This is a genomic window from Psychrobacillus sp. Z3-81 (assembly GCF_056620325.1).
Genome location: NZ_JBWQPU010000003.1, coordinates 173,015 through 230,685 on the forward strand (window position 1 = coordinate 173,015; position 57,671 = coordinate 230,685).

At 39.4% G+C, this 57,671-nt stretch carries 55 protein-coding genes and 1 pseudogene (2 of these 56 running past the window's edge); 53 read left to right on the forward strand and 3 right to left on the reverse strand.

Annotation, left to right across the window (positions count from 1 at the left end; genetic code table 11):
* The 39 genes from AC1ECF_RS04885 to AC1ECF_RS05075 form a co-directional block, all read left to right on the forward strand.
* Positions 1 to 924 carry the 3' portion of a M16 family metallopeptidase gene (locus tag AC1ECF_RS04885; protein WP_480388281.1) on the forward strand. 312 nt of this gene lie to the left of the window's left edge, so only the last 924 of its 1,236 coding nucleotides appear in the window; the start codon falls outside the window, past its left edge; the stop codon is at positions 922 to 924.
* Positions 925 to 1,089: 165 nt separating this feature from the next.
* Positions 1,090 to 1,359 (forward strand): YlmC/YmxH family sporulation protein, encoded by a 270-nt coding sequence (locus AC1ECF_RS04890; protein WP_480388282.1) that lies wholly within the window; start codon positions 1,090 to 1,092, stop codon positions 1,357 to 1,359.
* On the forward strand, positions 1,356 to 2,135 hold the full coding sequence (locus AC1ECF_RS04895; RefSeq protein ID WP_480388283.1) for an NAD(P)-dependent oxidoreductase: 780 nt from the start codon (positions 1,356 to 1,358) through the stop codon (positions 2,133 to 2,135). Before AC1ECF_RS04890 ends, AC1ECF_RS04895 begins: the two co-directional genes overlap by 4 nt.
* 13 nt (positions 2,136 to 2,148) lie before the next feature.
* Positions 2,149 to 2,733: a dipicolinate synthase subunit B gene (locus AC1ECF_RS04900; protein WP_480388284.1), complete on the forward strand. Its 585-nt coding sequence runs from the start codon at positions 2,149 to 2,151 to the stop codon at positions 2,731 to 2,733.
* 87 nt (positions 2,734 to 2,820) lie between these two features.
* Positions 2,821 to 3,867, forward strand: a complete 1,047-nt coding sequence (locus AC1ECF_RS04905) for an aspartate-semialdehyde dehydrogenase (protein ID WP_480388285.1) — start codon at positions 2,821 to 2,823, stop codon at positions 3,865 to 3,867.
* 2 nt (positions 3,868 to 3,869) lie between these two features.
* A complete protein-coding gene (gene dapA, locus AC1ECF_RS04910; RefSeq protein ID WP_480388286.1) occupies positions 3,870 to 4,754 on the forward strand; it encodes a 4-hydroxy-tetrahydrodipicolinate synthase in 885 nt (294 codons plus the stop codon).
* Positions 4,755 to 4,945: 191 nt separating this feature from the next.
* Complete coding sequence (locus tag AC1ECF_RS04915) at positions 4,946 to 6,613, forward strand: ribonuclease J (RefSeq protein ID WP_480388287.1); 1,668 nt, start codon at positions 4,946 to 4,948, stop codon at positions 6,611 to 6,613.
* Between the two features lie 1,053 nt (positions 6,614 to 7,666).
* Entirely contained in the window at positions 7,667 to 9,964 is a 2,298-nt protein-coding gene (locus tag AC1ECF_RS04920) for an FtsK/SpoIIIE family DNA translocase (protein WP_480388288.1), read from the forward strand.
* 207 nt (positions 9,965 to 10,171) lie between these two features.
* Positions 10,172 to 10,900, forward strand: a complete 729-nt coding sequence (locus AC1ECF_RS04925) for a GntR family transcriptional regulator (RefSeq protein WP_480388289.1) — start codon at positions 10,172 to 10,174, stop codon at positions 10,898 to 10,900.
* 44 nt (positions 10,901 to 10,944) lie between these two features.
* Positions 10,945 to 12,024: a BMP family lipoprotein gene (locus AC1ECF_RS04930; RefSeq protein ID WP_480388290.1), complete on the forward strand. Its 1,080-nt coding sequence runs from the start codon at positions 10,945 to 10,947 to the stop codon at positions 12,022 to 12,024.
* Between the two features lie 243 nt (positions 12,025 to 12,267).
* Positions 12,268 to 13,788, forward strand: a complete 1,521-nt coding sequence (locus AC1ECF_RS04935; protein ID WP_480388291.1) for an ABC transporter ATP-binding protein — start codon at positions 12,268 to 12,270, stop codon at positions 13,786 to 13,788.
* 13 nt (positions 13,789 to 13,801) lie between these two features.
* Complete coding sequence (locus tag AC1ECF_RS04940) at positions 13,802 to 14,848, forward strand: ABC transporter permease (protein ID WP_480388292.1); 1,047 nt, start codon at positions 13,802 to 13,804, stop codon at positions 14,846 to 14,848.
* 1 nt (position 14,849) lies between these two features.
* The gene (locus tag AC1ECF_RS04945) at positions 14,850 to 15,809 is read left to right on the forward strand and encodes an ABC transporter permease (RefSeq protein ID WP_480388293.1); all 960 of its coding nucleotides are present in this window, start codon (positions 14,850 to 14,852) and stop codon (positions 15,807 to 15,809) included.
* Between the two features lie 124 nt (positions 15,810 to 15,933).
* Positions 15,934 to 17,211: an EF-P 5-aminopentanol modification-associated protein YfmF gene (gene yfmF / locus AC1ECF_RS04950; protein ID WP_480388294.1), complete on the forward strand. Its 1,278-nt coding sequence runs from the start codon at positions 15,934 to 15,936 to the stop codon at positions 17,209 to 17,211.
* Positions 17,204 to 18,505, forward strand: coding sequence for an EF-P 5-aminopentanol modification-associated protein YfmH (gene yfmH, locus AC1ECF_RS04955; protein ID WP_480388295.1), 1,302 nt, complete (start codon positions 17,204 to 17,206; stop codon positions 18,503 to 18,505). Before yfmF ends, yfmH begins: the two co-directional genes overlap by 8 nt.
* The gene (gene ymfI, locus AC1ECF_RS04960) at positions 18,495 to 19,226 is read left to right on the forward strand and encodes an elongation factor P 5-aminopentanone reductase (protein WP_480388296.1); all 732 of its coding nucleotides are present in this window, start codon (positions 18,495 to 18,497) and stop codon (positions 19,224 to 19,226) included. Before yfmH ends, ymfI begins: the two co-directional genes overlap by 11 nt.
* Before the next feature lie 834 nt (positions 19,227 to 20,060).
* Positions 20,061 to 20,867 (forward strand): DUF3388 domain-containing protein, encoded by an 807-nt coding sequence (locus AC1ECF_RS04965; protein WP_480388297.1) that lies wholly within the window; start codon positions 20,061 to 20,063, stop codon positions 20,865 to 20,867.
* Positions 20,868 to 20,883: 16 nt separating this feature from the next.
* Positions 20,884 to 21,744: a helix-turn-helix domain-containing protein gene (locus tag AC1ECF_RS04970; protein WP_480388298.1), complete on the forward strand. Its 861-nt coding sequence runs from the start codon at positions 20,884 to 20,886 to the stop codon at positions 21,742 to 21,744.
* 56 nt (positions 21,745 to 21,800) lie between these two features.
* Entirely contained in the window at positions 21,801 to 22,379 is a 579-nt protein-coding gene (gene pgsA / locus AC1ECF_RS04975) for a CDP-diacylglycerol--glycerol-3-phosphate 3-phosphatidyltransferase (RefSeq protein ID WP_480388418.1), read from the forward strand.
* A gap of 14 nt (positions 22,380 to 22,393) precedes the next feature.
* A complete protein-coding gene (locus tag AC1ECF_RS04980; RefSeq protein WP_480388299.1) occupies positions 22,394 to 23,641 on the forward strand; it encodes a competence/damage-inducible protein A in 1,248 nt (415 codons plus the stop codon).
* A 180-nt stretch (positions 23,642 to 23,821) separates the two neighbouring features.
* On the forward strand, positions 23,822 to 24,883 hold the full coding sequence (recA, locus tag AC1ECF_RS04985; RefSeq protein ID WP_480388300.1) for a recombinase RecA: 1,062 nt from the start codon (positions 23,822 to 23,824) through the stop codon (positions 24,881 to 24,883).
* A 573-nt stretch (positions 24,884 to 25,456) separates the two neighbouring features.
* Complete coding sequence (gene rny / locus AC1ECF_RS04990; protein ID WP_480388301.1) at positions 25,457 to 27,025, forward strand: ribonuclease Y; 1,569 nt, start codon at positions 25,457 to 25,459, stop codon at positions 27,023 to 27,025.
* Positions 27,026 to 27,113: 88 nt separating this feature from the next.
* Positions 27,114 to 27,911: a TIGR00282 family metallophosphoesterase gene (locus AC1ECF_RS04995; protein ID WP_480388302.1), complete on the forward strand. Its 798-nt coding sequence runs from the start codon at positions 27,114 to 27,116 to the stop codon at positions 27,909 to 27,911.
* Positions 27,912 to 27,997: 86 nt separating this feature from the next.
* Positions 27,998 to 28,264 carry a stage V sporulation protein S gene (locus AC1ECF_RS05000; RefSeq protein WP_480388303.1) on the forward strand — a complete coding sequence of 89 codons (267 nt, stop codon included), beginning with the start codon at positions 27,998 to 28,000 and terminating at the stop codon, positions 28,262 to 28,264.
* Positions 28,265 to 28,491: 227 nt separating this feature from the next.
* Entirely contained in the window at positions 28,492 to 30,246 is a 1,755-nt protein-coding gene (locus tag AC1ECF_RS05005; protein WP_480388304.1) for a 2-oxoacid:acceptor oxidoreductase subunit alpha, read from the forward strand.
* Positions 30,233 to 31,099 (forward strand): 2-oxoacid:ferredoxin oxidoreductase subunit beta, encoded by an 867-nt coding sequence (locus AC1ECF_RS05010; RefSeq protein WP_480388305.1) that lies wholly within the window; start codon positions 30,233 to 30,235, stop codon positions 31,097 to 31,099. The genes AC1ECF_RS05005 and AC1ECF_RS05010 overlap by 14 nt, the downstream gene beginning before the upstream one ends.
* Before the next feature lie 340 nt (positions 31,100 to 31,439).
* On the forward strand, positions 31,440 to 31,646 hold the full coding sequence (locus AC1ECF_RS05015; RefSeq protein WP_480388306.1) for a DUF6199 family natural product biosynthesis protein: 207 nt from the start codon (positions 31,440 to 31,442) through the stop codon (positions 31,644 to 31,646).
* 46 nt (positions 31,647 to 31,692) lie between these two features.
* Positions 31,693 to 32,175 (forward strand): GyrI-like domain-containing protein, encoded by a 483-nt coding sequence (locus AC1ECF_RS05020; RefSeq protein ID WP_480388307.1) that lies wholly within the window; start codon positions 31,693 to 31,695, stop codon positions 32,173 to 32,175.
* A gap of 378 nt (positions 32,176 to 32,553) precedes the next feature.
* Positions 32,554 to 34,092 (forward strand): tRNA (N6-isopentenyl adenosine(37)-C2)-methylthiotransferase MiaB, encoded by a 1,539-nt coding sequence (gene miaB, locus AC1ECF_RS05025; RefSeq protein WP_480388308.1) that lies wholly within the window; start codon positions 32,554 to 32,556, stop codon positions 34,090 to 34,092.
* Complete coding sequence (locus tag AC1ECF_RS05030; protein ID WP_480388309.1) at positions 34,092 to 34,526, forward strand: YlbF/YmcA family competence regulator; 435 nt, start codon at positions 34,092 to 34,094, stop codon at positions 34,524 to 34,526. The genes miaB and AC1ECF_RS05030 overlap by 1 nt, the downstream gene beginning before the upstream one ends.
* A 151-nt stretch (positions 34,527 to 34,677) precedes the next feature.
* Positions 34,678 to 35,658 (forward strand): TAXI family TRAP transporter solute-binding subunit, encoded by a 981-nt coding sequence (locus AC1ECF_RS05035; RefSeq protein WP_480388310.1) that lies wholly within the window; start codon positions 34,678 to 34,680, stop codon positions 35,656 to 35,658.
* A gap of 81 nt (positions 35,659 to 35,739) precedes the next feature.
* Complete coding sequence (locus tag AC1ECF_RS05040) at positions 35,740 to 36,255, forward strand: DUF1850 domain-containing protein (protein ID WP_480388311.1); 516 nt, start codon at positions 35,740 to 35,742, stop codon at positions 36,253 to 36,255.
* A complete protein-coding gene (locus AC1ECF_RS05045) occupies positions 36,245 to 38,269 on the forward strand; it encodes a TRAP transporter permease (protein WP_480388312.1) in 2,025 nt (674 codons plus the stop codon). The genes AC1ECF_RS05040 and AC1ECF_RS05045 overlap by 11 nt, the downstream gene beginning before the upstream one ends.
* A gap of 160 nt (positions 38,270 to 38,429) precedes the next feature.
* Positions 38,430 to 39,431 carry a LytTR family transcriptional regulator DNA-binding domain-containing protein gene (locus tag AC1ECF_RS05050; RefSeq protein ID WP_480388313.1) on the forward strand — a complete coding sequence of 334 codons (1,002 nt, stop codon included), beginning with the start codon at positions 38,430 to 38,432 and terminating at the stop codon, positions 39,429 to 39,431.
* A gap of 132 nt (positions 39,432 to 39,563) precedes the next feature.
* On the forward strand, positions 39,564 to 40,412 hold the full coding sequence (locus AC1ECF_RS05055; RefSeq protein ID WP_480388314.1) for an ABC transporter ATP-binding protein: 849 nt from the start codon (positions 39,564 to 39,566) through the stop codon (positions 40,410 to 40,412).
* Positions 40,409 to 41,116 carry an ABC transporter permease gene (locus AC1ECF_RS05060; protein ID WP_480388315.1) on the forward strand — a complete coding sequence of 236 codons (708 nt, stop codon included), beginning with the start codon at positions 40,409 to 40,411 and terminating at the stop codon, positions 41,114 to 41,116. The genes AC1ECF_RS05055 and AC1ECF_RS05060 overlap by 4 nt, the downstream gene beginning before the upstream one ends.
* Positions 41,117 to 41,332: 216 nt before the next feature.
* Positions 41,333 to 42,523, forward strand: coding sequence for an MFS transporter (locus AC1ECF_RS05065; protein WP_480388316.1), 1,191 nt, complete (start codon positions 41,333 to 41,335; stop codon positions 42,521 to 42,523).
* A gap of 131 nt (positions 42,524 to 42,654) precedes the next feature.
* On the forward strand, positions 42,655 to 43,197 hold the full coding sequence (locus AC1ECF_RS05070) for an NADPH-dependent FMN reductase (protein WP_480388317.1): 543 nt from the start codon (positions 42,655 to 42,657) through the stop codon (positions 43,195 to 43,197).
* A 911-nt stretch (positions 43,198 to 44,108) separates the two neighbouring features.
* Positions 44,109 to 44,321: a hypothetical protein gene (locus AC1ECF_RS05075; protein ID WP_480388318.1), complete on the forward strand. Its 213-nt coding sequence runs from the start codon at positions 44,109 to 44,111 to the stop codon at positions 44,319 to 44,321.
* Positions 44,322 to 45,045: 724 nt separating this feature from the next.
* Here the strand turns inward: AC1ECF_RS05075 and AC1ECF_RS05080 are convergent.
* Positions 45,046 to 45,465: a hypothetical protein gene (locus AC1ECF_RS05080; protein WP_480388319.1), complete on the reverse strand. Its 420-nt coding sequence runs from the start codon at positions 45,463 to 45,465 to the stop codon at positions 45,046 to 45,048.
* A gap of 378 nt (positions 45,466 to 45,843) precedes the next feature.
* On the opposite strand from AC1ECF_RS05080, the gene AC1ECF_RS05085 reads away from it, so the two are divergent.
* Positions 45,844 to 46,599 (forward strand): SDR family NAD(P)-dependent oxidoreductase, encoded by a 756-nt coding sequence (locus AC1ECF_RS05085; RefSeq protein WP_480388320.1) that lies wholly within the window; start codon positions 45,844 to 45,846, stop codon positions 46,597 to 46,599.
* A 170-nt stretch (positions 46,600 to 46,769) separates the two neighbouring features.
* A complete protein-coding gene (locus AC1ECF_RS05090) occupies positions 46,770 to 47,177 on the forward strand; it encodes a DUF5412 family protein (protein ID WP_480388321.1) in 408 nt (135 codons plus the stop codon).
* A gap of 38 nt (positions 47,178 to 47,215) precedes the next feature.
* On the opposite strand, the gene AC1ECF_RS05095 is transcribed toward AC1ECF_RS05090, so the two are convergent.
* Both AC1ECF_RS05095 and AC1ECF_RS05100 read right to left on the reverse strand, forming a co-directional pair.
* Positions 47,216 to 47,623 carry a hypothetical protein gene (locus AC1ECF_RS05095; protein ID WP_480388322.1) on the reverse strand — a complete coding sequence of 136 codons (408 nt, stop codon included), beginning with the start codon at positions 47,621 to 47,623 and terminating at the stop codon, positions 47,216 to 47,218.
* 250 nt (positions 47,624 to 47,873) lie between these two features.
* A complete protein-coding gene (locus AC1ECF_RS05100) occupies positions 47,874 to 48,098 on the reverse strand; it encodes a hypothetical protein (RefSeq protein WP_480388323.1) in 225 nt (74 codons plus the stop codon).
* A gap of 233 nt (positions 48,099 to 48,331) precedes the next feature.
* On the opposite strand from AC1ECF_RS05100, the gene dacB reads away from it, so the two are divergent.
* The 12 genes and pseudogenes from dacB to AC1ECF_RS05160 form a co-directional block, all read left to right on the forward strand.
* The gene (gene dacB / locus AC1ECF_RS05105; protein WP_480388324.1) at positions 48,332 to 49,789 is read left to right on the forward strand and encodes a D-alanyl-D-alanine carboxypeptidase/D-alanyl-D-alanine endopeptidase; all 1,458 of its coding nucleotides are present in this window, start codon (positions 48,332 to 48,334) and stop codon (positions 49,787 to 49,789) included.
* A 111-nt stretch (positions 49,790 to 49,900) separates the two neighbouring features.
* Entirely contained in the window at positions 49,901 to 50,056 is a 156-nt protein-coding gene (locus AC1ECF_RS05110; protein ID WP_480388325.1) for a hypothetical protein, read from the forward strand.
* A 333-nt stretch (positions 50,057 to 50,389) separates the two neighbouring features.
* Positions 50,390 to 52,222: a T7SS effector LXG polymorphic toxin gene (locus AC1ECF_RS05115; protein WP_480388326.1), complete on the forward strand. Its 1,833-nt coding sequence runs from the start codon at positions 50,390 to 50,392 to the stop codon at positions 52,220 to 52,222.
* Positions 52,223 to 52,708, forward strand: coding sequence for an immunity protein YezG family protein (locus AC1ECF_RS05120; RefSeq protein WP_480388327.1), 486 nt, complete (start codon positions 52,223 to 52,225; stop codon positions 52,706 to 52,708). It begins immediately after the preceding gene.
* A gap of 290 nt (positions 52,709 to 52,998) precedes the next feature.
* Positions 52,999 to 53,301 (forward strand): annotated as a pseudogene (locus tag AC1ECF_RS05125) (DNA/RNA non-specific endonuclease); the annotation flags it as partial.
* Positions 53,294 to 53,776, forward strand: coding sequence for an antitoxin YezG family protein (locus tag AC1ECF_RS05130; protein WP_480388328.1), 483 nt, complete (start codon positions 53,294 to 53,296; stop codon positions 53,774 to 53,776). The pseudogene AC1ECF_RS05125 and the gene AC1ECF_RS05130, both read left to right, overlap by 8 nt.
* 296 nt (positions 53,777 to 54,072) lie before the next feature.
* On the forward strand, positions 54,073 to 54,492 hold the full coding sequence (locus AC1ECF_RS05135; protein ID WP_480388329.1) for a hypothetical protein: 420 nt from the start codon (positions 54,073 to 54,075) through the stop codon (positions 54,490 to 54,492).
* A gap of 48 nt (positions 54,493 to 54,540) precedes the next feature.
* Positions 54,541 to 55,059, forward strand: coding sequence for a SecY-interacting protein Syd (locus AC1ECF_RS05140; protein ID WP_480388419.1), 519 nt, complete (start codon positions 54,541 to 54,543; stop codon positions 55,057 to 55,059).
* A gap of 370 nt (positions 55,060 to 55,429) precedes the next feature.
* Positions 55,430 to 56,269 (forward strand): HNH endonuclease, encoded by an 840-nt coding sequence (locus tag AC1ECF_RS05145; protein WP_480388330.1) that lies wholly within the window; start codon positions 55,430 to 55,432, stop codon positions 56,267 to 56,269.
* A gap of 12 nt (positions 56,270 to 56,281) precedes the next feature.
* The gene (locus AC1ECF_RS05150) at positions 56,282 to 56,734 is read left to right on the forward strand and encodes a YrhA family protein (RefSeq protein ID WP_480388331.1); all 453 of its coding nucleotides are present in this window, start codon (positions 56,282 to 56,284) and stop codon (positions 56,732 to 56,734) included.
* Between the two features lie 273 nt (positions 56,735 to 57,007).
* Positions 57,008 to 57,298, forward strand: coding sequence for a hypothetical protein (locus AC1ECF_RS05155; RefSeq protein ID WP_480388332.1), 291 nt, complete (start codon positions 57,008 to 57,010; stop codon positions 57,296 to 57,298).
* Between the two features lie 184 nt (positions 57,299 to 57,482).
* A protein-coding gene (locus AC1ECF_RS05160) for a hypothetical protein (RefSeq protein WP_480388333.1) crosses the window boundary here: on the forward strand, positions 57,483 to 57,671 show its 5' end (the start). Its footprint extends 1,080 nt past the window's final position; 189 of the gene's 1,269 nt are visible here — the first part of the coding sequence; it begins with the start codon at positions 57,483 to 57,485; its stop codon lies off the right edge, out of view.

The window sequence follows — 57,671 nt, forward strand, 5'->3', positions numbered from 1 at the left end:
ATGTTTTTTCATTCTCAGTTTGACGCAGAGGAAATGGAGAAGGAAAAGCAGGTCGTGCTAGAGGAAATTAAAATGGTGGAGGATACGCCGGACGATATTATTCACGAGTATCTTTGGGAGGAAATGTATAAGGGCGATCCACTAGGTCTTCCGATTCTTGGGACGGAGGAAACGCTTCACTCCTTTACGAAGGAGATGATCCTTTCTTACATGGAAAAGCATTATACACCGGAGAATGTCGTCATATCAGTGGCAGGGAATATACCGGACGGACTGCTCGGGTATATTCAGGAGTTGTTTGGTAGCTTTACAAGAAGAGGACAGCAAAAGACTGCTATTACGACACCGACTTTACAGCCTATTTATACAGAGGCGACTCGAGATACAGAGCAGGCGCATCTTTGCTTGGCTTACCCTGGTATCGGGGTTAAGGCAGACAATATTTATAGCCTAGTGGTGTTAAATAGTATACTCGGTGGGAATATGTCTTCCAGATTGTTTCAAGAGATACGAGAGGATAAAGGATTAGCGTACTCCATTTATTCTTATCATTCCTCCTATGAGGACACAGGTGCATTAGTTATTTATGGGGCAACCTCTAGTAATCAATTAGAAGAGTTGCAGCAATGCATTCATCACTCCATTTCCTCCATATTAGAAAAAGGCTTTACTGCTACGGAAGTAACCAATGCAAAGGAGCAGCTTAAGGGCAATTTATTGCTAGGGCTGGAGAGCTCTAACTCCCGAATGAGTAGAAATGGAAAGAATGAGCTGGTATTTGGGAAGCACCGCACATTAGATGAAGTAAGTGACACGATAGATGAAGTAACATTCGATTCTGTCATGGAACTTGCGAAAGAGATGTTCCAGCATAAGCCGGCGGTTTCGGTTATTTTACCAAAACATGAGGAAAGACCTGCATAAACGAATTTACCAAATAGGAGCACTTATGATTCAAAGCATGATTTGAATCATAGGTGCTTTCTTATTTTATTGGCTAATTAGGCAATAGTACGATTTCTATTTTATATTCACTTTGTCTTTGAAAATGGCATATACATAAGTAGAGATATTGAAGGAGGGAATAGATTGTTACTGACAGAGCTTGCGGAAAAGGAACTGATTAAGGTAAAGGACGGCTCAAGATACGGAAAGATGGCGGACACGGAATTAGTTTTCAATCCTGCCACAGGGAAGATTGAAGGGTTTGAGGTGTTTCAACGAACAGCTTCCTTTTTCCAGTCTAATAAAACAGCTAGAAAAGAATTCATTGCATGGGAAGAAATAATTCTGATTGGTAAGGATCGTATTCTTTTCAACGAGTCCGATACAGCAGGAGATTTGAGTGTGCATATATGAAGAAGATGGCGATTATAGGAACTGATAAGCGTCTCATTACTTTACAAGAGGCAGTGGGAAAACATTTAGATGCATGCCTATTTTCCACCATGATTTGGTCAAGGGGGCTGCAAGAACAGCTAGAGGAGCTTCAGCCAGATATTATCTTTTTACCCATTCAGCAACTAAAAACTGAGACACCGATATATTTTCCTGAGTCTTGTAAAACTCTCTTTGTTGGGAAAAAGTATAAGGAAATCAAAGACGAATTAAACAAGGATGGCCGTCAGATACATTTTTATCTGGAGGATGAGGAATGGATTTGGGATAATGCCAACTTAACAGCAGAAGGATTTATTCATTATTTTTATTTAAATGAAAAGCAGGCTATCTACAATAAAGAATTCATCATTACTGGATATGGAAGGGTAGGAAAGAGGCTAGCCTTTGCACTTCATCATCTAGGTGCAAAAGTCATCATTTCGGTGCGCTCTGAGCATCAATTATATGAAGCAAAAAGCTATGGGTTTCAATTTGAGACACTTGACCGGTTGATGGAGAAGGGGGAGCAGAGGGACACTTATCTTATTAACACGATTCCGTCAAGATGGCTTTCCAGCATTCAAGCACAAGCATTTCAAGCGGTATTCGATTTGGCGTCTAATCCGGGCTGTCTGTTAGAAACAGAAAAAATCCCTCCTAACTATCATCTCACTACTAGTCTACCAGGTATGTATTTTCCAAAGGATGCAGGGCAGTTAATTGCCAGGGCTGTTTTAAAGCATCTGGCTCTTTAGAGGAGGAAACATTGTGTTAGAAGGTCTTCGTATTGGTCTTGGAATCACCGCTTCTCATTGTACGTATGAAGAAGTGATTCCGATGATCAAGCAATTTACGGATGTGGGTGCTACGGTAGTGCCTATCATCACGTACTCAGTATTAACCGCTGCCACAAGATTTGGAACAGGTGAGGAATGGGTGGAGAAAATAGAGGCGGCTAGTGGCAGCAAAGTAGTATCCTCTATTGTGGAGGCTGAGCCATTCGGTCCCTCCAACCCACTCGACTGTATGGTGATTGCCCCGATGACGGGAAATTCCATTAGCAAGCTGGCGAATGCGCAAACCGATTCCCCTGTTTTAATGGCAGCAAAAGCAACATTGCGTAACGGAAAACCGGTAGTCATCGGTATCTCTACAAACGATGCACTGGGATTAAATGGAATGAATATTATGAAGCTGCTATCCACGAAAAACATTTACTTTATCCCTTTTGGGCAAGACAATCCGTATAACAAGCCAAACTCATTAATCGCAGACTTTACGCAGCTTCGTGCTACGGTTGAACAAGCAATTCAACAGAAACAGCTACAGCCTCTTTTAATTAGCTACAAGTGATAAATATTAAATAGTGTGTATTTTCATGTAATTGTATGTTACAATATCGCCAATATGTGTTAATTAGAGAGAGAGGAGAACTGTAGTATGTCCCAAAAATATACAACTGCTGTAGTTGGAGCAACAGGTGCTGTAGGTCAAAAGATTATCGAAAAACTTGTGGAAAGAAATTTTCCCTATGGAGAATTAAAGCTATTAGCTTCTAAGAATTCCGCAGGTAAGCAAATAGACATTAATGGGGTAACCTATACAATAGAAGAAGCAGTACCAGAAGCATTTGAGGGTGTAAATATTGCATTTTTCTCCGCAGGGGGAGCTATTTCCAAAGCGTTAGCAAAGGAAGCGAGCAGCAGGGGGGCTGTGGTGATTGATAATACAAGCGCCTTCCGTATGGATCCAGATGTTCCATTAGTGGTGCCTGAGGTAAACAAACATGCACTGCATGAGCATAATGGGATTATCGCAAACCCTAATTGCTCTACCATCCAAATGGTGTGTGCACTTGAACCAATTAGACAAACAGTTGGGTTAAATAAAGTCATTGTTTCCACCTATCAAGCAGTATCTGGTGCAGGAGCAGCTGCGATTCAGGAACTTACACAACAAAGTGAAAAGATAGCAGAGAAGAATCCGATTCCTGAGATTTTGCCAGTTAAGAGTGCAGAGATGCATTACCCAATCGCTGGAAATGTCATCCCGCAAATTGATGTATTTACAGAGGATGGCTTTACGTTTGAAGAGCATAAAATGATGAACGAGACGAAAAAAATAATGACCTTACCAAATCTTGAGATTGCAGCAACCTGTGTGCGAGTCCCTGTTATCACTGGTCACTCGGAATCTGTTTATATTGAAATAGATAAAGAGGGTGTTACAGTCGCTGAGATGAAACAGCTTCTTTCAACAGCTCCAGGAGTGACGGTACAGGATTCGCCAGCAAAGCAAGAATATCCAATGCCGTTTTTTGTAGAGGACGAGGATGATGTGTTTGTGGGGCGTATTCGGAAGGATCTTTCAAATGATCGAGGCTTCCATATGTGGATTGTTTCAGACAATCTACTGAAGGGAGCGGCACTTAACTCTATCCAAATTGCAGAGGCAATGATAGAGGAAGGTTTACTAAAAGAGGTGTAAGCATGAATATTGGTAAAATTTCCACAGCTATGGTAACTCCCTTTTCTGCTAATGGGAGCATTGATTTCGAAGCAACAGAACAACTGATTGAACACCTATTAAGCACTGGCTCTGATTCTCTCGTAGTAAGTGGTACTACAGGAGAATCTCCAACTCTCTCTACGGCAGAAAAACTTCAGCTCATCAAATTCGTCGTGGAAAAAGTAAAGAACCGAGTTCCAGTAATCGCAGGAACGGGGAGCAATAACACAGCAGCTACTATCGAGCTATCAAAGAAAGCAGAGGCTCTTGGGGTAGATGCCTTAATGATTGTGACCCCTTATTATAATAAGCCAAACCAGCGAGGGATGATTGCTCATTTCACTGCTGTTGCAGAGGCTACCACGTTACCTATAGTTGTCTATAATATACCTGGTCGGTCTGTCGTAAACTTGGAAGCCGAATCCATGATTGAGTTAAGCAAAATTCCTTCTATTCAAATTGCCAAGGAAGCTAGTGGCAATCTGGATCAGATGACAAAGATTCTAGCCGAAACTAGAGAGGACTTCCTCGTCTATAGCGGGGATGACGGCTTAACTCTCCCTCTATTGGCTATTGGAGGAGCAGGTGTAATCTCGGTTGCGTCACATGTCATCGGGGAGGATATGCAACAGATGATTCAGGCCTTTGAAGCAGGCGAGCATCAGAAGGCTGCAACGATTCACCAACGCACGCTTTCGGTTATCAAAGCGTTATTCAAGCATCCAAATCCAGTAGTAGTGAAATATGCACTTTCCAAGGTTGGCCTCGAAGTCGGCCCATTAAGACTACCATTAGTTGATATGACTCCTACGGAAAAAGAAGAATTTGATGCTATCTGGGAGCAATATCTTCAATTAAAGAAATAAAGTGGAGAAAGTTATTCTGCGACTAGAAAGTGTAGCCCGAGTCGTCACGCCGACTAGGGCTGCACTCTTTCTTTATACATAGCAAACTTAAAATTCCATCGTTCAACTAATTTTATTTGTATGAATCGTATGCGTACATTATAATGAAAATTAGTGGATGTTGGTCGGGTTAACAATTAGGAGGAAAACAATTGGTTAAAGTAAAAAATGAAACAATTCGTATTATCCCGCTCGGTGGCGTGGGGGAAATAGGAAAAGCAATGTATGTAGTGGAGATAGACGATGAAATCTTTGTCGTGGATAGTGGACTTATGTTCCCCGAAAATGAAATGCTGGGCATAGATATCGTCATCCCTGAGGTAACTTATTTAGAGGAAAACAAGGACCGAGTAAAGGGAATCTTTTTGACACATGGACACGAAGATGCAATCGGCTCTATCGCTTACCTTTTACAGAAAATTCAAGCGCCTGTTTATGGCTCTAAGCTTACGATTGCTTTAGCAAAAACGCATTTGAAAGCAATGCCTACAAAGCATTCGGTAAAATATTTTGAAGTAACAAATAAAAGCAGAATGAACTTCCAAAACACCCATGTGACATTCTTCCATACAACGCATAGCATTCCTGATTCTTTGGGAATCGTTTTCCATACATCAGAAGGTGCGATCGTTCATACGGGAGAATTTAAATTCGATCAGTCGGCGAAGGGGAAATATCGTCCAGACATCGCAAAAATAGCAGGGCTTGGTGAAGAGGGTGTATTTATCCTTCTCTCTGATTCCACGGAAGCTGAAAGACCAGGGCACACAACTTCAGAAGCAGTTATCGAAAACCAGTTATCAGAAACATTCCACGCTGCTAAAGGTCGTATCCTTGTATCTTTATATGCTTCAAACTTTATTCGTATTCAGCAGGTGTTGGATAAAGCAGCCGAAACAGGAAAAAAAGTCGCAATCGTTGGAAAAAGTCTAGAAAACATCTTTGCAATCGGGCTTGATCTAGGGTATTTTACCGTGGAAGAGGATACAATTATTTCCGTCAAGGAAATATCCAAGTATGAGGATCATGAAATAGTAGTGATTGTATCTGGTAATCAAGGAGAGCCATTAGAGGCTTTAGAGAAGATGGTACGCAAGCATCATAAGGATATCAAAATTAAAGATACAGATACTGTTTTAATTACATTTACACCATCTCCAGGCATGGAGGTTGGAATGTTCCAAACGATGAATCAAATCGCAAAAGCTGGTGCCAAGGTGCTAACTTCTAGCAAAAATGTCCACGTTTCTGGGCACGGAAGCCAAGAGGATCTAAAAATGATGTTAAACCTGACAAGACCAAGATATTTCATCCCAATTCAAGGGGAATATCGTATGCTAATGGCACACTCCAAGCTGGCACAAGACCTAGGTATGTCCAAATCCGAGATTTTCATTGCGGATAAAGGAGACATCGTAGAGTGGAAAAACGGCAAAATGCGAATGAGCGGTCGTGTACAAGCAGGCAATATTTTAATAGATGGAATCGGGGTAGGGGATGTAGGAAACATCGTTCTTCGTGACCGTAAGCTCCTTTCGCAGGATGGTATCTTTATCGTGGTCGTGACACTAAACAGAGCACAGAAGAAAATTGCCTCTGGTCCCGAAATCCTGTCTCGCGGTTTCGTTTACGTAAGAGAATCCGAGGAATTAATGGACGAATCTTCCAAACTAGTACGAAACATTGTGGAAAAATACGTAAATAAGGAAACGTTCGAATGGACAAACATCAAGCAAGAAATCCGTGACACGTTAAATTCTTATTTATACCAAAAAACCAAACGACGTCCAATGATCATTCCAATTATTATGGAATACTAAAAATAAGTATTAAAGGATTTCCTTTCGCTGGCGGGAGGAAATCCTTTTTTCAATGGAAGCCAATTTAGATATTCCACAGTTGTATTTACAAAAGAGTGCGGCTTATTGTGCGGAATAAAATGGAAAAAATAAAGATTATTTTCTTCAGTGAGTGATAAAATAGGGATAAACAGGAAATACTTGTAGAAACATTTATCAATTTATTGTCCGGGATACTGAATATCTATGAGGTTGCGCCATATTTACCATGACCAGAATCGTTCGTTTCGATAAAATGAAATAAGGTGCTACTTCAACATACGAAAGTAACGCCAAACGAGATATCGAACCGAGAGTAACATTGGTCTATCCGAGAGTAACTACCGGCCGAATGAGAGTAAAGAAAAGGCCAACCTGAAAATAGCACCTTGACGAATACCATGTGGACCTGGCCATGCCCTTCCACCATTTTGAATGAGAGTAAAGTCAGGTTATCCGAGAGTAACGACCGGTCGAACGAAAGTAAATCGGCTGAATGAGAGTAAAAGTCGGTTGAATGAGAGTAACGGTGGGCCGACCGAGAATAAACCTACTCTAAGTGAGAATAAATCCTTGCCAAGTGAGAGTAAAGTAAAGATCACCACGAAGACAGCACCTTGACGAATACCAAGTGGACCTGGCCATGCTCTTCCACCATTTTGAATGAGAGTAAACTCAGGCTAACCAAGAGTAACTAATGGTCGAACGAGAGTAAACGGGCCGAATGAGAGTAAAAGGTGGCTGAACGAGAGTAACGAAGCGCCGAACGAGAATAAATGGCGGTCGACTGAGAGTAACGGCGTGCTATCTGAGAATAAAGCATAGCGGGATATCGAAATGAGAATAAAATAGCTCTATCTGAGAGTAACTATCGGTCGAATGAGAGTAAAACCGGTTTATCCGAGAGTAACGGCGCCCGGTCCGAGAATAAATCCCAGCCGACCGAGAGTAACTACCGGTCGAACGAGAGTAAACCCCCCTCTTATCTGAGAGGCTATAAATAGTTTAGATAATAATGAAAAGTAGGTGAGGCAAATGGCCAAAAAGAAAAAGAAGAAACAATCAAAGAAGAAATCGAAAAAGGGTCTTCATCCTTTGATGTATGAAATTATCGGTCTGCTAATTATTGTAATAGCGATCATTTCCTTTTTTGAATATGGATTAGTAGGACAGGCATTTGCATATGTCGGCTATTTTCTATTTGGAAATTGGCATATTGCGATTCCGCTATTAATGATAGCTTATGCGCTTATTGTCATGATTAACCAAACCTTTCCGAAGTGGAATAATCGACTCCTTTTAGGAAGTGGCTTTATTCTGGGGAGCTTGCTGCTGTTTAGCCATCTGGCGTTATTTGAGCAGTTATTTCAAGGAAATGGGTTAGTTACCAATTCGGTGCTGCGAGAAAGCTATCGTGTGCTGGTGGACAGCGGCGGTATTACGAATCAGACAAGCTCTTTAGGGGGCGGAATGGTAGGGGCAATTCTGTTTGCGGCGTTTCATGTTTTATTTGATGCGTCCGGAACCAAGGTTATTAGCTGGTTTCTGCTGTTCATCGGTATCTTGCTGATTACGGGAAAGGCGTTAGTTCCTTTCTTAGTGGAGAAGTATCCAAAATTGCTAGAGGAAATAAAACAGTTATTTACACGTGAAAAACGAGTGAAGCCTGAAAAAGCAGACGTGAAGGAATCCAGAAGAGCATCAAGACGTAGTAAACGAGAGGCTATTCAAGAAGAAGCGGTGACTGCCCTAGAGCCAACTAATTCAGTAGAGCAAGTGGTGGAGCAGGAGCCTGAATCTCCAATTATCTCTGCATTCACGGAGCGAATCTCGAAAAAAGAAGAGGAAGAAGTCCATGCAGAGCCATTACATATCCCCATGGATCAAGAAGCAGTGGAAAACGTTGATTACCAATTGCCGAGCATCAATTTGTTGGATGCTCCCACACATAATGATCAAAGTGGAGAATTAAATGCCATCCAAGCGAATGCGAAAAAGCTGGAACAAACCTTCTTGAGTTTTGGCGTTAAGGCAAAGGTGACACAGGTTCACCTAGGTCCGGCTGTAACGAAGTACGAGGTGCTTCCGGATGTAGGGGTAAAGGTAAGTAGAATTGTGAGCTTGCACGATGACTTGGCTTTAGCACTTGCAGCTCGGGACATTCGAATTGAAGCCCCGATTCCTGGTAAGTCGGCTGTTGGTATTGAGGTACCTAACAAAGAGGTGGCAGTTGTTAGTCTTCGAGAAGTACTAGAATCGAAGGAGAATAATAAGCCGAATAAAAAGCTGCTGATCGGATTTGGACGAGATGTTACCGGTCAAGCGGTATTAGCCGAGCTTAACAAAATGCCCCATCTATTAGTCGCTGGTTCTACTGGTAGTGGGAAAAGTGTGTGCATCAATGGGATAATTACAAGCATTATGATGCGTGCAAAGCCACATGAAGTAAAAATGATGATGATTGACCCGAAAATGGTAGAGCTTAATGTGTATAATGGTATCCCACATTTGCTTGCTCCTGTAGTGACGGATCCACGTAAGGCCTCTCAGGCGCTAAAAAAGATTGTGTCTGAAATGGAAAGAAGATATGATCTTTTCTCCCATACAGGTACCCGTAACATCCAAGGTTATAATGAGCATATTGAAAAATGGAATGAAGAAAATGAAGAAAAGCATCCGAAGCTTCCATTTATCGTAGTAATCGTGGATGAGCTTGCAGACTTGATGATGGTAGCCTCTAGTGACGTGGAGGATTCTATCACGAGAATTGCGCAAATGGCACGTGCGGCAGGTATCCATCTAATTATTGCGACACAAAGACCAAGTGTAGATGTTATTACCGGAATTATTAAAGCAAATATTCCGTCCCGAATATCTTTTGCTGTCTCCTCTGCCGTTGACTCCAGAACGATTCTGGACATGGGCGGGGCAGAAAAGCTGCTTGGTAGAGGAGATATGTTGTTCCTTCCAGCAGGCAGCTCTAAGCCGGTTAGGGTGCAAGGAGCATATCTCTCAGATGCAGAGGTAGAACGCGTTGTAGATTTTGTCATTGAACAGCAAAAGGCTAATTATCAAGAGGAAATGATACCGGATGAAGTAGAGGAAACACAAGGGAATATTGATGTAGATGATCTTTTTGATGATGCAGTTCAGCTAGTAACAGAGATGCAGACGGCTTCTGTTTCTATGCTACAACGTAGATTCCGTATCGGCTATTCAAGAGCTGCGAGAATTATTGATCAGCTCGAGCTGGCGGGAATAGTAGGACCTTATGAGGGAAGTAAACCGAGACAGGTACTTACGGCTAGACATGACTTGAATCAAGATACCTAATAATGCCACCACATTAACTATATAATGTGACATATTAATTATATATTATGTCTAATATATTACATTCTCTTAAAATTTGTGTGAAATAATTTAATATATTCTAAAATAAAGTATTTATTTCTAACATTAAAAGTGATATAGTATGACTGATTAGTAGGAAAGTTTTACATCTGAGGTCTGACCTCTTCGTAATGGTGGTGTTTTAAAATGACAATTAAATTAGACCATCGGCATTTATATCTCCAAGTGATTGATCATATCAAACAAGATATTGAGCTAGGAAAATATAAGGAGAAGGAAAAGCTTCCTTCCGAATTTGACCTTGCAAAGTCACTTGGAGTTAGTCGTGCGACATTAAGAGAAGCTCTTCGCGTACTAGAGGAAGACAATGTGATTGTGAGAAGACACGGTGTAGGTACTTTTGTAAATACAAAGCCTGTATTTTCATCGGGAATCGAACAACTTACAAGTATTTCCTCTATGATTCGAAATGCAGGGATGGAGCCTGGGACTATTTATTTAAGTTCCATGCAAGTAGCAGCGTGTGAAGAGGATATTAAGCGTTTTCATTGTACAGAGGATGTGGATATCATCTCCATGGAGCGTGTTCGAACAGCAAATGGGGAACCGCTTGTGTACTGTGTAGACAAGGTTCCGAAAATATATTTGCCGGAAGATTTCTTAACTCGTGAAGAAGGCTCTATATTTAATACTTTAGAAGAATCGGGAGACATTCGTATATCGCATGCGGTAGCCTATATTGATCCAGTGGGATATCATGAGGTTGCTTCACCGATACTTAATTGTGAGCCTGAGACTTCACTGCTAATTTTAAAACAACTTCATTACGATGAGATGGATCGAGTTGTACTATATTCGAAAAACTTTTTTCGGGCTGACAAGTTTAACTTTCATGTAGTGCGCAAAAGAGTGTAGTAGTGTTCCTGCTAAGAAGAGAAAAATTATGGGGGGTTTTCAAGTTGACAAAACGCAAATATGGTTTAGGTTTATCACTTGTTTTAGCTGCAGGTACTATCCTAGGAGCTTGTGGGACAAACGATGAGGATGCTAAAACAGATGAAGGCACTGGCACTGGTTCTGGTAAAGAGGCAGCAGACATTTCTATCGCAATGGTAACAGACGTTGGTGGAATAGATGACAAATCTTTCAACCAATTAGCTTGGGAAGGTATTGAAGCATTTGGGGAAGAATATGGTCTATCAAAAGGTGATGGTGGCTACGACTACCTTCAGTCTAACTCTAACGCTGATTTCAATAACAATTTAAATAACTTAATTCGCCGTGACTTTGATATTGTTTACGGAATTGGAATGTTATTGGAAGAACCAATCAAAACTATTGCTAAGCAACAACCTGACGCTCAATTAGCAATCATTGACGCTGTTGTAGATGCTCCAAACGTTGCATCAGTAATGTTTAAAGAGCATGAAGGTTCATTCCTAGCAGGTGTTGCTGCTGCTCTAATGACTGAAACTGATAAAGTTGGTTTTGTTGGCGGTATGGAAATTGAAGTAATTGAGCGCTTCGAAGCAGGATTCATTGAAGGTGTTAAAGCAGTAGACCCTAATATTAAAGTAGACGTTCAATATACTGGTAAATTTGATGACGCTGCACTTGGTAAAACAACTGCAAACCGTATGTATTCTTCAGGAGTAGACATTATCTTCCACGCAGCTGGTGGTACTGGTAACGGAGTATTTGCTGAAGCAAAAGAACGTAAAACTAAAGACGCTAATGCAAACGTATGGGTAATCGGAGTTGACTCTGACCAATATGAAGAGGGCGCTGTAGGTGACACTAACGTCACTCTAACTTCTATGCAAAAACGTGTAGATGTAGCTGTACAAAACATTGCGAAAGAAACAATGGAAGGAAACTTCCCAGGTGGAACTACAACTACTTATGGTTTAGCTGAAGGTGGAGTTGTACTTGCTGATTCTCGCGGGGCTATCCCACAAGAAGTTCTTGATCAAGTAAACGAGTTCGCTGACAAAATTATCGCTGGCGACATCGTTGTTCCTGAAACAGTAGAAAAATAAGTTTCTTTTTGTCATAAAGACCGAGTCATTCGGTCTTTATGATATTTTAAATTAATAGAAGAAAGATTTTAAATATTTCCTCTGATTGATTTCCGTCAGTTTAGTAGTTTCGAATACTTATAATTTTAAAGAGTGATAGACAGATAGACATAACCGTTTCTACCACTAGGTACGGAAACAGCATGGTAAATGATAAAGTCTTTCCTGTATTAATTTAGCTTGAGTAAAGTAAGGAGTGAAACCATGGAGTATGTAATAGAGATGCTTGGCATTCGAAAGGAATTTGGTTCCTTTGTTGCAAATGATAATATTACCCTGCAACTTAAAAAAGGAGAAATCCATGCTCTTCTAGGAGAGAATGGTGCAGGTAAATCTACTTTAATGAACGTTCTATTTGGTCTTTACCAACCAGAGGCCGGTGAAATTAAGGTAAATGGTAAATCAGTAAAAATAACGGACCCGAACGTAGCGAACGATCTAGGTATAGGAATGGTTCATCAGCATTTTATGCTTGTTGAGAACTTTACCGTAACAGAAAATATCATTCTAGGTAGTGAGCCTACTAAACTAGGAACGATTAATATTAAGGATTCTGCAAAAAAGATTGCGGAACTTTCTGAGACGTACGGTCTGAATGTTGATCCATATGCGAAAATAGAAGATATTTCTGTAGGAATGCAGCAACGTGTTGAAATTTTGAAAACGCTTTATCGTGGTGCTGACATCTTGATTTTTGACGAGCCAACAGCTTCCTTAACTCCGCAAGAAATTAGTGAGCTGATTCAGATTATGAAGCGCTTAATAAAAGAAGGAAAGTCTATTATTCTTATTACCCATAAGCTGAAAGAGATTATGGATGTATCTGATCGTGTGACGATTATTCGAAAAGGAAAAGGAATCGGTACTGTCATTACTGCAGAAACGAATCCAAATGAGCTAGCTTCTTTAATGGTAGGACGTCAGGTAGAGTTCAAAACGGTTAAAGGGGAAGCGAAGCCAAAGCAAGAAGCGTTGGTTGTAAAGGATTTAGTAGTTACCGATTTCCGTGGAGTAGAAAAAGTAAAAGGCTTGAATTTATCTGTTCGTAAAGGAGAAATCCTTGGTATTGCAGGTATCGATGGAAACGGTCAAAGTGAGCTGATAGAAGCGATCACTGGTCTACGTAAAGTGAAGAGTGGAACAGTTTCCTTGAATGGGAAAGACATCACGAACAAAAAGCCACGTAAGATTACGGAGGCTGGAATTGGGCATATTCCACAGGATCGTCATAAGCATGGTCTTGTTCTTGATTTCCCAATTGGTCATAATATTGCACTACAAACTTATTATCAAGAGCCTATTTCGAAAAAAGGGTTTATGAATTATAACAAAGTTTCAGAGCTTGCTCAAAAAGTGATAAAAGACTACGACGTACGAACTCAAGGAGAACATACACCTGCTCGTGCATTATCTGGTGGTAACCAACAAAAGGCTATCATTGGGCGTGAAGTAGAGCGTGATCCAGATTTACTTATTGCAGCATTGCCTACTCGTGGACTAGATGTTGGGGCTATCGAATTTATTCACCATCGTTTGATTGAGCAACGAGATAAAGGAAAAGCGGTATTACTACTATCCTTTGAGCTTGATGAAGTAATGAATGTTTCAGATAGAATTGCAGTTATATATGATGGCCAGATTGTAGACACATTATATCCGAAGGAAACAACAGAGCAAGAGCTCGGATTATTAATGGCTGGTCAAAATAAGAGAGAGAAGAAATAGGGGGAAATAACAAATGTCGAATAGATTAATCAATATACTTGTCCCTGTTATTTCTGTAATTCTTGGCTTACTTGTTGGAGCCGTAATTATGTTGGTTAGTGGCTATGACCCTATTGCTGGGTATGCAGCTCTTTGGGAAGGTATTTTTGGAGACGCGTATAGATTAGGAGAAACGGTCCGTCAGATTACTCCGTACATACTAGCTGGTCTTGCGGTAGCATTCGCATTCCGTACCGGTCTATTTAATATAGGGGTAGAGGGTCAGTTAATTGTTGGGTGGTTTGCAGCTGCATATGTAGGAATTGCATTTGATCTTCCAATGTATATTCACCTACCATTAGCAATCATTGCAGCAGCGGTAGCGGGTGGACTTTGGGCTTTCATTCCTGGTCTGCTTAAAGCTAAATTACAGGTGCACGAAGTAATTGTAACGATAATGATGAACTACATTGCTTTACATATAACAAATGCTTTAATCAAGTCTTTAGCTGATGGCGGTGACACGACAGAAAGAATTCATCCATCCGCATCTTTACAATCAGCATTCTTTGAAAGTATTACAGATTATTCCCGTTTGCATTATGGAATTTTCATCGCATTAGCGATGGTTCTAGTTATGTGGTTTATACTTGAAAAAACGACACTTGGATATGAATTAAAGGCAGTAGGATTTAATAAGCATGCTTCAGAGTATGCAGGTATGAATGTTAGTAAGAACATTATTCTTTCCATGGTTATCTCAGGTGCTTTTGCAGGTTTAGCTGGGGCTGTGGAAGCACTAGGTACTTTTCAAAATGTCAGCATGAAGAGTGCTTTTACAGGAATTGGGTTTGATGGTATTGCTGTAGCATTACTAGGTGCTAATACGCCGCTTGGAGTAATATTTGGTGCTACATTATTTGGTTCCTTAAAGTATGGGGCTTCAAACATGCCTAATGCTGCAGGCGTTCCAATAGAGATTGTATCAATTGTAATTGGTATTATCATTTTCTTTGTGGCTTCAGGATATATTATTCGCTACTTCCTTGAAAAGGCAAACAAGAAAAAGGAGGCGAAATAATATGAGCTTTTTAGAAGTCTTATATTTCATAGTTCCCGCTGCCATATTCTACGCTGCTCCACTAGTATTTACTGCAATTGGTGGAGTGTTCTCCGAACGTTCTGGTGTAGTAAACATTGGGCTAGAAGGACTCATGGTGATGGGTGCTTTTGTCGGGATTGTTTTCAACCTTACATTTGTGGATACATTTGGGGCTTCTACCCCATTCGTAGCGCTAATCGCAGCAATGCTAGTTTCAGGGTTATTCTCTGTAATGCATGCGGTTGCCTCTATTTCCTTCAGAGCGGATCAAACCATCTCTGGGGTTGCGATTAACATGCTTGGTATAGCAATAGCGTTATTCTCTGTAAAAATGATTTACGGTAAAGGGCAAACAGATTATATTCAAGAGCGTTTTATTCGCTTTGATATTCCATTCTTAGAGAACATTCCATTCCTTGGGCCGATGCTATTTAAGGATGTATACTGGACATCCATTTTAGCCTTCGCTGTTGCTATCATTGCTTGGTTTGTTATTTATAAAACACCATTCGGTTTACGCCTTCGTGCGGTTGGGGAACACCCAATGGCAGCAGATACAATGGGTGTCAATGTCACAAAAATGCGCTATATAGCAGTAATACTTTCTGGTATGCTTGCAGGTATCGGTGGAGCAGCTTATTCTCAAGCTATTTCAGCAGAATTCTCTCATACGACAATCAATGGACAAGGGTTCATGGCACTTGCGGCAATGATCTTCGGTAAATGGCATCCACTAGGTGCATTAGGAGCTGCCTTATTCTTTGGATTAGCACAAGCTTTAAGTATTGTAGGGGGACAAATTCCATATATTGAGAAAGTTCCGAGCTACGTATTGTATATCCTTCCATATGCGCTTACGATTTTAGCGGTGGCTGGATTTATTGGAAAAGCTTACGCACCAAAAGCAAGTGGTATTCCTTATATCAAAGGAAAACGTTAATCATATTTGATAATTAGCTAAAAGGGACCGATTCGTTGGTCCCTTTTTATTTGTGCTGATATAATTAGAAGATGTATAGTGAATAGGTATATGTGTAAAACTACGGAAAAAAGGGGGAAGATATATGTTTCAGCAATTCGATTTAGAAGAAGGCGTAAAGCTCTATATACGACCTACTGATCAATTTAAGACGATTAACATTTCTTTTAAGTGGAAGCAATCGCTTCAGGAGGAGAGTGCAGCTATACGAGCAGTGCTAGCCAATGTTTTACAGTACAGCAATGCCAAATATCCTTCCAACGCGGACTTCCGAAAAAAGCTTGATGACCTATATGGGGCGGTACTATATTTTGATACAGCGAAGAAGGGAAGCCACCATATTTTTTCATTGAACGCAGAAACAGTGAATGATGCTTATCTGTCCAATGAAAAAGTGGTCGATGAAGTATTTGATTTACTACATACCGTAATCTTTAACCCTTTACTAGAGGATGGCAAATTTGTCCCTTCCATTGTAAGACGTGAAAAAGAACAGGTTATCGAGAGAATTCAATCGATGTATGATGATAAAACAAGATATGCACAGCAGCGACTATTAGAAAATATTCTTCCCAATCATCCTGCTTCTATCAATGCGAATGGGTCTGTGAAGGCGGTGGAAGCCGTTACGAACGAGCAGCTGGTAGATATGCACCAAAGCTTACTTAACCAGGATGCACTATCCATCTATGTGGTAGGCGATGTGGATGTAGAGGAAATGAAAACGAAAATTAAAGAGCATTTCTCCTTCCCAGGTAGAAAGGTTGATTTAAAACAGGAGACGGAAAGCCCAGAAGGAGCTACACAAAAGGATTTTCTACATGAAAAGCAAGAGATGAAGCAAGGGAAGCTTCATATATCTTACCGTACGCCAGTAACCTTCTATTCAAAAGATTTTCCAATCATGCAGCTGACAAATGGTATTTTAGGTGGCTTTGCCCATTCAAAAATTTTCATGAATGTGCGTGAAAAGGAAAGCATGGCTTATTATGCTTCTAGTAGCTTTTCTTCTCTTTACGGACGAATTTTTGTTATAGCAGGAATTGATGCTTCCCTTCAGGAAAAAGCAGTGAAGCTGATTGACGAGCAGTTAAAGGCGGTTCAGGCAGGAGAAATCTCTGATTTAGAGCTAAATCAAACGAAATCCATGCTGAAAAACCAGCTGAAGGAAGCGTTTGACTCTCCAAGAGCACAAATTGAGATTTATGACCAATACAAGGAAGTTGACGAAGATTTCTCTGTAGAGGGCTGGTCTGAAAAATGGGCGGACGTAACGAAAGAACAAATTCAAGAGATGGCCTCAACAATTGAAAAAGAATTTGTATATCTTCTATCAGGCAAGGAGGGGTCAGACAATGAATAAAACATACTTTGAACAGCTAGAAGAAACCCTATACCATGAGAAGCTTCCAAATGGTCTGAATGTATATATTTTGCCTAAAAAAGGATTCTCTAAAACCTATGTGACCTTCACAACGAATTACGGGTCTATTGACCGGGAATTTATTCCACTAGGGAAAGAAGAGCCAGTGACAGTGCCGGATGGGATTGCCCACTTCTTAGAGCATAAAATGTTTGAAAAGGAAGACGGGGATGTGTTCCAGCAGTTCAGTGAAAAAGGGGCATCTGCGAACGCGTTTACGTCATTTACGAGAACAGCTTACCTATTCTCTTCCACGGATAACATTTTGGATAATACGAAAACCCTTTTAGACTTCGTACAGGAGCCATATTTCACTGAAAAGACGGTGGAAAAGGAAAAGGGAATCATCGGGCAAGAAATCACGATGTATGATGATCAACCAGATTGGCGCTTGTACTTCGGTGCAATTGAAAATATGTACAAAGAGCATCCAGTACGAATCGACATTGCTGGTACGATAGAGTCCATTAGCCACATTACAGCGGAGCATCTGTATGAATGCTATAACACCTTCTATCACCCATCCAATATGGTGCTATTTGTCGTTGGAGCGGTAGATCCGGAACAAATGATGGAGTTTGTGAAAGAAAACCAAGCTGCCAAAGACTTTAAAGAGCCGCAGGAAATTAAACGATTCTACCCTGAGGAGCAAACTGGAGTTGCGGAGAGAGAACGTACCTTAAAGATGGATGTTCAAAAAGCGAAAATGATTTACGGGGTCAAATCAAACAATGTGAATATTTCAGGAGATGAAATGCTGCAATATGAGCTTGCAATGCAGGTGGCAATTGAAATGATCTTCGGTAGAACATCTAGCTTCTATCAAGAGGTGTACGAGGCTGGTTTGATTGATGAGTCGTATAGTGCGGACTTTCAAATGGAGAAGGGCTACGGCTTTACCATGATTGGGTCTGATTCTTCTAACCCAGATGAGCTCGCGAAGAAAATTAAAGAAGCGATTAACAAGCATACAGCGGAATGGCATTTTACAGAAGCAGATTTAAAGCGAATCACTCGCCGTAAAATCGGTCATTTCCTAAGAGCGCTTAATTCCATTGAATATATTGCAAATCAGTTCACTCGTTACTCGTTTAATCAAATGAATTTATTCGACGTAGTGCCTGCCCTTGAAAAGCTGACAATGGAGCAAGTAAAAAATGCCTTTGAACCTTTTAAAGAGGAAGAAACGCATACCATCTTTAAAATAGTTCCGTCGAAATCCGATGACAAATAAATTTGCACTAGTAATGGGCGCATCAGGGGAGATAGGACTTGCTACAAGTACTACACTTGCCGAAGCAGGCTGGTCTCTCTACCTGCATTACTCCAGTAATGAGGAGCGTATTACGGAGCTGGTCTTTACGCTCCAAACCACGTATCCAGATCAAGAATTTATCCCTGTCCAAGCAGATCTGTTAGATGCAGCTTCTGTCGAAAGATTGGCCAGCTCTCTTTTCTCTGTGCGTTCTGTTATATTTGCCCAGGGACAAAGCCTATACAAAAGCTTAGAGGAAACGACGGCAGACGAAATTCGTTCCCTATTCCAAGTCCATGTTGAGCATCCGATGCTGTTAATTGCCAAGCTATCCTCCAAGCTTCGCAAACAAGAGCATAGCTCCATCATCTTTGTAGGCTCTATCTGGGGAGAAACCGGAGCCTCCTATGAGGTTGCCTATTCTGCAGCTAAAGGCGCACAGCATGCTTTTGTAAAGGCATATGCCAAGGAAACGGCATTGGAAAATACAACGGTGAATGTCGTGGCCCCTGGTTTTATTGACACAAAGATGAATGCGCATATAGATGAAGAATCACGTCAGCTATTGTTAGAGGAGATACCGGCTGGAAAGTTTGGTACTCCCCAAGACGTAGCAGATATGATTGCCTTCCTAGTGAGCGAAAAAGCAAGCTATATCACCGGGCAAATAATCCGAGTGAACGGCGGCTGGTATATGTAATAGTGAAGGATTCAACCTGATTATTGGGTTGAATCCTTTTTTAGAGAGGCAAGCTTTTGAAGGGGAAGAGTGGGTTGGATGATAAACGTGAGTAATCTGCTGAGTTATAATTACTATTTGTTAAAGGGAGGGGTTTGATTATTTACCATTATATTCCGTTTTGTAACTAAAACTGCTATTAGCGCAACTAAAATGGTGGGAAGTGCAACTGAACTGACGGAAATAGCAAATAAATCAGGAGAAAGTGCAACTAAATTTTAAGGGACGATATGTTAAAAAGGAATCGACCTCAACTAGGGAGACTTCAGCTTGACAATCGCAAGTAACATGGGGAGCATCGTAAGTAAAGGGTAGCTCATCGCAAGAAAAGTCAGCCGGCGCGCAAGTAAACTATGACGAACCGCAAGTAACACAGCCACAACCACACGTATTACCATTTATCTCCCAATCAACCGAACTTTTTGATTCTTTCCTACTAATTCCATACAACTTCAGAAGCCACCAATCTTTTATTTTTATCTATATTTTTGTCTATCATTAACAAATTAGGGTATAAAAAACTTGAATGCTCAACTGCATGGCCAGTAATACCAGTAATCTGGCGCTGCTGCTTACATGATATCCTGTAGTTATTTGTGCTAGGTGTCGATGCCAACCCGTATTTTGGTAACTAAATCTAAAATTGTCTAAAACGTAGGATAGAAAAACTGAGTAGGGTTGCAGTATAATAGATAATCTCTCTGTCTTTTCTTTTTTCCTTTTATTTGAACAAAAAATCATATATGATAGAACTAATCAGACTAGGTTAACGTCTCTAAGTAGGGAGGAAACATCATGGCTTATGAATGGTTTTTTGAATACGAGATTCAAATAAATCGTCCTGGACTTTTAGGGGACATTTCTTCTCTTCTTGGAATGCTTCGTGTTAATATTGTCACCATTAATGGTGTGGATGAAGGACGAAGGGGTATGCTAATAAAGTCCGAAAAGAAAGAAAGCATCGAGCGCTTTGAACATATCATTTCTACAATGGAAACCATCCACTTAACCAAGTTTAGAGAGCCTAAGCTTCGTGATCGGTTGGCGGTTCGACATGGGCGATACATACAACGAGATGCAGACGACAAAAAAACGTTTCGTTTCGTTCGAGACGAGCTTGGGCTTTTGGTAGACTTCATGGCAGAGATTTTTAAAAAGGACGGGCATAGGTTAATCGGTATTCGAGGGATGCCTAGGGTAGGTAAAACGGAGTCGGTAGTAGCAGCTAGCGTATGCGCCAATAAAAAATGGATTTTCCTATCCTCTACTATGATCAAACAGACCATTAGAAGTCAGCTGGCTGGAGATGAATTTAGTGATCGCAATATCTTCATTCTAGATGGAATTGTAACAAGGAAATCGAATGATGAGAAGCACTTGCAGCTAGTACGTGAAATGATGAGAATGCCTACCATTAAGGTAGTGGAGCATCCCGATATGTTTGTTCAGCACTCTGAGTATTCTATCGATGATTTTGATTATATTATTGAGCTTCGCCATACTCCAGATGAGGAAATCACTTATGAAATGCTTGAGAAAAATCATGGCATGTCTAATAGAGGGATGAATGATTTTGGAGGATTCGGAGGCTTTAATTTTTAACGGGTAGGTGTTTTAATTGACAGAACTTGGCGCTCGCTTGAAGGAAGCGAGATTGGCAAAAGGATATAGTATTGATGACCTTCAAGAAATAACAAAAATCCAAAAAAGATATCTGGCAAGTATCGAAGAAGGTAATTATGCTACTATGCCAGGATCTTTCTATGTTCGTGCATTTATTAAGCAATATGCAGAAGCGGTAGGACTGAATGGCGATGAGCTATTGGAAACTTATCGCTCAGAGGTTCCTTCTCCATCAAACGAAGAGGTGACGAAAAATATTCCTGTCACTCCTTCTAGAAGAACGCTTGGCAGAAGGTCTTCAGGTAGATTTATGGAAATCTTCCCAATGGTAATAGTCGCTTTGTTCATCATCGCTATCATAGTCATTGTTTGGACGCTTAAACAGAGTGCTCCACAAGATGATAGTGATGTGGTAGAGAACGACCCAGCACTTACGTATCAAACAAATAATCCTCCTCCTTCTTCTACACCGGTTGAACAAGAACAACCAGACGAGGAAGAGCCTGTTGAGCAAGAAGAGCCAGTGGAAGAGGAGCCTGTCCAAGAACAGGCGATGACTATGGTGAACACAGAGGGAGTTACAACTACTTATCAAATTACTGGGGCCGATACTTATCAATTGAAGGTAGACGCGAAAGACCGTACATGGTTAACGCTGCGAGACCAAGCTGGTAATTCCTTATACGATGCAGCTGTGGAAGCGGGCTCTTCTTATGAGCTAGACGTAAGCCAATACACAGAGATTACTGTTAGGGTTGGTTATGTGCCAGGTAGCAGCGTATATATTAATGATGAGCTAGTTGAATTTCCAACTGAAAGAACACCACAAAACTTAGTAATACAGTTCAACAAATAGTCATCGATTAGATGGCTATTTTGTTTGAAAATGAAGGGAGCTTTACTGAAATGAATATGAACATTCCAAACCAAATTTCGTTGTTTCGTATATTTTTAATTCCAATCTTTATGATTTTTATGCTGGTGGACTTCAACTGGGGAGATGTTTCCTTCCTAGGCGCTACAATTCCGGTTGGGCACTTAATCGGAGCCATCATTTTCATTATTGCTTCGATTACCGATTTTATCGATGGCTACTACGCAAGAAAGCATAACTTAGTAACAAACATGGGAAAATTTTTAGATCCACTTGCCGATAAGCTACTAGTTTCTGCGGCATTAATTATTTTAGTCCAGTTTGGAATGGCTCCAGCTTGGGTAGTAATACTTATTATCAGCAGAGAGTTTGCTGTAACCGGATTACGCCTTATTTTAGCGGGCGGTGGTGAAGTTGTAGCGGCAAACCAACTAGGGAAAATTAAAATGTGGACCCAAATAATTGCAATCTCTTCTTTATTACTAGGGAATGTATTCTTCGAGATGTTTGGAATTCCATTTGACATGATCATGCTATATGTTTGCCTCTTCTTCACTCTATGGTCTGGTTTTGATTATTTCTATATCAATCGAAGAGTATTACTAGACTCTAAGTAGGAAGGAAGTTTTTAATGAAAGCAGAAATACTGGCAGTTGGCTCGGAACTGTTACTCGGGCAAATCGCAAACACAAATGCGCGCTTCATCTCCTCGCATTTAGCAGAGTTAGGTATCGATGTTTTCTATCACACTGCTGTTGGAGATAATCCTCAGCGTTTATTAGAGGCGATTAAAATCGCAGAGGATCGTGCAGATCTGTTAATTTTTTCAGGTGGTTTAGGTCCCACAAAGGACGATTTAACGAAAGAAACCATTGCAAAGCACTTGAACAGGGAGCTGGTGCTCGACCAAAACGCCATTCGTTATATCGAAGATTTTTTTAAGCGTGCTGGCCGAGAGATGACCGAGAACAACAAGAAACAGGCTCTTGTATTTGAAGGCTCGACAGTACTGGAGAATAAGCATGGGATGGCACCTGGTATGCTAGTTTCTACCGATTCTCATACATACCTCTTGCTTCCTGGACCTCCTAGTGAACTAGAACCAATGTTTCAATTTGAGGCAAAACCATTATTACCAAAGCTTCTAGGTGATGAAGAGACGATTATTTTATCACACGTGATGCGATTCTATGGAATTGGAGAAGCGGAACTTGAAACGAAGGTTCAGGATTTATTGGACAATCAAACGAATCCTACCATTGCTCCACTGGCATCCGACGGTGAGGTGACGCTCCGACTGACAGCGAAAAGCCGCTCGGAGGAGGAAGCATGGAAGCTGATTGAGCAGCTTCAAGGAGAAATCCTCAACAGAGTAGGAAAATATGTATATGGCTACAATAACGAGTCCTTGGCTTCTAAGCTAAGAGATTTGTTAATTGAAAATGAATTAACTATTTCCGCTGCCGAAAGCATGACGGCTGGTCTTTTCCAATCGGAGCTTGCTTCCGTTCCTGGAATGGGAGTAGCCTTAAGCGGTGGGATGATTACTTATACAGAAGAAGTAAAAATAAACCAGCTTGGTGTCAAGGCAGAAACAATTGAACAGTTTAGTGTCGTTTCCAGCGAGGTTGCGGAGGAAATGGCTTCTTGCGTAAAAGAAGTATTTAAGACAGATATCGGTGTCGGGATAACCGGTGCTGCTGGACCAGATGGCCATGGTGACCAGCCGGCAGGAACCGTGTGGATAGGGATAGCGTTCAAAGAAAAGCTACTATCCTATAAGCTTAACCTTTCGGGAATGCGCAATACAAACAGGCTGAGAACAGTAAAATTCACCATACAATACCTCATTAGGCTATTGCGTGAAGAAGGATTATGACAAAAGTTATTTTTTAACGAAAAACGGCTCAGAATTCCATTTTGGGTCGTTTTTTGCACACACAATAGTATTGTCGAGAAAAATAAACGAATAAACGTTCGCTTTTTTCTTGAATATTTCTCAGAAACCGAGTATACTAAAGTTAGTAAAAAAAATGATAGTTTCTAGGAGGAAATACATTTGGCTAATGATCGCAAAGCAGCGTTAGAAATGGCTTTAAAACAAATAGAGAAACAGTTTGGGAAAGGTTCTGTTATGAAGCTTGGAGAAAAAACAGATCGTGAAATCTCCACTTCCTCCAGTGGTTCTCTTGCGTTAGATGCAGCACTAGGTATAGGCGGCTATCCACGTGGTCGTATTATTGAAATATATGGTCCTGAAAGCTCAGGTAAAACAACGGTAGCACTTCATGCAATAGCCGAGATACAAAAAACAGGCGGACAAGCTGCATTTATCGATGCAGAGCATGCGCTTGACCCTGTCTATGCACAAAAATTAGGTGTAAATATTGACGAATTACTTTTATCTCAACCAGATACAGGAGAGCAAGCCCTTGAGATTGCTGAAGCGCTTGTTCGTAGTGGTGCTGTTGAGATTATCGTTATTGACTCAGTAGCAGCGTTAGTACCAAAAGCAGAAATTGAAGGAGAAATGGGAGACTCTCATATCGGGCTTCAAGCACGTTTGATGTCTCAGGCGCTACGTAAGCTTTCAGGTGTCATCCATAAATCTAATACAATTGCTATCTTTATCAACCAAATTCGTGAAAAGGTAGGGGTAATGTTCGGAAACCCTGAGGTTACACCAGGAGGTCGTGCCCTAAAGTTCTATAGCTCTGTTCGACTAGAGGTAAGACGTGCGGAAGCTATTAAGCAAGGTACAGACATTATTGGTAACAAAACAAAGATCAAGATTGTGAAAAACAAGGTTGCTCCGCCATTCAAGACAGCAGAAGTGGATATTATGTACGGAGAAGGTATCTCACAAGAGGGCGAAATCGTCGATATGGCCTCTGATTTTGATATTATCCAAAAAAGCGGTTCTTGGTATGCGTATAATGAAGAGCGTATTGGTCAAGGACGTGAAAACGCGAAGCAGTTCTTAAAAGAAAATCCATCTATTAAGAACGAAATTGCAACTAAAATTCGTGAATCTCTTGGAATGGCAGCTGGTTCCTTTACAATTGCTGCACACGAAGAGGAAGACGAAGAGGAATTTGAGCTACTTCTTGATGATAAATAATAGTTTGCTTCGATTATGAAGTTTAGTAGGATATTGGTACGAAAGGTGAAAGACTAGAACGGAATTCAATTTCCGTTGTATGGTAAAAATCTGTATAAACGGGTTCTTCACCATAAGTTAGGGATGACTTATAAAAGAAAAAGTTGATTGAAGTGTCGGCTGGCGACTCCTAGGGGATAAAGCGCGTGCGGAAAATCCAATTGTTTCGGAAGCATCCGAAACAATTTAGTTGGAGCCGCGCCCCCAGGAAAGCGTCCAGCCAAAACGGAGATCAACCATATCTTATAGGGAAGAACCGAATAACAGGAAGGTCTCTCATATTTTGGGAGACCTTTTTCTTTTCCTAATTTGATAGAATAGCTATAGATACCTTATCTAGCAGGAAATTACGGAGTATAAATCTTTTATTGTCGGAAAGAATATTCTTCTCGATTCCTTGACAGAGTATTTCTACATCTATACAATTAAAATTGTATAATTTCTTTTATTGAATGAATAAAACGCTGTACAAAAATGCATTAGCATTGCATGTATGTACCGACTGAAACTTAAATAGCAATAGGGGGTGTTCGAATGACTGATATTATCATTCCCGCTTTGCTTGGACTTCTTGTCGGTGCCGTTGTTGGTTCTTTTGTTGGTTATTTATATCTGAAAAAAGTGAACGATTCAAAAGTGACTGGTGCAAAACAAACCTCTGCACTTATCTTGGAAGACGCAAAGCGTGAAGCAGAGGCATTGAAAAAAGAAGCACTATTAGAAGCCAAAGATGAAACTCACCAATTACGAATGGAAGCTGAATCTGACATCCGTGAACGCCGTATGGAACTGCAAAAACAGGAAAATCGGTTATTACAAAGAGAAGAGAATCTTGATCGTAAGGATGATGCTCTAAACAAGAGAGAAATAAGCCTTGAGCGTAAAGATGATGCTCTAACGCAAAGACAACAGCATATCGAACAGAAGGAAAGCGAAGTGGACGAATTACTTGGCAAGCAGCAGAGCGAGCTTCAACGTATTTCCACACTTACTCGTGAAGAGGCAAGAAACATCATTCTTCAAGAGGTGGAAAATGAACTTGCAACAGACATTGCTGTGATGACGAAGGAATCCGAAACAAGAGCAAAAGAAGAAGCTGATAAGAAAGCTAGAGAAATTCTGTCACTTGCATTACAACGCTTTGCAGCGGATCATGTGGCAGAGACAACCGTTTCTGTTGTTAACTTACCAAACGATGAGATGAAGGGACGAATTATCGGCCGTGAGGGACGTAATATTCGTACGCTAGAAACATTGACTGGTATTGATTTAATCATTGATGACACACCGGAAGCTGTTATTCTATCAGGATTTGATCCAATCAGGAGAGAAACTGCCCGCCTGGCACTGGAAAAATTAGTACAGGACGGACGTATTCACCCTGCACGTATCGAAGAAATGGTTGAAAAGTCTAGAAGAGAAGTGGATGAGCAAATCCGTGAAATCGGTGAGCAAACGACGTTTGACATCGGTATTCACAATTTACATCCAGACCTCATTAAAATTCTAGGACGTCTACGCTATCGTACAAGCTATGGACAAAACGTATTAAAGCATTCTACCGAGGTAGCATATTTAGCAGGACTGCTAGCTGCTGAGTTAGGAGAGGATGTAACACTTGCAAGACGAGCTGGCTTACTTCATGATATTGGGAAAGCAATAGACCATGAAGTAGAAGGAAGCCACGTGGAAATTGGTGTAGAGCTTGCTACAAAGTATAAAGAACATCCAGTGGTTATTAATAGTATTGCCTCCCACCACGGAGATACAGAGGCTACCTCTGTTATTGCCGTATTAGTTGCAGCAGCTGATGCATTATCAGCAGCAAGACCGGGAGCAAGAAGTGAAACACTGGAGAACTATATTCGTCGTTTGGAAAAGCTAGAGGAAATTTCAGAATCCTATGATGGAGTAGAAAAATCCTTCGCTATTCAAGCTGGTAGAGAGATTCGTATTATGGTACGTCCAGACCAAATTGATGATTTAACAGCCCATCGTTTGGCAAGAGATATCCGTAAGCGTATCGAAGAAGAGCTCGATTATCCAGGTCACATCAAGGTTACAGTAATCAGAGAAACTAGAGCGGTAGAATACGCAAAATAATAAAAAATAATTACTCATTTATACAATCTGTTTTGATTGAATGGCTTCGTAAAAGAAGCCTTTTTTTTGTGAAAGGGCGTTTGAAAACATGAAAATATTATTTATTGGTGACATAGTAGGCTCGATCGGGAGAGATACGCTAGAGAGCTACTTGCCAAGACTGAAAAGAAAGTACCAGCCAGATGTAGTGATTGCAAATGGAGAAAATGCAGCTGCGGGTCGTGGGATTACCAAAAATATCTTCAACTCTCTGCTTCACATGGGAGTGGATGTCGTAACAATGGGAAATCATACATGGGACCAAAAAGAAATCATGGACTTTATTGATGATACGGATTATTTAATCCGACCAGCCAACTTCTCTCCAGAAGCACCCGGAAAAGGAATGACCACTATCACCAAAAATGGTCATACGATTTCTGTCATCAATATGCATGGTAGAACCTTTCTACCTCCCTTTGATGATCCTTTTCAAAAGGCTACAGAGCTTGTAGAGGAAGCGAAGAAGGTGTCTCCTATCATTTTCGTTGATTTTCACGCGGAAGCGACCAGTGAAAAAATTGCCTTTGGCTGGCACTTAGATGGGGAAGTATCGGTCGTTGTAGGGACACATACACATGTGCAGACTGCTGATTCTCGTATCCTTCCAAAGGGAACGGCTTATATCACAGATGTAGGGATGACAGGTCCATATGATGGCGTCCTAGGAATGAAAAAAGAGGATGTCCTCTATCGCTTTCAAACGAATATGCCAACACGCTTTGAGGTTCCGAAGAGTGGGAGAGAGGTCCTTAGCGGCTTCTTCGTAGAGGTGGACAATCAAACAGGCAAGGCTATTCACCAAGAGCGTATTTATATTAATGAAGATTATCCGTTTCAGGGATAGAAAAGTCTAAATAATGGTTCTCCTGCATAAGTTAGGTTATGAACAAATGCAAGTTCATAAATATAGCGATAAAAGGAGAAATGATAGTGGATTCTTTAAAAGTATCTTCTCGTTCAAACCCCAATTCCGTTGCGGGTGCACTAGTAGCAGTAATCAGAGATCAAGGATATGCAGAAATGCAGGCAGTAGGAGCTGGTGCTTTAAATCAGGCGATTAAAGCAATTGCGATTGCAAGAGGCTTTGTCGCACCTAGTGGTACAGACTTAACATGCTCTCCAGCATTCACCGATATTATTATCTCTGGTGAAGATAGAACGGCTTTAAAGCTTTTAGTAGAAAAGAAAACAAAATAAACTAGAAATCTGACCAGGGTTTTATTACTATGAATAAGCTCTTAAGTCGCTACTAACACTAGTAGCGACTTCTTGTTGTGTCGAATTCTGAAGGAATTGTGACGCCAGGTTTCCGTCAAAGGTCTGATTTTCTAGAAATATATAGGGAATACATAGTGAATCCCACCACTTCGTGATAAACTTATGAAGGGAAAAAGCATTTAACCAGAAGGTAAGGAGATGTTTATATGTTGCAACAGCTTTCTTGGAAAGTAGGAGGGCAGCAAGGAGAAGGAATTGAAAGTACAGGGGAAATTTTTTCAATGGCGATGAACCGCCTTGGTTATTACCTTTACGGCTATCGACATTTTTCTTCTCGAATAAAGGGTGGCCACACAAACAATAAAATATGTGTAAGACCGACCCAAGTTCGAATCATTCCAGATAACTTAGATATACTTGTAGCGTTCGATCAGGAAACGATTGACGTAAACTATAAAGAGCTTACAGAAAGCAGTATCATCCTAGCGGATGCGAAATTTAATCCAGTTGCACCAGAGGACTGTGTTGCACCTTTATATGCAATACCGTTTACTGAAATAGCAGCTGAGCTAGGCACATCCCTCATGAAAAACATGGTGGCTATTGGTGCAACAGCTGCTTTAATAAACCTAAACAAAGAGGTATTCCAAGACGTGGTGGATGAAATCTTTGGTAAAAAGGGACAAGAGGTAGTAGAAAAAAATATGCAGGCCATTCTAAAGGGCTTTGAAATTATGGCAACTCAGCTTGGCGGCCGCCAAGGGGAGTGGGAGCTAGCTCCTGCAGACGGCAAGAGACGCTTATTCATGATCGGAAACGACGCGATTGCACTAGGTGCACTTGCTGCGGGTTCACGTTTTATGGCTGCATACCCGATTACACCGGCATCGGAAATCATGGAGTACATGATTAAAAAGCTTCCACTAGTTGGGGGAGCTGTAATCCAGACAGAGGATGAGATTGCAGCAGCAACAATGGCAATCGGCTCTAACTATGGTGGAGTACGTGCATTCACTGCATCTGCAGGTCCAGGGCTTTCATTGATGATGGAAGCAATCGGTCTTTCCGGTATGACGGAGCAGCCGCTTGTCATTATCGATACACAGCGTGGAGGTCCATCCACTGGATTGCCGACAAAGCAAGAGCAATCCGATTTAATGCAGATGATTTACGGTACACATGGGGAAATTCCAAAGGTAGTAATTGCTCCAAGTACTGGAGAGGAAGCTTTCTATGACACAATCCAAGCCTTTAATATCGCGGAGGAGCTTCAGTTGCCGGTAATCATTTTATCTGACCTGCAGCTTTCATTAGGAAAGCAAACAGTGGAGCCTTTTGATTATTCCAAGATAGAAATCCGTCGCGGTCAGCTTGTGATAAATGAAGAGCTTCCGGAAGTAGAGGACAAAGGGTACTTTAAGCGCTACGAGGTAACAGAAAGCGGAGTTTCTCCTCGAGTTCTTCCAGGTATGAAGAATGCCATTCACCATGTAACAGGGGTGGAGCATGACGAAACTGGTAAGCCTTCAGAGGCAGCGACTAATCGTAAAGCACAAATGGACAAGCGTTTCCGTAAATTAAATTACGTGAATTTTGAAGAGCCAGTTTATGTGAACGCACCTCACGAGGAGGCTGACATCCTATTAGTCGGCTTCAACTCCACAAGAGGGGTATTAGAGGAATTACAGCAAATGCTGAACGAGCAGGGAGTAAAAGTGAATCATGCACATGTTCGCCTAATTCACCCATTTCCAGTGGAGGAAATGCAGCCACTAGTTGCCAATGCAAAAAAGGTACTCGTGGTGGAAAATAACGCAACAGGTCAGCTTGCAAACATTTTGAAAATGAACGTAGGAGGACATCAAAAAATCCTAAGCGTTCTAAAATACGATGGTACGCCATTCTTACCAATTCAGCTGGCAAACCAAGTAAAGGAGTTGCTGACAGATGGCAACATTTAAAGATTTTCGAAATAACGTCAAACCTAACTGGTGTCCAGGATGCGGTGACTTCTCCGTACAAGCAGCCATTCAACGTGCAGCTGCCAATGTAGGAATCGAGCCGCATGAGCTTGCAGTGATCTCTGGTATCGGCTGTTCTGGTCGTATTTCTGGATACATCCATTCATATGGCTTCCATGGTATCCATGGACGTGCATTGCCGATCGCACAAGGCTTGAAGATGGCCAATAAAGACCTTCACGTCATCGCTTCTGGTGGAGACGGAGACGGCTTTGCCATCGGGCTTGCACATACAATTCATTCGATCCGTCGAAACATCGACCTAACATATGTCGTGATGGACAACCAAATCTATGGCTTAACGAAAGGGCAAACTTCTCCACGCTCTGCAGAAGGCTTCAAAACGAAGTCGACTCCAGGTGGAGCAATTGAGCCATCCTTAAAGCCGTTAGAGTTGGCACTTACTTCAGGTGCAACCTTCGTAGCGCAAGGCTTCTCCACAGATATCAAGGAGCTTACAGCGATCATCGAAGCAGGCATCAAGCACAAAGGCTTCTCTTTCATCAACGTGTTTAGCCCATGTGTAACGTATAACAAAGTAAATACCTACGACTGGTTCAAAGAGCATTTAACAAAGCTATCCGATATCGAAGGCTACGACAATACGAATCGCGAGGAAGCAATGCGTGTAGTAATGGAGAAGGAAGGCCTAGTAACAGGGATTATCTATCAAGATGAAAACGCTCCTTCTTACCAAGAGCAGGTACCAGGCTATGCACCAACGCCACTTGTAGATCAAGATATTAAAATCTCGGAAGAACAATTTGATATTTTAATGAAAGAATTTATGTAAAATAAAACATGGACTGAAGACAAGCTCTGCATAATGTAGAGATGTCTTCAGTCTTTTTTGTATGGTATCATCGCTTCTTAGTAAGGGCTGTATTTCCAGGGTACTACCAATACGTGCGGTTCCAACTGGTCTACTTGCGAAAGTCAATAGCTGGTATCTGGCGGATCATTTCTTATCCACGTTCTGCAGAAGTTTTATCTACTAAATAAACTACAGTAAAATTACTGATATGGTAATAAATACAATTTTATAGTATAGTAAATGGGTAATATTTTTGAAAGCCCTTTACATAAGTTTTCAAGTATAAACAAATTTTATGGTATAACTTCAAGGAGAAAATATGTCTATATTTATAGGGATTATGTGTCTTTTAGCAGGACTAATAAATGTTAAATTTCCTGCATTTATTTGGTTTCTTTCAACAGGCTGGCAATTTTCTAATGCTGAGACAAGTGACGTCGCCTTAGGGATAAATCGAGTGTTAGGTTACTTTCTACTGATAGTTGGGGCTTGCTATATTCTTAGTTACTTTGTTCCTGCAACGTGAGAATAACATAGAGATTTATAAATGAATGAAAGGGAGGAAGACCGTTTTGACAGAACAGCTAGCAATGTTCCAATGTACTACTGTAACAAAAAGCTTTCATCTTGTTGGCACATCGGTTACCGCTAATTTTGCAGCTGACTTTCCAACTGCCTCAATTACCGTTCAGCAGGCATTCGAGAAGCAGATGAGTAGTATTCCCAATGCAATAAGCACTTCCGTACTATTCAGTCCGTATATGTGCAATGATATCGTTGCTACTTATTTTGCTTGTGTAGAAGTGCATGATTTATCACAGGTGCCAAACGACATGATTGGCTTCACCTTACCTAAGATGACTTATGCGAGCATTCAATGTACGGCTGCAACAATTGGCGAAGCATATGGGAGGCTTTATCAGTGGATAGAAGATCAGAATCTAAAGGTGAATCATTTGCAGGCAACCATGCCGATAGAGATTTTTTATCTACAAGAAAATCCATCTGATGAAACAGTCGAAATTCTCATTCCTATTGAAAATGTCTCCGAATAGGAGGCATTTTTGCTTGCAAAAATGAGTTGCATTTCCAGGCTGTTTCCAATACGTGCGGTCTCCGAAAGGATACTTGCACTTAGAATTCAGTTACTTGCGGTAGTAAAAGGCTTACTAGCGCTCGCCCCAAGGTTACGTGCGGTTCCAGCCAGTTTACTAGCGAAAGTCAAGACTGTGTAACCAGTGGACCATTTTTACTCCAATTAAGGAGTCATTTTTCCTCTCCAACCCATCTTCTTTCCCCGCTTTCTAATGGAAAAAACCTCATTATTTGTGCAAATATTTAAATTTAAGCTGAAAACCTTGTGACAGTCCTATGCAATTCAGTATAATAGGATGGATGTGCGTAGTATCGGTAACATAGAAAGGGGAGTTTTTATGAACGAGGAATCACGTTTACAAAGTACTCAAATCAAATCTCCTGTCAAAAAAGAGGAGAAAGATTATAGCAAATATTTTCAATCTGTCTACACTCCTCCTTCCTTAAAGGATGCAAAAAAGCGAGGGAAAGAGGCAGTTGCTTACCATAAAGATTTTTCCATTTCGGATGAGTTTAAAGGAATGGGGCAAAATCGAAAGTTTTTAATTCGTACGTATGGTTGTCAAATGAATGAGCATGACACGGAAGTCATGGCGGGGATTTTCATGCAGCTAGGCTATGAACCGACGGACAAAGTAGAAGATGCCAACGTAATCCTTTTAAACACCTGTGCAATTCGTGAAAATGCGGAGAACAAAGTGTTTGGAGAGCTTGGTCATTTGAAGCATCTGCGTCGTGAAAATCCAGACCTTCTAATCGGGGTTTGTGGCTGTATGTCACAAGAAGAATCTGTTGTTAATAAAATATTAAAAACCTACAACCAAGTGGATATGATTTTCGGAACTCATAACATCCACCGCCTACCGAACATCCTAAAAGAGGCTTACCTATCGAAGGAAATGGTCGTGGAGGTTTGGTCGAAGGAAGGGGATGTAATTGAAAACCTTCCAAGAGTTCGTAAAGGGGCTATTAAAGCTTGGGTAAACATCATGTATGGCTGTGACAAGTTCTGTACGTATTGTATCGTTCCGTATACACGTGGGAAAGAGCGTAGCCGTCGTCCAGAGGATATCATTCAAGAGGTACGTCAGCTTGCTGCTCAAGGCTATCAGGAAATCACGTTGCTAGGACAAAATGTTAATGCGTATGGAAAAGACTTTGAGGATATCGATTTCCGTTTCGGTGATTTAATGGACGAGCTACGTAAAATCGATGTAGCAAGAATTCGTTTTATGACAAGTCATCCAAGAGACTTTGATGATCATTTAATCGAAGTACTCGCAAAAGGCGGTAACCTGGTAGAGCATATACATTTACCGGTTCAATCAGGATCATCCGATATTCTAAAAATCATGGCTCGTAAATATACAAGGGAGCAGTTCCTGGAGCTAGTACGAAAGATTAAAGCTGCAATTCCAAACGCTTCTCTATCTACAGACATTATTGTAGGCTTCCCGAATGAAACAGATGAGCAGTTTGAGGAAACGTTATCCCTTTACAAGGAAGTAGGCTTTGAAATTGCCTACACGTACATCTACTCACCACGTGAAGGAACGCCTGCTGCAAAAATGAAGGATAATATTCCAATGGAAGTGAAAAAGGAACGCCTGCAGCGCTTAAATGCTTTAGTAAACGAGATGTCTGCGGAAGCAATGAAGAAGCATGAAGGACAAATTGTAGAAGTACTTGTGGAGGGTGAAAGTAAAAATAACCCGAACGTACTAGCGGGATACACTCGTAAGAGTAAGCTCGTGAATTTTGTTGGACCGAAAGATATTATTGGCAAGCTAGTGCAAGTAAAAATTACCGAAGCCAAAACATGGTCACTGACAGGTGAGCTAGTAGAAGCATCTATCGGTCAAGAGGTGGGAATGTAATGACAACCAAATATACAAAAGACGAGATACTAGAAAAAGCAAGAGAGATTGCTTATATGATTGCACACACAGAAGAGGTGGACTTCTTCAAGCGTGCAGAAGCACAAATAAACGAAAACCAATTTGTCCGTGAAAAAATTGCTAGCCTAAAGAGCTTGCAAAAGCAGGCAGTAAACTTCCAGCATCTTGGAAAAGAAAAGGCGTTAAAAATGATTGAAGGAAAAATTGAAGCAATCGAAGAAGAGATTGACGGTCTTCCAGTTGTTCAAGAGTTCAAGCAATCTCAGGGTGATGTAAACAGCCTACTTCAGATGGTGGCAAACTCCATCTCCAATAACGTGACCAATCATATTATTAAAGACACAGGTGGAGATTTACTAAGAGGAGAAACAGGCTCGAAAGTAAGAAATTCAGCTGGAGATAGCTGTTCTTAATGAATTCATACACATTTGACTAGATTTAGTTAAATGTGTATTTTTTTGCGGAAAAATTGCAGAATAAAGGCAATTGGTTGACAAAGAGAGAAAACGTTGTGTTAAAATTGAGAAGATTAGTATTTTACTAATATAAAGGGGAGGAATTTATTTGAAAAAGAGACAATTAAAATGGTTATCCGTTCTAAGTGTATTGGTATTATTTATTCTTACAGCTTGTGGATCGGATGAAAGCGGTTCCGGAGAAAAGACGAAAGAAGATATTAAATTTCTAAGTATTTTAACGGGCGGTACGCAAGGGACTTATTATTCTCTTGGTGGTACATTTGCAGATTTAATTGAGAAAGAAACAGGTATTGACACAACTGCAACCGTTTCACAAGCATCTGCAGCGAATGTAACTGCACTTCAAGAAGGAAAAGACGGGGAAATCGCATTCGTTCAGACGGATATTGCATATTACGCTACTGAGGGGCAGTTAATGTTTGAAGGGAACAAGGTAGACAATATCTCTGCATTAGGTGCACTTTATCCAGAAACAGTTCAACTGGTAACAACTGAAGGTTCAGGAATCGAATCCTTTGAAGATTTAAAGGGTAAAAAGGTATCCGTAGGGGCTCCTGGTTCAGGTACTTATGCGAATGCTGAACAACTATTAGAAATTCATGGAATATCTATTGAAGACGATATTGAAGCACAAAACTTAGACTTTGGTGAATCTACTGATGGTATTCAATCAGGTCAAATTGATGCAGCATTTATTACAGCTGGTACTCCTACAGGAGCAGTTGAGGCATTAAACGCTGTAGCAAATGTTGTAATTGTACCAGTAGAAGATAGTAAAGCGGATGAATTAATTGAAAAATATCCGTACTATGCAAAAGACACGGTACCGGCTGGCACTTACGGCTTAACAGAAGATGTACCAACAGTTTCTGTTCTTGCAATGCTTGCTGTAAGTGACGAACTTCCAGAAGACCTAGTTTATGAAATGACGAAGGCTATTTATGAAAACGCTGGCAGCATTCAGCATGCGAAAGCAAAACTAATTAAAGCAGAAACGGGCTTAGAAGGTATTAGTATCAAGGTGCATCCAGGTGCTCAAAAATACTTCGATGAAGTAAATAAATAATAGATATTTTTCCCGAAATGAAAGGGGCATGATGCGTAAGCTTCAAGTCCCTTTTCTTTTGAATGAAATGGAGGATGGACGATGCGTATCCTCAAAAAAATACTGCTTGTATTGTTAGTATGTCTTTTATTATCACTTCTTTTTGTACCCTATAAAAATTCCTTTGTTTTTACTGAAACTCGAACTGACCATCCTACGGTGCATTATATACCTTTTCAATCAAACGAATTCCAAATTAGATACACACATTCCATACATAAAACTGACGTTTTAGAAACATATCAAGCTAGTGAGGACAATCATATTCAGCTAGTCTCCATGGAGTATGAGGATTTAGCCATTGGTATGCCGGGCTATGCAGAGGAAGGACAGACGTTTGAAATAGAGGATGGAAAATATGTATTAAGACATGACAATTACTTCCTGCCTAGTTTTACAATATTTATTTCAACGATTGATACAGATTTGGTTTTCATTTATGACAAGAAGGAAATAGACTTAAAGAAGCAACTTACCAAGGGTAAATCTTATCAATTTCAAGTGAAGAAAATGTCAGTTTACCAGCAATTGAGAGGAGTTAAGATGGATGACGAATAATTCCAAGTCCCATGAGAAGGAAGAAACGTTTCAACAGTTATCGGAAGAGGAACAGCTTGAGCTTCTTCAAAAATACGATCCCGAATCCAATACTAGAAATGTTCAAGGTATCACAAAAAAGGTTATATTTTTTGCACTCATTGCGTTTTCTGTTTTCCAGCTTTATACAGCTATTGATGGTCAATTTACTGCCTATATTCAACGTTCGATCCATTTAGGCTTTGCATTATCCATCATTTTCTTATTATTTCCTGTTAGTAAGAAGGCTAAAGGGGAGAAAAAGAGAAAAATCCCGTTTTATGATTATATACTTTCTCTACTAGCTATTGGTGTTGGATTATATTGGCCATTAAATATTGATCAGCTAGTTACTCGTCTCGGTGCAGTAACCACACTAGATTTAATAGTAGGTATAATCGCCGTTCTACTTGTACTAGAGGCAGCTAGAAGGGCTGTTGGACTACCAATTACCATTATCGCCATTGCGTTTTTGGCTTATGCATTTTTTGGACAATATTTCCCAGGATTCCTTGCTCATAGAGGGCAGGATTTAGAAAGTCTTATTCAACTAATGTTCTTTACAACGGACGGTATTTTAGGTACACCGATTAGTGTTTCTGCCACTTACATTTTTGCATTCCTACTATTTGGAGCATTCCTTGTAAAAACAGGTGTGGGTCAATATTTTAATGACTTAGCTGTAGCATTGGCTGGGAGATTAACTGGGGGACCAGCGAAAGTTGCAATCTTTTCTAGTGCGCTTCAAGGGACTATCTCAGGTAGCTCCGTAGCGAACGTTGTTACTTCTGGTTCTTATACGATTCCAATGATGAAAAAACTTGGTTATCGAAAGGAATTTGCAGGTGGAGTTGAGGCTGCAGCTTCCACAGGAGGTCAGTTGATGCCACCAATCATGGGGGCAGCTGCATTCTTAATGGTAGAGTTTATTGGAGGTATTTCTTATTGGGAAATTGCCAAGGCTGCTGCCATACCGGCAATCCTTTATTTCTCTGGAATTTGGATCATGACTCACTTTGAAGCAAAGCGCGTTGGCTTGAGTGGTCTCCCACCTGAAGAGATTCCGAACAAAAAAGAAGTATTTAAGAAGATTTACTTATTACTCCCAATCATAGTGATCATCGTGTTGATGTTTACTGGAGTGCCGGCAATACAAGCTGCCTTATGGGGTATCGTTGCTGCTATTGTTGTAAGCGCATTTAACAAGGAAACTCGATTAAGCTTACGAGATATCATTGAAGCGTTAGCAGATGGAGCTAGAACTGCACTAGGAGTAGCAGCGGCTACTGCGGCGGCAGGGATTATTGTAGGGGTGGTAGTAAAAACAGGATTAGGGTTAAGTCTTGCAAATGGATTAATCTCTGCTTCTGGAGGAAGTATCCTACTTACCTTATTCTTTACGATGATTGCTTCCATTGTTCTAGGTATGGGATCGCCAACGACAGCTAACTATGTAATTACTTCTACCATTGCTGCACCGGCAATCATTACCTTATTAATGCTAGATATGCCAGCAGGAGCAGAAGTACCTGTAGTTATCGCCTTATCTGCACATTTATTTGTATTCTATTTCGGAATTATTGCGGATATCACACCACCGGTTGCTCTCGCAGCATTTGCTGCTTCTGGTATTTCAGGTGGAGACCCGATAAAAACGGGAGTAAATTCTGCTAAGCTAGCAATTGCAGCTTTCATTATCCCATATATGATTATTTTCTCTCCAGAGCTATTAATGATTGATACCACTATTCCTCAGATACTTTGGGTTGTGTTTACAGCAATTACGGGAATGATAGCAATTGGAGCAGGAGTCATCGGGTATTGGTATCGAAAAGTTGCCTGGTATGAAAGAATTGTGGCCCTAGCTGCTGGTCTATTATTGATTTATCCAGAAGGATATTCAGACATGATTGGCTTAGTTATATTTATCGTGCTAGTAGTAATCCAGATTTTAACGAAGAATAAAGGAAACAAAGCAGCTGCTATTACAGCGTAGCGTTAATCACGAGCCTATTCGTAGGTCTCGTGATTTTTTTACTATTCATACTATTATAAATTGGTATAATAATATAATGAATGTAAAAAAAATACTGTTCATCACAAATAAGGGAGATTTTATTCTTAGATATTGATGAATAGAAAAGTGAGGTTACACCATGTCTATTCAATTTATACAAGCAGAAAAGCAGTTGCATGATGTCCTTTTATTCCCTGCTATCGAATTAAAGGTAGCCCCGGGGAAAGTGGTGACGATTTCCTCTAGCTTGAATATTCGGGAGCAGCTACTTAAGATTTTATTAGGGAAAGGTAAGCTTTCGAAAGGAGAGATTATCATAAGTGAGAGGGCAGGCTTTTTGTTTTTAGAGGAAGGTTATTATGAACGATTATCCGTGAAAGAATCATTAGCCTTTACAAGTTCTATCTATAATTCGTCCGTTCCTGTAGAACATGCAATGCGTTTGCTTCAGATTGATGACTTTCAACGAAAAAAACTGAGAGAATTGAGCTTTTCAGAAAGAAAAAGAGTGCGATTTGCGAATCTCTTTCTTCAGGATGCAGATGTATATATCCTCGAAGAGCCCGATCAAAATTTAGATTTAGAATCCAAACGCTTATTTATTACCTGGATGAATGAACTGAGAAACTTACATAAACCCGTGCTCATCCTGACAAGTGGGATTGAACAGGCTATCTCTTATTCGGATGAAGTATACAGGCTGGACGAAAATGGTTTACATAATGTGCAGTTGGAGGATGCAGAGGAGAAAGAGGCACAGGAAATTCAAATAGAAGAGGAAGCACCAATCGTTCAACCAATTCGGTTTGAAAAAATTCCTACCAAGGTCAATGAAAAAATTGTCCTCTTTGATCCGCCGGAGATTGACTACATAGAAAGTACAGAAGGACAAACCTATTTACATATTCGAGGAGAAAGCTTTCCTTGTACCTTTACGTTAAATGAATTAGAGGAGCGATTAATGGCTTTCGGATTTTTCCGCTGTCATCGATCCTACATTGTAAATCTACAAAAAGTGAGAGAGGTTATCACCTGGACAAGAAATAGCTATAGTTTGGTTTTAGAAGACATCGGAAAATCCTCGATTCCACTTTCAAAGACCAAAATGGCGGAACTAAAGGGAATGTTGGGTCTCAAATAAGCTCCATTCACCCTAAAAATACGCTCATTCACCCTAAAAATAGCTCCTTTCACAGAAAATATAAGGCAGACATGCTCATTTCCTCGTAATCTAAGGATGTACATACGACATCTAAACATGGAGGGAACAAAAATGGAAAACGTGATTGAAGTGAAGGACTTGGCAAAATACTTCTCCAATTATAAGGCAGTGGAGGATGTAAACTTTCAAGTAAAGAAGGGTGAGATTTTTGGATTTTTAGGCCCAAGTGGATCTGGTAAAACAACTACTATTAAAATTTTAACTGGTCAGCTCGATCCAACCGGAGGAGATGCAAAGGTATTTGGAACTCCAGTTGCAGAATTAAAAACACCAAGTGCACGAAAACGTTTCGGTGTTCTGACAGATAACAGCGGCTTATATGGAAGGCTGACAATCTATGAAAACTTAAAGCTTTACTGTGAGCTGTATGATCTTCCACTATCTAGAATAGAAGAGGCGCTTTCTTTTGTGAACTTAACGGAGGAAAAGAAAAAGAAGGTGAGTATGCTCTCCAAAGGGATGACACAAAGGGTGATATTAGCCCGTGCAATCCTACATGAGCCTGAGCTGCTGTTCTTAGATGAACCAACATCGGCACTAGACCCTGTGAACACGCTTCATATATATGAAGGACTTCGTGCCTTAAATAAAAAAGGGACTACCATCTTTTTGACAACGCATGATATGAATGAAGCGGATACGCTTTGTGATCGAGTGGCTTTCCTACATAAAGGGAAGATTCAATTGCTGGATAAGCCGAGCGAGCTAAAGAAAAAGTTTGCAGATAACAGTGTGACGATTGAGTTAGATACAAATGAAACCATCACGCTTTCAAAGAATGACGATGGAGCAGAGGAAGTATACCGTTTAATGAAAGAAAATAGAGTAGTGACGATTCATTCGAACGAGCCAACCTTAGGTGATATTTTTGTAAAAGTGACAGGAGGAGAATTACAATGACATTTTCATGGAAACGATTAAGCGCAATTTTTATGAAGGATTACAAAGACTTTTTTAGAAACATGGCAGTAAGCGTAGTTGTTTTTCTGCCAATCATTATTGCAGCAATCTATGGGCGAATGGGAACGGAGAACCTTCAAATGCATTTCTTATATATTAATATGACCTTCGCTTTTGTTGCTACCTATGTCCAATGCTGTTTAATTGCTGAAGAAAAGGAAAAGAACACATTACGTGGATTGATGCTATCCCCGGCAAGTACGTTTGATATTCTGGGAGGAAAAAGCCTTCTGTCCTTTGTATTAACGATTTTGGTTATTAGTGCTAGTATATTTGTAGCTGAGTATACTCCAAAGAATTTAGTTGCATTTGGAGCTGGAGTTATTGTTTCAACTATTTTTTACATCGCAGTAGGTACCCTTTTAGGGTTGATTGCAAAGTCGGTTATGGAAGCATCCGTGCTTGTTCTACCAGTTGTGGGTATTTTCACAATGGGATCTTTCCTTACGGCCTTTGCCGATAAATATCCTGTACTTCAGCTAGCGGATTATATGCCAAACCTACAGCTGATCTACTTAGCAGAAAGCATAGAAGCGGGAGCTGGCTTCGTAGATATCCTTTCCAACTTAGGAATCATCAGCATTTGGGCAGTACTAGCAATTATTTTAACAACCATTATTTACAAGAAAAGAATGGTAGATTAAGCTATAAATACAAATATTGCTTGGGAAATAAAATCCAGGATCCCCCGTGGATTTTATTTTCGTTGCTTCAGAAAAGGAGTTCCTTTATGAACTGTCCAATTTAAGATCCCCCGATTTTACCAACAGTAATATTATTGGGGGATAATATAAAATGACTTATCCAATTTGATCCCCTATTTAACTATCCAAAGTTAAATAATATTGGGGGATAATAAAATGAATAAACAATTGAACCGTCTATTAATCGGGCAAAGCCTAGCCAATTTAGGAGATGTTCTATATATCGTTGGAGTGATTTCTCTCCTGTATACGATTTCAAATTCTGCCTTTGTGACTACATTGGTACCTGTTGTCATCACGACATCCTTATTTATTTCCAGTCTATTAACACCACTCGTGGTTGCGAAATTTCAAGTGAAGAGGATTCTTGTCGTGTCACAGGCTAGCAAAACGTTGCTTATGTTGCTACTAGGCCTGTTCTGCTACTTCTATTTAGACAGCGAGAACTATGTGGTAGTGTTTGTGATTATTAGTCTTGTCGCCTTCCTAGATGGTTGCGCCAATCCTATCATCCACTCGTATTTGCCACAGCTGGTGGAGGAGACAAAGCTCCTGAAAGCAAATAGTCTGGTGGAGACGCTTAATCAGCTAATCCAAATTGGCTCCTGGTTTTTAGGGGGCATGCTGTTACTAATGATTGGTCCAGCCGGTGTGCTATGGACGGTTAGTGTGCTTTATATTCTCGCATTCGTTCTTTGGCTTAAGCTTCCAAAAGTGGTCAAGACGGAGGAAGAGGAAGAAGGGTTTTGGCAACAGCTGACAGCAGGGTGGAGAGTAGTTCGTGAAACGGTTGTCTTACGAAAGATTGTATGGATGGATTTAATAGAGACAATTGCAAGTGTCGCATGGATTGCCGCCATCCTATATATTTATGTGGAGCAGGCAATCAGTCAAACAGAGCAGTGGTGGGGGTATCTAAACGGTGCTTTCTTTGTTGGCTTTTTACTCGGAAGCATCCTTTGCATGAGGTTTGCCACTTTTGTCGATCGAAACAAATTTTATTTTATGGGGTTAGGTGCGCTTGCAGCAGGAGTGCTAACAATCATATTTGGAATGGTTTACAACCCTTGGACTGCTCTCATTCTGTCATTAGGAATCGGTCTATTTGGACAGCTAAAAAATATTCCTCAGCAGACGATTATCCAACGCGCTGTATCAAAGGATAAATTAGTCACTGTCTATACGAGTTTAGGTGCAGTTACAACGGGAATTTTCGGTATCTCTGCTTTAGGAGTGGGGATGCTAGCTGATTTATTAGGTGTACGTTCTGTATTTATCGTCTCTGGAATCTTGCTATTAATTGTCGGCTTTCTGGTGGCGAGACATAGGAGACTATGGTCTATATAAAAGAGAGGGCGTATTCAGTTGAATACGCTTTTCTTACGAAAACAACATTTCATCCTTTTTACCGAGGTTAAATTCTAGTTATTACACTAAAATAATAAAGAGGCAGATTATATAGAAAGAGGTTATTGAATATGAAGGTTTTAGGAATAAGTGGCAGCTTACGGAAGGATTCATTTAATACAAAGTTGTTGAAGCTAGTTGGAGCAAATTTACCTGAAGGAGTAACATTTGAACTGGCAAATTACAGAGGAGTACCATTATTCAACCAAGAGCTAGAAAAGGACGTACCAGCAAGCGTCTTAGCATTCAAGCGCCAAATTGAGTCGGCAGATGTCATTGTATTTGCAACTCCTAACTATAACGGCTCCATTCCTGGAGTATTAAAAAATGCGATTGATTGGGCTTCAAGACCAGCTTTAGATATGAAAAATTCCTTCAATGGCAAAGTCGGAATGGTCATCGGTGGAACGCCAGGCATGTCTGGAACGCTTACGGCACAGCTCCATCTAAGAGAAATCATGGCCAACTTAGGTGTGTTATTCGTTTCACAGCCAAGAGTGCTCGTAAGTGGCATCAACCAAATGATCGATGAGAATGGTGTACTAGTGTTGGACGAACGAAATGATGAGCTCTTAAAAACGTTGATTGAAAAGACATTAACATTAGTTAAATAAAAATGAAAGCCAGTGAAATTTACGTAGCAGTAAATTTGCTGGCTTTTTTAATGTGATGGCTTGATTTGAATGAGAGTAAATCACCGACGACCGAGAATAAAATCCGGTTGAACGAGAATAAACCAGCTGAGTGAGAATAAAGGTGGTCTATCTGCGAGTAAATCATCTATGAGTGAGAATAAACCCCTGACGAACGAGAGTAACTACCCTACGAATGAGAATAAGGTCAACCTCGAAGGCAAGCGGACATAGGCCATGCCCTTCCCCAATTTGGATGAGAGTAAATCATCCCTGAGTGAGAATAAACCCTAGACGAACGATAATAACCACCCCACGAACGAGAATAAGGCCAACCTCGATGTTAAGCGGACATAGGCCATGCTCTCCCTCCAATTTGAATGAGAGTAAATCATCAGCGACCGAGAATAATCCCCGCTGGACCGAGAGTAAACCGATCGAATGAGAATAAAGGGGGTCTATCCAAGAATAAATCATTAACGAGTAAGAATAAACCCCTGACGAACGAGAGTAACTACCCCGCGAACGAGAATAAGGGCGACCTCGATGGTCAAGCGGACATAGGCCATGCCCTCCCACCATTTTAAATGAGAGTAAATCATCGGCGGACGAGAGTAAGCTCCAAGTAACCGAGAGTAAAGCGTCTGAGTGAGAATAAAGGTGCCCTATCCGAGAGTAAAATCCCCATGTGTGAGAATAAACCCCAGACGAACGAGAGTAACCACCCCACGAATGAGAATAAGGCCAACATCGATCTCAAGCGGACATAGGCCATGCCCTTCCCTAAATAGTTGATTCATGATATCTAAGCTTATTTAAACTTCCTACCACCCAAAGAAGGAAAATTCTGGCTCCAAATAGAATAAACTATTATAAAGGGGGTAATCGAACACATGGCATTTATATTTACTTTTTTTATTATCGCTGTCATAGGCTTTATTTTTTACCGAGTGATAAAAAATGAGGCATTGCCTTCAAATAGATATACACCTGATGATGATATAACATTCGGAAGAGTAATTGATCTAAAACAAGATATTCCTATACACGATACAAAGCATTACGTGGAGTATGAAGAGACACCAAATAACGAAAAGAACTTGTAAAGGGGAGACCTCAAAATGGAGGTTAGAATCGAACAGACAGACGTTAACATACGATTAGTAGGGAGAGGAAAAATGGTAAAAACAAACAGAGCTTTTAAGATGATCCCTCCCCTTTGGAGTAAAGCGATTTAAAGTGGTATAAAGTCAATGGACAATAAGCTTTTTTTTCATACCAGTAGACTTTAGCTGAATAACGATTTCCACCACTGGTACCTTCCTTGACTAGGGGGTGCTTTTTCAATGATGAGGTCGTCATCTTGAATATCATTCCCATACACGAAATGGTAAAGGTTGAGGTGATAATATGAAATATTTGTTCCATAGCATAACACTATTTATTATAGGTTTTTTATCATTTTGTTTAATAGTAATTGGATACCTACTACAAACGATTCTTTTCCCTATACCAGATATGGACCTTTTAAGTAGATCACAGGTATTGCAACTACAAAAAGAATTTGCATTAAACTATCCCTTAGGCACAAGCTTGTTTTATCTTGGGATATGTTTAATGGCTTTAGTTATGATACTTTTGATAGGGAAGTTAATAAATAAAAAATGGGTATCAAAATCATAGGTCAAGGAGTAACTCTAGAAGAATGATAATAAAAAAGGAATCGACTCCGCTAAATGGGAATCGATTCTATATAAGTAAACTCGCCAATGCATGTTGAAAATCTTAGCCTCTCAGTTTTTTTAGGTTTAGCTTTACAAAGGGTTAGTTTTAATTATTCAATTCCTTATATAAAACATATTTTAAAGCAGAAATCTCATCTTCAGACAGCTTACCTTCAATTTCAGATAATACTTCATCCTTACTAATTGAACCGTTCTGAACTTGTTCCTGAATATTAATTAAACGATTAACGCCCACTTTTTTAATTAATACACGAGTCGCTTCCTCCTTAGTTTGGAAGGGAAGAGTATCCGGATTTATAGTTGCTGCATCGCTTACAATTTCTTGAACCTTTGGATCGTTCGCGATATAGGTTTTTACTTCTTCTAGATTTTCCTCATTTAAAGTAGATTCCACTTTTTCAATTATTTTTTCGGAGGCGATATTTGTCCCAAAATGCCACACAGCATAGCCGGCAGCTCCGAGTATAACAAGAACTATAGTGATAATTGTTAAAATTTTTTTCATTCACTCACTCCTGACACATTGAATATAGCATAACTTCTCCAAAACATCCTAGCATATTGTTAGCATAAGTTCGATATAGGTACATCTATATTTCCATTTTACCTGTTTAAAGAAATAGGAGTAAGAAGTATCCATCTATATCATATAAAGATGTGAACGTAACGGAAATAATCAAACGTAAAGATAATCGATATTATCCAATTATGAAGGGTTTTTAACCATACGTATCAATCAAAAGATTAGTAAAAATGACGTATTGATGATAAAATTGCACCATGATTAGAACAATACGTTTAGCTAAATAAAGTGGTTCAACCTCGCCACTTAACAGGTGAGAGGTTAGCATCATAATAGTTAGCAACACAAGGAGGCAATAATATGGCGAAGCTACAAGATAAGGTAGTTATTATTACTGGTGGAGCAGGTGGTATCGGCCTTGGTATGGCTAAAACGATGGCGAAGGAAGGGGCAATACTGGCTATTGTTGATGTCAATGAAGAGGCAGGGAAGGCCAGCGAAAAGATTCTACAAGAAATTTCCCCCAAATCCTCGTTTATAAAAGCAGATTTAATGGATCGTGACAGTCTTCCTTCTATTATCACGAAAGTCATTGAAAAATATGGCAAGCTCGATGTACTTGTAAATAATGCACATGCTTCCAGACAGGTTACACTTGAAGAAACTACTCAGGCTGATTTAGATTTGTCATTTGGCACAGGCTTTTACCCGACCTTTTATTTAATGCAGGCGGCATTGCCATATTTAAAAGAAACAAAAGGAAATATCATCAACTTTGCTTCCGGGGCTGGACTCAATGGACATGAAACGCAGGGAGCTTATGCAGCGGCTAAGGAAGCGATTCGAGGGATTTCTCGTGTTGCAGCTAATGAGTGGGGACGTTTTGGTATTAACGTAAACATTATTTCTCCAATAGCCAATTCAGAAGGTGTGCAGGCATGGGCTAAGGCTCAGCCGGAATACTATGAAGCAGTCCGCAGCAAAATTCCGCTTGGTCGCTTCGGTGATGTAGAAGAGGACATTGGCAGAGTGGCAGTATTTTTAGCAAGTGAAGATTCCAAATACATAACAGGCCAAACCATTATGGTAGATGGCGGATCAATTATGCTTCGATAAGAACAAAAACACCAGAATTTTAACCCATTCTGGTGTTTTTCATTTATTGGCAATTGGAACCGTCTAAAAGGAAGAGTATTTCTCAAAGGGAATGAAAGCTGATGCAACTTCTTCTTCTTCCTTTTATTCGTTCTTACCAGTATCCATATTTTTGCAAAGGGGGAATCGCTATGAGAAGAAAACATATTTCTATACTCATTTCTTTCACGGTGGGAGTTATTTTGTTATTTGGAATCGTTTTATTTTTAGGAGGCAAATATGTGTTAGACAGCGTCTTTGGAGAAATCTGTGGAAATGAAGTGTTGCAAGAGATTCCTTCTGATAATGGAGAAAAAGTTGCTTATATTTTTCAGCGAGATTGTGGGGCAACAACAGGCTACTCCTATCAGCTTTCCATCTTAGACAGAGGGGTAGAATTACCGAATAAAATCGGAAACACATTTCAAACAGACAAAGAATTTACATTGGAATGGATAGGAGAAAAGAAAATTCAGGTTGTTCACAAGGAATTTGCAGATATTTTTAAGAAGGATAAACGCGTAAATGGTGTGCGGATAGAATATGCTGGGGGAAAATAAAAAAAGACCTACGTAGGTCCTTCAGCGAACGGGCTAGCTTATGAAGATTCTTCCATCATTTTCACCAACTCATTCACAATCTCTCTAGAAGCATTTCTTGCTTGCCCTTGAAAGCTTATTTTATCTTCATAGATTCGAATGGCTTCAGTTGGATAATATCCTTTTAAGGCGATGCTAACTCCCAGTAAGGCTTCATCCGTAATAGGATATTCTAATTCTGCTGGTCCATTAAGTTGTTCGAGAGAAAGAAGGATCTTTTGAATATCCTCTTGATTAGTAATTTTAATGGGTATTGAATGATTAACTCCTTGTACTTCTAAATAATCAACTTCAGACAGGTGTAACAATTCCTCACGAACGACCATTTCCTCATTATCTACGGCTAGATTGAAAAGTAACAGGATACTTAGAATACCTAATAGAAGTATTTGTATTTTCTTACCCAACCCTCACACCTCCCTTTTATTTCCTATTTTACTTTAAAATAAAAAGAGCAGCAATATCGCTGCTCTGGAAGTGCTTATCCCAAAAACTCAACCAATCACTTTATCCCGCATTAAGGGACAGTAAGACTCCCACTTCAAGATGTCAAAAGATATGAGACAGTTACGTGGGAGCCCAACTGTCCCTAAAAGCCCGATTGGTTCAACTAATGATTGGTGGGGAAAGAAACACCCCACCAATCAAAGTTTCACTTTATCTTCTTTTCTTTTTCCCTAAATCCTTGGAGGCAGTCGTACTTTTATCGACGATCTTTTCGAACTCCACCAATACATGAATAGTATTTTCTTGAGGATTTTCTATGCTTACTACTTTTCCTTTGCGTCCTTTGATTCGTAAATCCTGCTCTACTGCTGGGATAGCATTCAATGCCTGTGTTAATACTATTGTGTTTTTTTCATAAAAATGAACTACATACATATCTATTCCTCCTTTTTTGAAATCCATTTATTATATGAAACTCTCGCAAATTTAGAATAGAAACCATAGATTAGGTTCAAATAACTAAATTTTCTGTATTTTATTAGTTGTTTAGGTTCAAGTCTTCTCACTTGTTCCCTTTCCATTCACCTATTTTTTATTCGCATAAAGGAAAAACTGACTAAATGATGAATATATTTCCTTGTAATCAAAATTGGATGAGGGGGAAGTATATGAAGCAAAAATGGGCAAGCTGGATAGTAGCGGTGGCAATGCTGCTTAGTTTGACGGGATTTAGTCATTCGGCAAAAGCAGAGATAGCCAGCAATGTAAGCTTGGACGATTCGATTAAAAGGATTGTGGAACAAAAGCTCGCTGGTGGAGATGTGAGTATTTCCATTCGAGATCGAGAAACTGGAGAATTACTCTATGATTATAACGGTGAGATGCCTATCAAGCCCGCTTCCAATATGAAGTTGCTTACGACTGCAGCGGCATTAGAGATTCTAGGCGAGGACTACCGGTTCACGACAAGTCTTTATACCTCTGGGAAATTAAAGAATGGAGTTTTAAAGGGAGATGTCTATTTAAAGGGTGAAGGTGACCCGACTTTGTCTGTAGAGGACCTGCAGCAATTCGCACAGGAGCTAAAAGCAAAGGGAATCACCAAAATTGATGGTCGTATAGTGGGAGATGACAAGTGGTTTGACAATGATCTGCTTACTCCTGGTATTTGGGAAGGGGACGAGTCTTATTATTACGCGGCTCCAATCTCGGCGCTGACAACTTCTCCTAATAGTGACTATGATTCTGGGACAATTATCGTAGATGTAGCGGGCTCAGCTATTGGACAAGCTCCAACATTCCAAGCTACTCCTCATTTAGGTGATTTGGAAATCATCAACCAAGCAGTGACCGTAGAGGCTGGCAAAAGCAATACGGTGACGATTGAACGTTCTTATCGTACAAATCAAATCATTATTAGCGGAAATCTACCGTTTGATAAAACGAAAAGAGAATGGGTGACAGTGCAGCATCCGACTACCCATACATTAACGATGTTCGAAGCAATCCTAGCAGAGGTAGGAATTGAATATACAAAAGGAAAACTATTTAGAGCTGCAACTCCAAAAAGCGCTGATTTAGTTGCAATGAAGAAATCTATGCCACTTGATCAACTGGTGATTCCTTATATGAAGCTTAGTAATAATGGAATTGCAGATATTTTAATCAAAACGATGGGCAAGGTGGAAAATCACCATGGCAGCACGAAAGCAGGATTGAAGGTTGTAAATAAATTCGGAAAGTCGATTGGTCTTCAAATGAATGACTGGTCCTTTGAAGATGGCTCCGGCATATCTCATGCGAATAATGTATCGAGCATGGTAGTCAGTGACCTATTGTTTAAGGTGCAAAGTGAAGACTGGTTCTCTACATTCTTTATGAGCATGCCAGTTGCGGGTCATCCAGATAGAATGGTTGGTGGGACAATCCGTAATCGATTAAAGGACCCACTGACAGTTGGAAAGGTTTTTGCAAAAACTGGTTCCTTAACAGGCGTTAATGCATTAAGCGGATATCTAGAAGGAAGCAGCGGCCAGCAATATATATTCAGCGTACTGGTGCAAAATAAATCAGGCGCAGCTACAGCGATTGATGAAATCGTACTAACAATGGCAAGAGAATTATAAAAAGGGGGAAGCGCGTATATAACGATTCGTTATATGCGCTTTCTTCTTATTTACATAATTGCGAATGATGGGGGAATAATAGAAGGTATCTTGAAAATGGAGGTTACAAAAATGCCAAATAAAGAACCGAAAAACGACCCAAATACATTCACTGCGTACGGAGATCCAGTAAAAGATACCAATCCTCCGATTAGCGATAAGCACAAAAAGGCTAACTCGCCAATTGCGAAAAAAACACAGAATACAAGTGGCGGAAAGATAACTTAAATCAAAAGAGAAGGGCTTATGATTCTAAGATCATAAGCCCTTTTTATTTTGAGAGTGGGGTTCTCTAAATTGTTAATAAGTGAATATTTTGGGTTTAAAGTCTCACTAACAATTAATACATAAGCTTTAATTATTCTGAAATTTTATAATCCTTCCGAATTATTTTTATCCAAATAATAATTCAAAGCTTTACACTTCCTTGGAATAAATGGAATATTATAGATAAAATTGAAGTGCTAGAGGAGGAGTAAAGATGTCTAGTAGTAGGGAATTATTGTATAATGAAGTGATAAGTCAATCTTTTGTTGTGAATAGCAGACGGGGTACTTACCTATGAAAATAGTAGATGTCGATTTACTCCAGGATGGCCTGAAGCGCAAGGTAGCTACTATTGAACGTCTAAAAATCGAGATAGAGAATATTGAGAGGACAGTGAAAGGTTTAGTCGAGATGGCTGATTCGTTCAAGGGGGAGGGAGCCGATGCAATCCGAGCCTTTTACGCAGATTGTCACCTACCATTTCTCCATTTCTTTCAAGTATTCTCAGACAACTACCTTCAGAGGCTTTCGCAGATCGAGTCTGCCTTACTCTCAATGGAGCCATCCCCAGCTGGATACATAAGTCAAGAATTTCTTGAAGGGGAACTGGAGCAGGGGTTAACTTTCATCGGAAATCTAACAGAAGCGCTCACGAATGAGGCAAACAGTATTATGGATACGGTTAGTGATATCATAGCCTTGCCCCATCTCGACGACAGTGGAGTTCAGATAGGGGTTCTGAATGCCAAAAAGAGACGGGATGACACCGTCCGATTATTGAATGAGTTTGATTTCTCTCAGACAGCATTATTGGATTCTATCGAACAAGATATCCAAACGATGAGCAATTGGCTTACGGATTTGGAGTCAATGTTTACAGCAGGGCTAAAAGATATCGCTTTCCAGCCGAGTCAGTGGAATGCCATTACGTTTGGAAGTGCAATCAGAACAGAGCTATTCCCTAAGGTATACTTGGATCCTAATAGCCTATGGGTACAAGAAAGAGAAAAAATGATTGGTACGTTGATTAACGCCAAAACTTTTCAAGCGTTAGAATCGAAAAGAATGAACACAATCGAAGAAAATGTGGGAGAGAATATCAAGTATCACCAATATGCCAATGGTCTCCTCATAAAAGAATACTCAGAAAACGGGACAGTATACTACGAGATTGTTTCTAAAGTGGAATATAAGGAAGAGGTAGTCCCAGCCGAAAAACCAAAAGGAAACAAACTGGTGGATGGTCTACAGTTAGGATTAGATTTAGTAGGACTAGTACCCGTGATCGGTGAAATAGCAGATGTCTTAAATGGAGTTATCTATACAGCTAGAGGAGACAAGGTGAACGCATCGCTCTCCTTTGCCGCTATGATTCCAATAGCTGGTTGGGGAAGCACTGGCGCCAAATTTGCAAATAAAGGTACTCAGTTATACCAATCCAGAAATGTATTAAGTAATGAAAAAGTGACATCTATCGTGACACCGACGTACCAAGAAGTCGTCAATGGGCCGCTAAGCAGGACCCAGGTCAACATGAATATGTTTAAAACAGACATTAATTATATGACACCGAAGTCTGTAACTTTCAACAATCCACTGACTGTTGGGAGTAAGGGCGCGGGTAATTCTGGTAAGGTTGTTGATGATGTTGTTAAAGATGGAAGTTACTTTTTAGATGAATTTAAATTAAAACCTAATGTAAAATATGAAACAAATGGATATCTATATAAAACAGATCAGCTAGGACGAATTGAGAGAGCTAGTGGAGAATTAACTTTAGAAATGGGAGAACGTAATACTAAGCATCAGTTAGCAGCTGGTGGGGTAAACCGAGTTAAAGCACCTAGTACTAAAGGAGATCACGGTGGACATATAATTGGTACGCAATTTAACGGCTCTTCGCTTATTGATAATATTGTTGCAATGAATGGTAATGTTAATGTAAGTGCTTATAAAAAATTGGAATCTGCTTGGGCAAAAGCTTTAAGAGAAAAGCGGGAAGTTATAGTTGATATTAGACCTGTATATGAAGGTAATTCTATTAGGCCTGTTAGTTTCAACATAAAATATAGTATTGATGGAGAAAAATTTAAAGCTAATTTGAAAAATGTATATGGAGGAAAGTGAATGAATACAGAGAATCTGGAAAGAATTTATCAAAAAATTGCTGTGCAGTTAAACTGTGTTATTCCTGAACCATGGGAGAAAGTAATAGTATATTCTGAAGTAGATGAATATAGTGATTCGACGGTATTTTTCTACTATCCAAAAAATAAGCAGGAACCGGTATACAGCTTAGATATTGAAGATATAGAGGGGATTGACGAAGACGAGACTGAACGTCAACTAAATCTTCTTGAACGTATCTTTAGAGAGTTATGGGAAGAATTTATAAGAAATAAGCAGGAACCTTGGACTAATTTAACATTTGAATTATATTCAACTGGTAAGTTTGATATTGAATTTGATTATACATTATTAGAGGAAGAAAATAATTATAATCATTATGAGAGATTAATTATATGGAAGTATAAAAAATTAGGAATTTCTCCTGATGAAAAGAGAGAAAGTGATGTGAAACTAATAAGAGAGTATATAAATATGCAAAAATAATCTTATTTATTAGAATTATAGATGATATAAAGTGTAATGTTGGTTGCCAAACATAGATTACTATGTGTAGTGATGACATTTTACTGAGCGATGAATATAAAACTTATAATGTAAAGTAAATACGAAATTTACGAAGAACCAGTATTAGTTGTCATTGCATAAAAAGATGTCATACTGTTACTAAAAAACTTACAAATGTAATGTTACTTAAAAATATATGAATTTAAAGCACTTGATTGTCAGTGGCAACGAGTGCTTTTTAACTCTACTATGCCCAAAAGGTAGTAGGAAGAGAAGATCGTAAACCTGATGATGACGGTGGGCATTTAATTGCAAGTATTTTCAAAGGGTCAGGAGATCTTGATAACCTTGTTCCAATGAATGGAAATTTAAATAAAGGTGAGTGGAAAAAACTTGAAAATACATGGGCGGAAGCACTTAAGCAAGGTGATGAGGTTATGGTAAAAATAAGACCGAACTATAAGGGTGATTCGCAACGTCCAGAAAGCTTTGATATTAGATATAAAATTGGTGATGACAAATGGCGAACCAAGAGTTTTGATAATGTTCGAGGAGGTAAGTTGGATGATTGAAGAAGAATTAGATAGGCTATACAACGAAATAGTAGAAACCGTAATAGATACAATTCCAGAGGAATGGATTAAAGTATATCTTTATGGTGAGGTTGGAGAGGGTTCTCAAACTTCTTATTTCTATTACTTTCCTAAGGGAAGTGAACACCCTGTTTATAGTGAGGAAATTATTGAACTTTTTACTGTAAGTGAAGAAGAATATTTTCAAAAATGGCATTTACTATTGAATTGCATTAAGGAACTAAGAAGAGTATTTATTGATAACAATCAAGAGCCATGGACAAATTTTACTATGTTTTTTGATAAAACAGGAAAATTTAAAATCGACTTTGATTATGATGATCTTACTAATGCAAATTCGCATGAAAGGGAGACAATATGGAATTATATACACCTTGGTATTATCCCAAGAAGTAACTCAGGAAAAAAATATTTAGAAAAGTATCTTGAGACTTTGGAAAAAGAGAAGAAATAGGTAAAGCAAATCCATCTGTTTGCGAGTGGTCTCATGAAGAATCAGGTGAATTTGAACCTATAACATTTAAAGTGGCAGATAACTTTGATGAATTTTTAAAGGTACTTGAATAGGAATAGCATAGCAGAATGATATAGCGCTTGATTGCATTTAAAGCATCAAGTGTTTTTTTATATAATTAGTTAAGGACAATAAATAATTTTGCTGGATGCCGGGATTTCAGAACTTATTGTAAACGGTATGACAAATAAAGCATTTAATCATAAGAAAAAGACTCTCAAATAAGGAATGATAAGATGGAAAATGAATTAAATCAATTAATTATAAAGCTAGAAGAATCAATTATGAATGAAGATTTTATTGAGGTTACTTACGATATTGTTGAAGAAATAGAGAACAGGGAAGATGCTTTTGAGGCTATTCAACCTATTCTGAAGTTGATGGAAAAATATCCAAATGTAAATTTTGGTAGACCAGGACCTTTTGTACATTTTGTTGAAAAGTTTTATAAAAATGGATATGAAGAAAAGCTTGTTGAATCACTTGAAAGACAACCTACACAGCATACTGTTTGGATGTTAAATAGGGTTATCAATGGTTCTCAGGGGGATAGAAAAAATTTTTTTATAAGCGTCCTGGATAGTATTATTAAGTTTCCTAATCTTGATGATGAAATTGTATCGCTAGCTAGTCACTTTAAGTCTTTACATGATTAAATATTTTTAAATAAGTAAAGGATGATAACTTTGTCAGTAAGAGAAGCAATGCAGAGGTACTTTCAAATGAGAAAAGATATAGCTAATGAAGGTTTAGTTTTTTTATTTAAAACACCAATTAGTAGTGAGGAGAACCTAATAATTTATGATGGTGAAGTTGATGAAGAAGAATATATCTCATGGAAACCTGTAGAAAAGAATGTTTCACAGGACTTTACAAGTTTAGAAGATGAATTTGATATAAAATTGCATAAATCAATTGTTGAATATTTTAATTCATATTGGTTTGCAGATTTAGATGGATTTTATCAGGAACACTATATTGCATTAGAGCCTGTGCTACCGAATAGCGAGATAAGTTCATTCCGAGAGTCGCTAAAAGGATATAAAGAAAATCATGGGGATAGTTTAAAGAAGATACCTATTGGGACGGAAGGGAATGGTTTGTTAGTGGTTATTGAGAACAATAGTGGAATAATACAATTAGAAGATTTCGAAAGAGGAACATTTGAGAATATTGCTGAGAATATCCAAGAATTAATAGGGAATTTGAGACTGAAAAGATAGAATTTTATTTAGTGAAGAATCTTTCAACAAGGTTAAGTAAACACAATTATATATAAGAAACTAACATTTAAAGAACTAGTTGAACAGTAAATAAAATATGTAACAATAAACAATCTGATGGAGAGTTAAGTGAATATATAGAAATCTTATAAGGAAATGTTCATCGCCCTGCCCTGCTCACAGCGACTTAATATTTTCAAATTATAAGGGTTTAGCACCAAAGGAAGTTATGGAGATTACAAAAACATATAAAGAATAAAACTAACTTTATTTAGAATACTCTTTGTAGATCCTTGAAGGGCTATTTACTTCAAGGTCTCTTTTTTCTCTCATATTAACCAATGCCGAAAAACCAAAAGGAAACAAACTGGTGGATGGTCTACAGTTAGGATTAGATTTAGTAGGACTAGTGCCCGGGATTGGTGAAATAGCAGATGGTTTAAATGGAGCTATCTATATGGCTAGAGGAGACAAGGTGAACGCATCGCTCTGCTTTGCCGCTATGATTCCAATAGCTGGTTGGGGAAGCACTGGCGCCAAATTTGCAAATAAAGGTACTCAGTTATACCAATCCAGAAATGTATTAAGTAATGAAAAAGTGACATCTATCGTGACACCGACGTACCAAGAAGTCGTCAATGGGCCGCTAAGCAGGACCCAGGTCAACATGAATATGTTTAAAACAGACATTAATTATATGACACCGAAGTCTGTAACTTTCAACAGTCCACTTACTGTTGGGAGTAAGGGTGCGGATTTTGAAGAAGTAACCAAGGCTGATTTTACGGGAAAACTTAGAGGTGAAAATATTACTCTAGAAGGAATAAAAACAAAAGAAATAGAATATGTAAAACGAGATAGAGTAGAGTTAGAACGCTATAGAAAAGAATTTGACAATTCAATAAGAAAACAATTTTTGGTAGATTTATCTAAAAATAATGATATTATAAACAACTCGGCATTCTCTGATATTGATATAATCAAATTACAAAAGGGTAGAGTTCCTGATGGTTGGCAAGTTCATCATAAAGTACCAATAGATGATAGCGGAACAAATAGTTTTGATAATCTAATATTAATTAAAAACGAACCTTACCATAAAGTTATAACGAATTATCAAAATAGCTTTGCAAAGCAACTAACTCCAGGAGAAAAACAACTAGTTGAATGGCCAATTCCTCAAGGGAAATTGTATCCAGAAAAACGATAAGGGGATTATAATATGTGGAATATCAAATTAGATGAATTAATAGTGGAGAAAAATTTATACGGTGAGCAAGTAAATACGGGTGCAAGCGAAGAAGAATTAGCTATATTTGAGAAAAATGTAAAGAAAGAGTTACATAAAGAGCTGCCAAGTGAATATATTAATTTCTTGAAGATAATAAATGGGTTAGAGTTCAATGGGTTTATTGTGTATGGAATAGATGAAGTATTATTAGTAAGAAAACCGAACCAACCCATTAATGGATTAATTTCTTTTAATCAGATATGGTATGAAAATGAATATCAGAAAAAATATTTGTTCTTAGGAGAAAGTAATATTAGTTGGTATGTATACGATACAACTAAAGCGCAATATATTGAATTAGATAATCCCTCAGGGCGAGAAATGGTTGAATTCAAAGAATTTGACGAAATGCTTGAAAAAATATTGTCGGATTCATTGTTATAGATGTAATTAATGATATAACCAACATATAACTTAAAGATAAATACTTAGATATTGAATTAAATAAGTGACAAGTAAAAGATTTGATTCAAAAAAAATAGTAGAGATAACCTTGAGTGGTAGTTTATCATTCAAGGTTTATTTTTGAGATAAATTTTAAAAACCATATCACGATTTAAGTACAATAATATGCTTTATGATGGGCTAGATATATTAGTTGAAGTAGAAAGATAAAGAGGAAGTTCCTAGCCAATATATTAAGGTTTCGCCTAAGGAGTGAGAAGTTTGAAACTATACTTTCAAAACGAGTTTTTAGGAGATATACGTAATATTAATGTTGATGGTATGTGGATTAATGCTGAGATTAATCCTTCAAAAAATATAGACAAATTCAACGATTTTTTTGCAGCGATTGTTGATGAGGAAAATGATTTTGAAGAAACTAATTATAACGAAGAATGGTTAGATGATAGCAATTGGTATATTATTGATGATGAAAATAGAAGAAAGGGTATATACATACCTGCAGTTTATACAGATAGGGAAATTAACTGGAGGTGGAGATGATTTATAGATAGCATTGATTATATTTATAGATTATAAAAAACCTTGAGTGGCAATACGCCTTTCAAGGTTTCTTTTTTGGTGGGCTACCTAGTGCCGAGTGAACTACTAATTATTTACAGAATAGAGATAGTGCTTTTAAGCTCTATATGAAACGATGAACACTTGGCTAACGGATTTGGGGTCAATGTTTACAGCAGAGCTAAAGGACATCGCTTTCCAGCCGAGTCAGTGGAATGCCATTACGTTTGGAAGTGCAATCAGAACAGAGCTTTTCCCTAAGGTATATTTAGATCCTAATAGCCTATGGGTAGAAGAAAGAGAGAAATTGATTGGCACGATGATTAACGCCAAAACTTTTCAAGCGTTAGAATCG

Excerpts from the sequence above, each read along its gene's own strand:
- AC1ECF_RS04895 (WP_480388283.1), top strand. The coding sequence starts at position 1,356 with ATGAAGAAGATGGCGATTATAGGAACTGATAAGCGTCTCATTACTTTA.
- AC1ECF_RS04905 (WP_480388285.1), top strand. The coding sequence starts at position 2,821 with ATGTCCCAAAAATATACAACTGCTGTAGTTGGAGCAACAGGTGCTGTA.
- dapA (WP_480388286.1), top strand. The coding sequence starts at position 3,870 with ATGAATATTGGTAAAATTTCCACAGCTATGGTAACTCCCTTTTCTGCT.
- AC1ECF_RS04920 (WP_480388288.1), top strand. The coding sequence starts at position 7,667 with ATGGCCAAAAAGAAAAAGAAGAAACAATCAAAGAAGAAATCGAAAAAG.
- AC1ECF_RS04925 (WP_480388289.1), top strand. The coding sequence starts at position 10,172 with ATGACAATTAAATTAGACCATCGGCATTTATATCTCCAAGTGATTGAT.
- AC1ECF_RS04935 (WP_480388291.1), top strand. The coding sequence starts at position 12,268 with ATGGAGTATGTAATAGAGATGCTTGGCATTCGAAAGGAATTTGGTTCC.
- AC1ECF_RS04940 (WP_480388292.1), top strand. The coding sequence starts at position 13,802 with ATGTCGAATAGATTAATCAATATACTTGTCCCTGTTATTTCTGTAATT.
- AC1ECF_RS04945 (WP_480388293.1), top strand. The coding sequence starts at position 14,850 with ATGAGCTTTTTAGAAGTCTTATATTTCATAGTTCCCGCTGCCATATTC.
- yfmF (WP_480388294.1), top strand. The coding sequence starts at position 15,934 with ATGTTTCAGCAATTCGATTTAGAAGAAGGCGTAAAGCTCTATATACGA.
- yfmH (WP_480388295.1), top strand. The coding sequence starts at position 17,204 with ATGAATAAAACATACTTTGAACAGCTAGAAGAAACCCTATACCATGAG.
- ymfI (WP_480388296.1), top strand. The coding sequence starts at position 18,495 with ATGACAAATAAATTTGCACTAGTAATGGGCGCATCAGGGGAGATAGGA.
- AC1ECF_RS04965 (WP_480388297.1), top strand. The coding sequence starts at position 20,061 with ATGGCTTATGAATGGTTTTTTGAATACGAGATTCAAATAAATCGTCCT.
- pgsA (WP_480388418.1), top strand. The coding sequence starts at position 21,801 with ATGAACATTCCAAACCAAATTTCGTTGTTTCGTATATTTTTAATTCCA.
- AC1ECF_RS04980 (WP_480388299.1), top strand. The coding sequence starts at position 22,394 with ATGAAAGCAGAAATACTGGCAGTTGGCTCGGAACTGTTACTCGGGCAA.
- rny (WP_480388301.1), top strand. The coding sequence starts at position 25,457 with ATGACTGATATTATCATTCCCGCTTTGCTTGGACTTCTTGTCGGTGCC.
- AC1ECF_RS04995 (WP_480388302.1), top strand. The coding sequence starts at position 27,114 with ATGAAAATATTATTTATTGGTGACATAGTAGGCTCGATCGGGAGAGAT.
- AC1ECF_RS05005 (WP_480388304.1), top strand. The coding sequence starts at position 28,492 with ATGTTGCAACAGCTTTCTTGGAAAGTAGGAGGGCAGCAAGGAGAAGGA.
- AC1ECF_RS05010 (WP_480388305.1), top strand. The coding sequence starts at position 30,233 with ATGGCAACATTTAAAGATTTTCGAAATAACGTCAAACCTAACTGGTGT.
- AC1ECF_RS05015 (WP_480388306.1), top strand. The coding sequence starts at position 31,440 with ATGTCTATATTTATAGGGATTATGTGTCTTTTAGCAGGACTAATAAAT.
- miaB (WP_480388308.1), top strand. The coding sequence starts at position 32,554 with ATGAACGAGGAATCACGTTTACAAAGTACTCAAATCAAATCTCCTGTC.
- AC1ECF_RS05030 (WP_480388309.1), top strand. The coding sequence starts at position 34,092 with ATGACAACCAAATATACAAAAGACGAGATACTAGAAAAAGCAAGAGAG.
- AC1ECF_RS05040 (WP_480388311.1), top strand. The coding sequence starts at position 35,740 with ATGCGTATCCTCAAAAAAATACTGCTTGTATTGTTAGTATGTCTTTTA.
- AC1ECF_RS05045 (WP_480388312.1), top strand. The coding sequence starts at position 36,245 with ATGACGAATAATTCCAAGTCCCATGAGAAGGAAGAAACGTTTCAACAG.
- AC1ECF_RS05050 (WP_480388313.1), top strand. The coding sequence starts at position 38,430 with ATGTCTATTCAATTTATACAAGCAGAAAAGCAGTTGCATGATGTCCTT.
- AC1ECF_RS05055 (WP_480388314.1), top strand. The coding sequence starts at position 39,564 with ATGGAAAACGTGATTGAAGTGAAGGACTTGGCAAAATACTTCTCCAAT.
- AC1ECF_RS05060 (WP_480388315.1), top strand. The coding sequence starts at position 40,409 with ATGACATTTTCATGGAAACGATTAAGCGCAATTTTTATGAAGGATTAC.
- AC1ECF_RS05065 (WP_480388316.1), top strand. The coding sequence starts at position 41,333 with ATGAATAAACAATTGAACCGTCTATTAATCGGGCAAAGCCTAGCCAAT.
- AC1ECF_RS05070 (WP_480388317.1), top strand. The coding sequence starts at position 42,655 with ATGAAGGTTTTAGGAATAAGTGGCAGCTTACGGAAGGATTCATTTAAT.
- AC1ECF_RS05075 (WP_480388318.1), top strand. The coding sequence starts at position 44,109 with ATGGCATTTATATTTACTTTTTTTATTATCGCTGTCATAGGCTTTATT.
- AC1ECF_RS05080 (WP_480388319.1), bottom strand. The coding sequence starts at position 45,465 with ATGAAAAAAATTTTAACAATTATCACTATAGTTCTTGTTATACTCGGA.
- AC1ECF_RS05085 (WP_480388320.1), top strand. The coding sequence starts at position 45,844 with ATGGCGAAGCTACAAGATAAGGTAGTTATTATTACTGGTGGAGCAGGT.
- AC1ECF_RS05090 (WP_480388321.1), top strand. The coding sequence starts at position 46,770 with ATGAGAAGAAAACATATTTCTATACTCATTTCTTTCACGGTGGGAGTT.
- AC1ECF_RS05100 (WP_480388323.1), bottom strand. The coding sequence starts at position 48,098 with ATGTATGTAGTTCATTTTTATGAAAAAAACACAATAGTATTAACACAG.
- dacB (WP_480388324.1), top strand. The coding sequence starts at position 48,332 with ATGAAGCAAAAATGGGCAAGCTGGATAGTAGCGGTGGCAATGCTGCTT.
- AC1ECF_RS05110 (WP_480388325.1), top strand. The coding sequence starts at position 49,901 with ATGCCAAATAAAGAACCGAAAAACGACCCAAATACATTCACTGCGTAC.
- AC1ECF_RS05115 (WP_480388326.1), top strand. The coding sequence starts at position 50,390 with ATGAAAATAGTAGATGTCGATTTACTCCAGGATGGCCTGAAGCGCAAG.
- AC1ECF_RS05120 (WP_480388327.1), top strand. The coding sequence starts at position 52,223 with ATGAATACAGAGAATCTGGAAAGAATTTATCAAAAAATTGCTGTGCAG.
- AC1ECF_RS05130 (WP_480388328.1), top strand. The coding sequence starts at position 53,294 with ATGATTGAAGAAGAATTAGATAGGCTATACAACGAAATAGTAGAAACC.
- AC1ECF_RS05135 (WP_480388329.1), top strand. The coding sequence starts at position 54,073 with ATGGAAAATGAATTAAATCAATTAATTATAAAGCTAGAAGAATCAATT.
- AC1ECF_RS05140 (WP_480388419.1), top strand. The coding sequence starts at position 54,541 with ATGCAGAGGTACTTTCAAATGAGAAAAGATATAGCTAATGAAGGTTTA.
- AC1ECF_RS05150 (WP_480388331.1), top strand. The coding sequence starts at position 56,282 with ATGTGGAATATCAAATTAGATGAATTAATAGTGGAGAAAAATTTATAC.